45 protein-coding genes are annotated in these 54,814 nt (G+C 69.6%); 35 read left to right on the forward strand and 10 right to left on the reverse strand.

Annotated features, from left to right (window positions below):
• From infB to ACWBNA_RS42410, 6 genes are all read left to right on the forward strand, one after another.
• On the forward strand, nt 1–2,687 hold a 2,687-nt coding region (gene infB, locus ACWBNA_RS42385; protein WP_482709925.1), incomplete at its 5' end, for a translation initiation factor IF-2.
• A gap of 155 nt (nt 2,688–2,842) precedes the next feature.
• Entirely contained in the window at nt 2,843–3,136 is a 294-nt protein-coding gene (locus ACWBNA_RS42390) for a DUF503 domain-containing protein (protein WP_217234567.1), read from the forward strand.
• A gap of 39 nt (nt 3,137–3,175) precedes the next feature.
• Nucleotides 3,176–3,622 (forward strand): 30S ribosome-binding factor RbfA, encoded by a 447-nt coding sequence (gene rbfA / locus ACWBNA_RS42395; RefSeq protein WP_217234566.1) that lies wholly within the window; start codon nt 3,176–3,178, stop codon nt 3,620–3,622.
• A complete protein-coding gene (gene truB / locus ACWBNA_RS42400; protein WP_482709926.1) occupies nt 3,619–4,524 on the forward strand; it encodes a tRNA pseudouridine(55) synthase TruB in 906 nt (301 codons plus the stop codon). The genes rbfA and truB overlap by 4 nt, the downstream gene beginning before the upstream one ends.
• Before the next feature lie 329 nt (nt 4,525–4,853).
• Nucleotides 4,854–8,840 carry a serine protease gene (locus ACWBNA_RS42405; RefSeq protein ID WP_482709927.1) on the forward strand — a complete coding sequence of 1,329 codons (3,987 nt, stop codon included), beginning with the start codon at nt 4,854–4,856 and terminating at the stop codon, nt 8,838–8,840.
• A gap of 148 nt (nt 8,841–8,988) precedes the next feature.
• Nucleotides 8,989–9,945 (forward strand): bifunctional riboflavin kinase/FAD synthetase, encoded by a 957-nt coding sequence (locus tag ACWBNA_RS42410; RefSeq protein WP_482709928.1) that lies wholly within the window; start codon nt 8,989–8,991, stop codon nt 9,943–9,945.
• A 67-nt stretch (nt 9,946–10,012) separates the two neighbouring features.
• Here the strand turns inward: ACWBNA_RS42410 and ACWBNA_RS42415 are convergent, their stop codons facing one another.
• The 3 genes from ACWBNA_RS42415 to eccE all read right to left on the reverse strand — a co-directional run bounded on the left by ACWBNA_RS42415 (nt 10,013) and on the right by eccE (nt 15,482).
• Complete coding sequence (locus ACWBNA_RS42415; RefSeq protein ID WP_482709929.1) at nt 10,013–13,018, reverse strand: SCO5717 family growth-regulating ATPase; 3,006 nt, start codon at nt 13,016–13,018, stop codon at nt 10,013–10,015.
• Between the two features lie 344 nt (nt 13,019–13,362).
• A complete protein-coding gene (locus ACWBNA_RS42420; protein WP_482709930.1) occupies nt 13,363–14,148 on the reverse strand; it encodes a hypothetical protein in 786 nt (261 codons plus the stop codon).
• Nucleotides 14,145–15,482, reverse strand: coding sequence for a type VII secretion protein EccE (eccE, locus tag ACWBNA_RS42425; RefSeq protein WP_482709931.1), 1,338 nt, complete (start codon nt 15,480–15,482; stop codon nt 14,145–14,147). Before eccE ends, ACWBNA_RS42420 begins: the two co-directional genes overlap by 4 nt.
• A 199-nt stretch (nt 15,483–15,681) precedes the next feature.
• Between eccE and eccB the strand changes: the two genes are divergently transcribed.
• The 17 genes from eccB to ACWBNA_RS42510 all read left to right on the forward strand — a co-directional run bounded on the left by eccB (nt 15,682) and on the right by ACWBNA_RS42510 (nt 30,193).
• Complete coding sequence (gene eccB / locus ACWBNA_RS42430) at nt 15,682–17,205, forward strand: type VII secretion protein EccB (protein ID WP_482709932.1); 1,524 nt, start codon at nt 15,682–15,684, stop codon at nt 17,203–17,205.
• 11 nt (nt 17,206–17,216) lie between these two features.
• On the forward strand, nt 17,217–18,473 hold the full coding sequence (gene mycP, locus ACWBNA_RS42435; RefSeq protein ID WP_482709933.1) for a type VII secretion-associated serine protease mycosin: 1,257 nt from the start codon (nt 17,217–17,219) through the stop codon (nt 18,471–18,473).
• Nucleotides 18,474–18,596: 123 nt separating this feature from the next.
• A complete protein-coding gene (locus ACWBNA_RS42440; protein ID WP_482709968.1) occupies nt 18,597–19,034 on the forward strand; it encodes a WXG100 family type VII secretion target in 438 nt (145 codons plus the stop codon).
• Between the two features lie 78 nt (nt 19,035–19,112).
• A complete protein-coding gene (locus ACWBNA_RS42445; protein ID WP_482709934.1) occupies nt 19,113–19,427 on the forward strand; it encodes a WXG100 family type VII secretion target in 315 nt (104 codons plus the stop codon).
• Nucleotides 19,427–21,109: an RNase A-like domain-containing protein gene (locus tag ACWBNA_RS42450; RefSeq protein ID WP_482709935.1), complete on the forward strand. Its 1,683-nt coding sequence runs from the start codon at nt 19,427–19,429 to the stop codon at nt 21,107–21,109. Before ACWBNA_RS42445 ends, ACWBNA_RS42450 begins: the two co-directional genes overlap by 1 nt.
• A 62-nt stretch (nt 21,110–21,171) precedes the next feature.
• Nucleotides 21,172–21,699 carry a hypothetical protein gene (locus tag ACWBNA_RS42455; RefSeq protein WP_482709936.1) on the forward strand — a complete coding sequence of 176 codons (528 nt, stop codon included), beginning with the start codon at nt 21,172–21,174 and terminating at the stop codon, nt 21,697–21,699.
• Nucleotides 21,700–21,712: 13 nt separating this feature from the next.
• A complete protein-coding gene (locus ACWBNA_RS42460) occupies nt 21,713–22,012 on the forward strand; it encodes an RNase A-like domain-containing protein (protein ID WP_482709937.1) in 300 nt (99 codons plus the stop codon).
• 32 nt (nt 22,013–22,044) lie between these two features.
• A complete protein-coding gene (locus ACWBNA_RS42465; protein ID WP_482709938.1) occupies nt 22,045–22,737 on the forward strand; it encodes a contact-dependent growth inhibition system immunity protein in 693 nt (230 codons plus the stop codon).
• 469 nt (nt 22,738–23,206) lie between these two features.
• The gene (locus ACWBNA_RS42470; RefSeq protein WP_482709939.1) at nt 23,207–23,485 is read left to right on the forward strand and encodes an SAV_915 family protein; all 279 of its coding nucleotides are present in this window, start codon (nt 23,207–23,209) and stop codon (nt 23,483–23,485) included.
• A 4-nt stretch (nt 23,486–23,489) separates the two neighbouring features.
• Nucleotides 23,490–23,792: a DUF6317 family protein gene (locus tag ACWBNA_RS42475; RefSeq protein WP_482709940.1), complete on the forward strand. Its 303-nt coding sequence runs from the start codon at nt 23,490–23,492 to the stop codon at nt 23,790–23,792.
• Nucleotides 23,792–25,066, forward strand: a complete 1,275-nt coding sequence (locus ACWBNA_RS42480) for a WXG100 family type VII secretion target (RefSeq protein ID WP_482709941.1) — start codon at nt 23,792–23,794, stop codon at nt 25,064–25,066. Before ACWBNA_RS42475 ends, ACWBNA_RS42480 begins: the two co-directional genes overlap by 1 nt.
• Nucleotides 25,044–25,592, forward strand: a complete 549-nt coding sequence (locus ACWBNA_RS42485; protein WP_482709942.1) for a hypothetical protein — start codon at nt 25,044–25,046, stop codon at nt 25,590–25,592. The genes ACWBNA_RS42480 and ACWBNA_RS42485 overlap by 23 nt, the downstream gene beginning before the upstream one ends.
• Before the next feature lie 375 nt (nt 25,593–25,967).
• A complete protein-coding gene (locus ACWBNA_RS42490) occupies nt 25,968–26,429 on the forward strand; it encodes a hypothetical protein (protein WP_482709943.1) in 462 nt (153 codons plus the stop codon).
• Nucleotides 26,426–28,108, forward strand: coding sequence for a WXG100 family type VII secretion target (locus tag ACWBNA_RS42495; protein ID WP_482709945.1), 1,683 nt, complete (start codon nt 26,426–26,428; stop codon nt 28,106–28,108). Before ACWBNA_RS42490 ends, ACWBNA_RS42495 begins: the two co-directional genes overlap by 4 nt.
• Nucleotides 28,109–28,132: 24 nt before the next feature.
• Nucleotides 28,133–29,386: a S8 family serine peptidase gene (locus ACWBNA_RS42500; RefSeq protein ID WP_482709946.1), complete on the forward strand. Its 1,254-nt coding sequence runs from the start codon at nt 28,133–28,135 to the stop codon at nt 29,384–29,386.
• Nucleotides 29,387–29,487: 101 nt separating this feature from the next.
• Entirely contained in the window at nt 29,488–29,826 is a 339-nt protein-coding gene (locus ACWBNA_RS42505) for a WXG100 family type VII secretion target (RefSeq protein WP_383862069.1), read from the forward strand.
• Between the two features lie 67 nt (nt 29,827–29,893).
• Entirely contained in the window at nt 29,894–30,193 is a 300-nt protein-coding gene (locus ACWBNA_RS42510; protein WP_482709947.1) for a WXG100 family type VII secretion target, read from the forward strand.
• Between the two features lie 112 nt (nt 30,194–30,305).
• Here ACWBNA_RS42510 and ACWBNA_RS42515 read toward each other — a convergent pair whose 3' ends face one another.
• The 3 genes from ACWBNA_RS42515 to ACWBNA_RS42525 are packed head-to-tail and all read right to left on the reverse strand — an operon-like array spanning nt 30,306 to nt 33,691.
• Entirely contained in the window at nt 30,306–30,932 is a 627-nt protein-coding gene (locus ACWBNA_RS42515) for a hypothetical protein (RefSeq protein ID WP_482709949.1), read from the reverse strand.
• A gap of 6 nt (nt 30,933–30,938) precedes the next feature.
• The gene (locus ACWBNA_RS42520) at nt 30,939–33,197 is read right to left on the reverse strand and encodes a hypothetical protein (protein ID WP_482709950.1); all 2,259 of its coding nucleotides are present in this window, start codon (nt 33,195–33,197) and stop codon (nt 30,939–30,941) included.
• Nucleotides 33,198–33,208: 11 nt separating this feature from the next.
• Nucleotides 33,209–33,691 carry a hypothetical protein gene (locus ACWBNA_RS42525; protein WP_482709951.1) on the reverse strand — a complete coding sequence of 161 codons (483 nt, stop codon included), beginning with the start codon at nt 33,689–33,691 and terminating at the stop codon, nt 33,209–33,211.
• A 263-nt stretch (nt 33,692–33,954) separates the two neighbouring features.
• Here ACWBNA_RS42525 and ACWBNA_RS42530 point away from each other — a divergent pair, with 263 nt between their 5' ends.
• The gene (locus tag ACWBNA_RS42530) at nt 33,955–34,602 is read left to right on the forward strand and encodes a hypothetical protein (RefSeq protein ID WP_482709952.1); all 648 of its coding nucleotides are present in this window, start codon (nt 33,955–33,957) and stop codon (nt 34,600–34,602) included.
• Nucleotides 34,603–34,715: 113 nt separating this feature from the next.
• Here ACWBNA_RS42530 and eccCa read toward each other — a convergent pair whose 3' ends face one another.
• Nucleotides 34,716–38,687, reverse strand: a complete 3,972-nt coding sequence (gene eccCa, locus ACWBNA_RS42535; protein WP_482709969.1) for a type VII secretion protein EccCa — start codon at nt 38,685–38,687, stop codon at nt 34,716–34,718.
• A gap of 321 nt (nt 38,688–39,008) precedes the next feature.
• Here eccCa and eccD point away from each other — a divergent pair, with 321 nt between their 5' ends.
• Both eccD and ACWBNA_RS42545 read left to right on the forward strand, forming a co-directional pair.
• Entirely contained in the window at nt 39,009–40,511 is a 1,503-nt protein-coding gene (gene eccD, locus ACWBNA_RS42540; protein ID WP_482709970.1) for a type VII secretion integral membrane protein EccD, read from the forward strand.
• Between the two features lie 37 nt (nt 40,512–40,548).
• Nucleotides 40,549–42,048 (forward strand): outer membrane protein assembly factor BamB family protein, encoded by a 1,500-nt coding sequence (locus ACWBNA_RS42545; RefSeq protein WP_482709953.1) that lies wholly within the window; start codon nt 40,549–40,551, stop codon nt 42,046–42,048.
• An 81-nt stretch (nt 42,049–42,129) separates the two neighbouring features.
• Here the strand turns inward: ACWBNA_RS42545 and ACWBNA_RS42550 are convergent, their stop codons facing one another.
• Nucleotides 42,130–42,426: a DUF397 domain-containing protein gene (locus ACWBNA_RS42550; RefSeq protein WP_482709954.1), complete on the reverse strand. Its 297-nt coding sequence runs from the start codon at nt 42,424–42,426 to the stop codon at nt 42,130–42,132.
• Between the two features lie 149 nt (nt 42,427–42,575).
• Here ACWBNA_RS42550 and ACWBNA_RS42555 point away from each other — a divergent pair, with 149 nt between their 5' ends.
• The 6 genes from ACWBNA_RS42555 to ACWBNA_RS42580 all read left to right on the forward strand — a co-directional run bounded on the left by ACWBNA_RS42555 (nt 42,576) and on the right by ACWBNA_RS42580 (nt 49,901).
• Entirely contained in the window at nt 42,576–44,054 is a 1,479-nt protein-coding gene (locus ACWBNA_RS42555) for an outer membrane protein assembly factor BamB family protein (protein ID WP_482709956.1), read from the forward strand.
• Between the two features lie 228 nt (nt 44,055–44,282).
• Entirely contained in the window at nt 44,283–44,570 is a 288-nt protein-coding gene (gene rpsO, locus ACWBNA_RS42560; RefSeq protein WP_307677652.1) for a 30S ribosomal protein S15, read from the forward strand.
• A 340-nt stretch (nt 44,571–44,910) separates the two neighbouring features.
• Nucleotides 44,911–47,127, forward strand: coding sequence for a polyribonucleotide nucleotidyltransferase (locus tag ACWBNA_RS42565; RefSeq protein ID WP_217234538.1), 2,217 nt, complete (start codon nt 44,911–44,913; stop codon nt 47,125–47,127).
• Between the two features lie 132 nt (nt 47,128–47,259).
• Nucleotides 47,260–48,639 carry a M16 family metallopeptidase gene (locus tag ACWBNA_RS42570; RefSeq protein WP_482709958.1) on the forward strand — a complete coding sequence of 460 codons (1,380 nt, stop codon included), beginning with the start codon at nt 47,260–47,262 and terminating at the stop codon, nt 48,637–48,639.
• A gap of 49 nt (nt 48,640–48,688) precedes the next feature.
• Complete coding sequence (dapB, locus tag ACWBNA_RS42575) at nt 48,689–49,441, forward strand: 4-hydroxy-tetrahydrodipicolinate reductase (RefSeq protein ID WP_482709960.1); 753 nt, start codon at nt 48,689–48,691, stop codon at nt 49,439–49,441.
• 7 nt (nt 49,442–49,448) lie between these two features.
• Complete coding sequence (locus ACWBNA_RS42580) at nt 49,449–49,901, forward strand: hypothetical protein (protein WP_482709961.1); 453 nt, start codon at nt 49,449–49,451, stop codon at nt 49,899–49,901.
• Nucleotides 49,902–49,973: 72 nt separating this feature from the next.
• Here ACWBNA_RS42580 and ACWBNA_RS42585 read toward each other — a convergent pair whose 3' ends face one another.
• Together ACWBNA_RS42585 and ACWBNA_RS42590 are read right to left on the reverse strand one after the other, a co-directional pair.
• Nucleotides 49,974–50,528: a hypothetical protein gene (locus tag ACWBNA_RS42585; RefSeq protein WP_482709962.1), complete on the reverse strand. Its 555-nt coding sequence runs from the start codon at nt 50,526–50,528 to the stop codon at nt 49,974–49,976.
• A gap of 92 nt (nt 50,529–50,620) precedes the next feature.
• On the reverse strand, nt 50,621–50,857 hold the full coding sequence (locus ACWBNA_RS42590) for a hypothetical protein (protein ID WP_482709963.1): 237 nt from the start codon (nt 50,855–50,857) through the stop codon (nt 50,621–50,623).
• A 200-nt stretch (nt 50,858–51,057) separates the two neighbouring features.
• Between ACWBNA_RS42590 and thyX the strand changes: the two genes are divergently transcribed.
• The 3 genes from thyX (at nt 51,058) to ACWBNA_RS42605 (ending at nt 54,749) form a co-directional block, all read left to right on the forward strand.
• Nucleotides 51,058–51,798 carry an FAD-dependent thymidylate synthase gene (thyX, locus tag ACWBNA_RS42595; protein WP_482709965.1) on the forward strand — a complete coding sequence of 247 codons (741 nt, stop codon included), beginning with the start codon at nt 51,058–51,060 and terminating at the stop codon, nt 51,796–51,798.
• Nucleotides 51,799–52,008: 210 nt separating this feature from the next.
• Nucleotides 52,009–52,908, forward strand: coding sequence for a 4-hydroxy-tetrahydrodipicolinate synthase (gene dapA / locus ACWBNA_RS42600; protein WP_482709966.1), 900 nt, complete (start codon nt 52,009–52,011; stop codon nt 52,906–52,908).
• A 155-nt stretch (nt 52,909–53,063) separates the two neighbouring features.
• The gene (locus ACWBNA_RS42605) at nt 53,064–54,749 is read left to right on the forward strand and encodes a ribonuclease J (RefSeq protein ID WP_482709967.1); all 1,686 of its coding nucleotides are present in this window, start codon (nt 53,064–53,066) and stop codon (nt 54,747–54,749) included.
• The last annotated feature ends 65 nt before the right edge of the window (nt 54,750–54,814 follow it).

The raw sequence follows: 54,814 nt of genomic DNA on the forward strand, positions 1-54,814 counted from the left end.
CCCCCCGTCCGGGCGCCCCGCGTCCGGCCGGCCAGGCCCCGCGTCCGGGCTCGCGTCCGGCCGGTCCCGGCCAGGGCGGCCAGGGCCGTGGTGACCGTCCCGACCGTGGTGACCGTCCCGGCGCTCCGCGTCAGGGTGGCCAGGCCGCGCGTCCCGGTGCCCGTCCGGCCGGTCCCCGTCCGGGCAACAACCCGTTCACCTCTGGTGGCTCCACCGGCATGGCGCGTCCGCAGACGCCCCGTCCGGGCGGTGCCCCGCGTCCCGGCGGCCCTGGTGGCTCCGGTGCTCCCGGCGGCGCTCCGCGTCCGCAGGGCCAGGGTCAGGGCGGTCCCCGTCCCCAGGGTGCGGCGGGCGGTCCCCGTCCGCAGGCTCCCGGCGGGCGTCCCAGCCCGGGCGGCATGCCCCGTCCGCAGGGCGGCGGTCCGCGTCCCGGCGGCGGTCCCGGCGGTGCGCGTCCCAATCCCGGCATGATGCCGCAGCGTCCCGCTGCCGGCCCGCGTCCCGGCGGTGGCCCCGGCGGGGGTCGCGGTCCGGGCGGCGCAGGTCGTCCCGGTGGCGGTGGCGGCGGTCGTCCCGGCGGCGGCGGCTTCGCCGGTCGCCCGGCCGGTCCCGGTGGCGGTGGCGGCGGTTTCGCCGGTCGTCCCGGTGGTCCCGGTGGCGGTGGCGGCGGTTTCGCCGGTCGTCCGGGTGGTCCCGGTGGTGGCGGCGGCGGTCGTCCCGGCTTCGGTGGTCGTCCCGGTGGTCCGGGCGGTCGTGGTGGCACGCAGGGCGCCTTCGGTCGTCCCGGCGGTCCCGCGCGTCGTGGTCGCAAGTCGAAGCGGCAGAGGCGCCAGGAGTACGAGGCCATGCAGGCCCCGTCGGTCGGCGGTGTGATGCTGCCTCGCGGCAACGGACAGTCCGTCCGCCTGTCGCGCGGTGCCTCCCTGACCGACTTCGCCGAGAAGATCGGCGCCAACCCGGCGTCGCTCGTCGGCGTGATGATGAACCTCGGCGAGATGGTCACCGCCACGCAGTCCGTCTCCGACGAGACGCTGAGGCTCCTCGCGGACGAGATGAACTTCGTCCTCGAGATCGTCAGCCCCGAGGAGGAGGACCGCGAGCTGCTCGAGTCCTTCGACATCGAGTTCGGCGAGGACGAGGGTGGCGAGGAGTTCCTCGTCGCGCGTCCGCCGGTCGTGACCGTCATGGGTCACGTCGACCACGGTAAGACCCGCCTCCTCGACACCATCCGCAAGACGAACGTCGTCGCGGGCGAGGCCGGCGGTATCACGCAGCACATCGGTGCGTACCAGGTCACGACCCAGGTCAACGAAGAAGAGCGCAAGATCACCTTCATTGACACCCCTGGTCACGAGGCGTTCACCGCCATGCGTGCCCGTGGTGCCAAGTCGACCGACATCGCGATCCTCGTGGTGGCGGCCAACGACGGTGTGATGCCCCAGACGATCGAGGCGCTGAACCACGCCAAGGCGGCCGACGTGCCGATCGTGGTCGCGGTCAACAAGATCGACGTCGAGGGCGCCGACCCGACGAAGGTGCGCGGTCAGCTGACCGAATACGGTCTCGTGGCCGAGGAGTACGGCGGCGACACCATGTTCGTCGACATCTCCGCCAAGCAGGGCCTCAACATCGAGGCTCTTCTGGAGGCCGTGGTCCTCACCGCGGACGCCTCGCTCGACCTGCGGGCCAACCCGGAGCAGGACGCGCAGGGTATTGCGATCGAGTCCCGTCTCGACCGTGGCCGCGGTGCCGTCGCGACCGTCCTGGTCCAGCGAGGCACCCTGCGGGTCGGCGACACCATGGTGGTCGGCGACGCGTACGGCCGTGTCCGCGCGATGCTCGACGACAAGGGCGACAACCTGGAAGAGGCGGGTCCGTCGACTCCGGTCCTCGTCCTCGGTCTCACCAACGTCCCGGGCGCCGGCGACAACTTCCTCGTCGTCGACGAGGACCGTACGGCCCGCCAGATCGCCGAGAAGCGCGCGGCGCGTGAGCGCAACGCCAACTTCGCCCGGCGCGGAGTCCGGTTCTCCCTGGAGAACCTGGACGAGGCCCTCAAGGCCGGTCTGGTGCAGGAACTCAACCTCATCATCAAGGGCGACGCGTCCGGTTCGGTGGAGGCTCTCGAGTCCTCGCTGCTCCAGCTCGACGTCGGCGAAGAGGTCGACATCCGCATCCTGCACCGTGGTGTCGGTGCGGTCACGGAGTCGGACATCGACCTGGCGATGGGCTCGGACGCCATCGTGATCGGCTTCAACGTGCGCGCCGCAGGGCGTGCCGCGCAGATGGCCGAGCGCGAAGGCGTGGACGTCCGTTACTACTCGGTCATCTACCAGGCGATCGAGGAGATCGAGGCGGCCCTCAAGGGCATGCTCAAGCCGGAGTACGAAGAGGTCGAGCTCGGTACGGCGGAGATCCGCGAGGTCTTCAAGTCGTCCAAGCTGGGCAACATCGCCGGTGTCCTGGTCCGGTCGGGCGAGGTCAAGCGCAACACCAAGGCGCGCCTCATCCGCGACGGCAAGGTGGTCGCGGAGAGCCTCACCATCTCCGGTCTGCGCCGCTTCAAGGACGATGTCACCGAGATCCGCGAAGGGTTCGAGGGCGGTATCAACCTCGGCAACTTCAACGACATCAAGGTCGACGACGTCATCGCGACGTACGAGATGCGGGAGAAGCCGCGCGCGTAAGCGCTCGGCCTTCCGAGACGGTCCGGTCCGGGGCCGGTCGACGGAGAGTTATTTCCGTCGATCGGCCCCGGCCGTTCGTTGTACGGTTCTGATGTCCCTGCCACACGGATGGCGGGGCCATCGATCCCGTACCGGCGGGTGAACCGGTTACACACATGTATGTGGGGACGCTGTCCTTCGACCTCCTCCTCGGCGACGTACGGTCGCTGAAGGAGAAGCGCTCCGTCGTCCGCCCGATCGTCGCCGAACTGCAGCGGAAGTACGCGGTGAGCGCGGCCGAGGTGGACCATATGGACCTCCACCGCAGGGCCGGTATCGGCCTCGCGTTGGTGTCCGGCGACGCGGGGCACGTGACGGACGTGCTGGACCGGTGCGAACGGCTGGTCGCCGGACGCCCCGAAGTGGAACTGCTGTCCGTGCGGCGGCGATTCCACGGCGACGACGACTGACCCAAGAACGTAGAAGAAGAAAGAACGGGAGACGGACCAGTGGCCGACAACGCGCGGGCGAAAAGGCTGGCGGACCTCATCCGGGAGGTGGTGGCCCAGAAGCTGCAGCGCGGGATCAAGGACCCGCGGCTCGGCTCGCACGTCACCATCACGGACACCCGGGTCACGGGTGACCTGCGGGAGGCGACCGTCTTCTACACGGTGTACGGGGACGACGAGGAGCGGGCGGCCGCGGCCGCCGGACTGGAGAGCGCCAAGGGCGTGCTCCGCTCCGCGGTCGGTGCGGCGGCGGGCGTGAAGTTCACCCCCACACTGACCTTCGTGGCCGACGCGCTGCCCGACACCGCCAAGACCATCGAGGACCTCCTCGACAAGGCACGCCAGTCCGACGAGAAGGTGCGCGAGGTCTCCGCCGGCGCCAAGTACGCCGGTGAGGCGGACCCGTACAAGAAGCCGGGCGAGGACGAGGACGACGCCGCCGAATGACCGAGAAGACCCGGACGCCCGACGGCCTTGTCATTGTCGACAAGCCGTCGGGCTTCACTTCGCACGATGTCGTCGCCAAGATGCGCGGCATCGCCCGGACCCGCCGCGTCGGCCACGCCGGCACCCTCGACCCCATGGCGACGGGCGTGCTCGTGCTCGGCGTCGAGAAGGCGACCAAGCTGCTCGGGCACCTCGCGCTCACCGAGAAGGAGTACCTGGGCACGATCCGCCTGGGGCAGACGACCCTGACCGACGACGCCGAGGGCGCGATCACGGGGTCGGTCGACGCCTCGAAGGTCACCCGCGACGCCGTCGACGTCGGTGTCGCCGAACTGACCGGCAAGATCATGCAGGTGCCGTCCAAGGTCAGCGCCATCAAGATCGACGGTGTGCGGTCCTACAAGCGGGCGCGGGAGGGCGAGGACTTCGAGATCCCCGCCCGGCCCGTCACCGTCTCCTCCTTCGCGGTGTACGACGTCCGGGACGCCGTCGCCGAGGACGGCACCCCGGTCCTGGACCTGGTGGTGTCGGTGGTCTGCTCGTCCGGCACGTACATCCGGGCCCTGGCCCGCGACCTGGGCGCCGGGCTGGGCGTCGGCGGGCACCTCACGGCGCTGCGCCGCACGCGCGTCGGCCCGTACAAGCTGGACTCCGCCCGCACCCTCGACCAGCTCCAGCAGGAGCTGACGGTGATGCCGATCGCCGAGGCCGCCGCGGCCGCGTTCCCGCGCTGGGACGTGGACGCCAAGCGGGCCCGGCTGCTCACCAACGGTGTCCGGCTCGACATGTCCGACGAGTACACGGGCGTCGGCGCCGTGGCCGTCTTCGACCCCGAGGGCCGTTTCCTCGCCCTCGTCGAGGAGCACAAGGGCAAGGCCAAGAGCCTCGCCATATTCGGCTGAGGCTCTCCACCGAGCCCGCCCCGCGCACCGCGCGGTACCCGACCGTGGAGCGGCGATCACGGGGTCATCGCTGCCGCCGCTCCACGGTCCCCCCTCGGTTCCCCCACCCCTAGGGTGTATCCACCCGCCCCCGTCCATTCACCCGAGCGGGCAGGCGCTCGGAGTGAACCGGGGGAGCGGAAGGGGGCGCGTTCGCCGGGCGATCTGTCCGGCTGATCGCCGCGCGCCTAACGTCGAGGTCAGGGCCCTTTTCTCGGCTCACCAGACTCCGAGAGCTCATCCGAGGCGGGCCTTGGGCACGTGCTGGGGTACGGCGGGGAGGTTCGACCATGGCGGGACGGGGCCCGCGGACCGGGGACACCCACGGCACCGCACGTCCGAACCGGCAGGACGACGGCTCCCGCCGCGCGGGCGGCCGACAGTGGCCTGCCGCGGAGGAACCGGGGGAGGGGCTCGGGCGTGACGACTCGCTCGTCCTCATCCACGACCTCGCCGGCCGCCCCCGCGGCACCGGTTTCATGGCCGACCACCACGGCACGGTCGTCACCAGCCACGAGTCCGTCGACGGTCTGTCCCGGCTCGTCCTGTACGCCGCCGGGGACCGCAGCTGTGTCGTGAGCGCCGACGCGGTGACCCCGCTGCCCGAACTGGACCTGGCCCTCGTCCGAACCAAGGGCCTCGGCGTGGACCCGTTGCCCGTCACCGTGCGGGACCGGATCGACACCGGCACCTACGTGCGCGTCCCCGCCGGCTGCTGGCGCGCGGCACGGGTGCTGGGCGCGACCCCCGTGACGTACACCGCCACCGACCGCTTCCACTACCTCGGCGACGTCCTGGAGCTCGCGATCGGCACGGCCGGACGGGACGCGCTGCGCCTGGGCGGCGGTGCCGCCGGAGGGCCGGTGCTCGACGCGGAGACCGGTGCGGTGGTCGGCGTCCTCGGCACCGCGCTGCAGAGCGGCCACCGGGACGCGGGTTTCGCGGTACCGCTGCGCCCGGCGCCGAGCGGGCCCCTCGCGGAGCTGCTGGCCGTGAACGCGGCGACGGTCCCCGCGTACGGCGTCGATCTCAACCTCGCCGGGGTGCTGGAGCTGACGGCGACTTCGGTGGGGCAGGACGGGCCGGTGGGGATGCCGACGGGGGTGGGTGCGGGCGCGTGGGGCGCTGGTTCCGGCGGTGCGGGTGTGGGTGTGTGGGGTGCCGACTCTGGCGGTGCGGGTGTGGGTGTGTGGGGTGCTGGTTCGGGCGGTGCGGGTGTGGGTGTGTGGGGTCCTGGTTCCGGCGGTGCGGTAGGTGCGGGTGCGTGGGGTGCTGATTCCGGCGGTGCGGTAGGGGCGGGTGCGTGGGGTGCTGATTCCGACGGTGCGGTAGGTGCGGGTGCGTGGGGTGCTGATTCCGACGGTGCGGTAGGTGCGGGTGCGCGTAGGGATGTGATGGCGGCCGGGCCCGGGGCGGATCGGCCGGGTGATCGGTCGGAGGGCGGCTTCGGCGGTGGGGTGGGCGCGGGTTCCGCTTGGGCGGCGATCGAGGCCGCCGACGGCCGGGGCGAGCGTGCAGCGGGCCGCGGCCTGGGGAGTGCTGGTGCCCAGGGAGCGCAGGGGGGCGCCGGTGCAGAGGGGCCGGGGGTGGTGGAGCCCGTTGAACGGGCCGTTGTGGCGGCGGCTTTCGCCGCGTTCCTCGACGGCCCGGCCGCCGTCCTCGGGCTCGTCGGGGCGCCCGGCAGCGGTCGTACGACAGAACTCGCGGCCCTGGCCGCCCGCCGTCACCGCTGCGCGGAACCGGCGCCCACGTTGTGGCTGCGCGGCGCGGACCTGAAGGACGACGACGAGTCGGTGGCGGACGCGGCACGGCGGGCGCTGGCGAGGGCCGCCCGGATCGTCGCGGCGTCGGACCCCGTCCCCCCGGACCTCGGTGACACCGGCCCGGAACGCCTCGCTCGCCTCGCCCGCAACGCGGGGCGTCCGCTCCTGCTCTTGCTCGACGGCCCCGAGGAGATGCCGCCGGTCCTGGCCCACCGCCTCGCCGAATGGACCGACGGGACGGCGAGGTGGCTGCGGGAGACGGGGATGCGGATGGTGGTGGCGTGTCGGAGCGAGTACTGGGAGGGGGTGGGGTTCCCGGCGGAGCTGACGTACGACGACTCAGTCCGTCGCGGGACCGAGCGCGTCCCCCCGTGCGTCCACCTCGGCGACCTGCGGGACGACGAGGCCCGCCTGGCACGGGCGCGGTACCGCATCCCCGAGGGCGTCCTCGCAGACCCCGACACCCGGCACCCCCTCACCCTCCGCCTCCTCTCGGAGATCCGCGCCGCACACCCCGACGCCCCCGACACCCGCCTCGACCGCCACGACGTCTTCTCGGCCCACCTCGACCTGATGTGCCTGCGCATCGCCGTCCGCCTGGCCGCGCAGAACGGCCTGCGCGGCACCGCCGTACGCCGTCTCGCCGCCAGGGTCTCCGGACAGGTCCACGAGGCCGCCCGCCGCAGCCTCGGCCCGGGACAGGGAGAGCTGTGCCGGGAGTCGTTCGAGGCGCTGTTCCCGTGGGGGCAGGCGCCCGCGAGGCTCGGCGGCGGCACCGGCTGGGCCTCCGCCGTACTCACCGAGGGCCTCCTCGTCCCCGCCGGCGGCGGCTACCGCTTCGCCCACGAGGAACTCGCCGACTGGATCCAGGGAACGCACCTCGACCTGGACGAGGCGTTGCGCGCCCTGGTCCACCGCCGTACCGACCCGGAGGGCGACGGTCCGTTCCCGGTGCAGCACCACCGCATCGGGCCCGTCGTCCAGGCCCTGCTGCTCCTCGCCCGCCAGCAGGGGGCCAGCCAACTCACCCGCCGACTCGACGAGTTGGTGTACGCCCTCGACGCCGACCCGGACAACTGGTGGGCCGCCCACCTCATCGCCGAGGTCCTGCCGCGGGTGCCCGACGCGACGCCGTACCTCCCCCTCCTCCATCTGCTCACCGACCGGATGGTGGCCTGGCGCCAGCGTGCGCGGCCGCTGCCCACCGAGTTCGGGCCGGACTTCTGGACCGCCCTGCCGCTCCCCGAGGACACCCGCTTCGACCTGCTGCGCCGACTCGTCCTCGCCGACGGCCCCCCGCACGAGAGCGACGGCCCGCGCTTCCTGGACGCCGTCGCCCGGCTGCTCATCGGCGACCCCACCGCCGTACAACCGCATCTCGTCCGCTGGTTCGACGACGAACGCCCGTTGCCCGCCGCCCCGCACGCGACCGTCGCGAAGGCCGCGCAGGCGCTGCTGCACACACACCGGCACCGGGCGCTGGACGAGCTGACGGAGGTCCTCGTCGACAGTGCGCACGGCAGGGCCGACGAGCTGCTCGCCGTACTGTCCGAGGACGAGCCGTCCGCCGTGTGCCGGGCCGTGGACCGGTGGACGCACGACGAGCGGCCCGCGCGGCGGGTCGCGGCGGTGGCGTACGGACTGCGCGCCGCCCCGCACGTGCGCATCGAGGCCGACCGCGAACTGCTGCGCTACGCCGCTCTCGCCCTGCTCTCCCGCCCCGCCGACTGCACCCTGCACGGTGGCGCGCTCGCCCTGCTGGTCCGGGACCCGCACACCCGGGCCCGTCATCTCCCGCAGGCGCTCGGGCACTTCGTGGCCGGCGATCCGCAGGTGCCGCCGAGCGCGCTGGTGCCCGCACTGGCGACCCACGCGGACCCGGTGCTCGACGCGTTCCGGGCCCGGCTGCGCCGACCGGACGCCGGGCCGGTGCTGCGCACGCTCGCCGACGTCACCACGCCCGCGCTGAGCCGCCGGATCGCCGCGCTGGTGCGGGAGGCGGTGGAGCGGCACCCGGAGACGGCAGGGGACGTGGCGGCGTACGTGGACCGGCGACTGGACCACGGCCCCACCGCCCGCGCGGTCCTGCTGCCCCTGGTCACCGGCCTGCTGGACGGCGGCCCCGAACAGGTGCGGGCCGCCCTCGCGACCGTATTCGCGGCCCCCGGAACACCCGCCTCCCGCCCTCTGCGGCAGGAACTCCTCGAACTCCTCCTGACCCGCGAACACGACCCGTCCGTCCTGATCGCCGTACTGCGCGCGGCAGCCGCGGGCGAGGACGACCCCCTCGTCGTACGTGGCCTGGTCCACCGCACCGGTCTGCTCCTCGTCCGCACCCCGGACGGCGCGACCTGCTTCGACCGCGGCCTTGTCGACCTCGGGCGGCAGGTCCCCGGCTTCGCCGCGCTGGTGGCCGGATGGCTGACCGAGACACCGCAGGAATGGGCGGCGGTGGTGGGGCCCAGCGCCCGCCGGATGATCGAGAACCTGGCGGGCGCAAGGGTCCCCGTCTGACCGGGTTCACGTGCGCCGGGTCACAGCGCCCATGCCGATGCGGGCCGGAAGCACCCGGCATGGCACCCTTAGACCTGCGTGAGACATACGTGCGTGAGAGACAACCACGGACACGGGTTCGACGAGTTTGCGACGAGGAGCAGTCACAGTGCAGCGCTGGCGTGGCTTGGAGGACATCCCCGAGGACTGGGGGCGCAGCGTCGTCACCATCGGTTCCTACGACGGGGTCCACCGCGGGCACCAGCTGATCATCCGGCATGCCGTGGATCGTGCCCGTGGGCTGGGCGTTCCCGCCGTCGTCGTCACTTTCGACCCGCACCCCAGCGAGGTCGTCCGCCCCGGCAGCCACCCGCCGCTGCTCGCCCCGCACCACCGCCGCGCCGAACTGATGGCCGAGCTGGGTGTGGACGCGCTCCTGATCCTCCCCTTCACCACGGAGTTCTCGAAGCTGTCCCCGGCCGACTTCGTGGTCAAGGTCCTGGTCGACAAGCTGCACGCCAGGGCGGTCGTCGAGGGTCCCAACTTCCGCTTCGGCCACAAGGCGGCCGGGAACGTGGAGTTCCTCGCCGAACAGGGCAAGGTCTACGACTTCGAGGTCGAGGTCGTCGACCTGTACGTGTCCGGCACGGCGGGCGGCGGCGAACCCTTCTCCTCGACCCTCACCCGGCGCCTGGTCGCCGAGGGGGACCTCGAAGGCGCCGCCGAGATCCTGGGCCGCCCGCACCGCGTGGAGGGCGTCGTCGTCCGCGGTGCCCAGCGCGGGCGCGAGATGGGCTTCCCGACGGCGAACGTCGAGACCCTCCCGCACACCGCGATCCCCGCCGACGGCGTGTACGCCGGCTGGCTGCACACGCAGGGCGAGGCGATGCCCGCCGCGATCTCCGTCGGCACCAACCCGCAGTTCGACGGCACCGAGCGCACGGTGGAGGCGTACGCCATCGACCGCGTCGGCCTCGACCTGTACGGCCTGCACGTCGCCGTCGACTTCCTCGCCTTCGTCCGCGGCCAGGCGAAGTTCGACACGCTCGACGCGCTGCTCGTGCAGATCGCGGAGGACGTGAAGCGGTGCCGGGAGCTGGTGGCGGCTTCGGAGACCGCCGAGTAGTCGCGGTCGCCACGACGCCGAAGGGCGGCCGGTACCTGTCGGGTACCGGCCGCCCATTCGTGTGCGCCTACTGCTGCTGGGGCGGCGGGGGCGGGGTCTGCCCACCCGGCTGCCCCGGCTGGGGGTAGCCGTAGCCCTGCTGCGGGTAGGGCTGCTGCCCCGGCTGCGGATACGGCTGACCGGGCCCGGCGGGCGGTTGTCCCGGGTGCCCCGGCTGGGCGTAGGGCTGGCCCTGGGGGTACGGCTGCTGGGGCGGGGGCTGCTGACCGGGGTGGGGCTGCTGCGGGTACGGAGGCTGCTGTCCCGGCTGTCCTGGCTGTCCCGGCTGACCGGGCTGTCCAGGCTGGGCGTACGGCTGTCCCGGGATCTGCTGCTGTCCCGGCATCGGCGGCGCCGCCACCGGGGGCGGGTTGCCGTTGGACGTCCACAGGCCGTGCAACTGCTGGTGCCGTACGAAGTCCTCGGCGACCATCGCCGCGAGGTTGAAGTACGCCTCCCGCACCTTCGGCCGCATCATGTCGAGGTCGACCTCGGCGCCGGCCGAGAGGTGTTCGTCGAAGGGGACGACGACGACTCCGCGGCAGCGCGTCTCGAAGTGGCTGACGATGTCCTCGACCTTGATCATCTTTCCGGTCTCGCGGACCCCGGAGATGACCGTGAGGGACCGCGAGACGAGGTCGGCGTATCCGTGCGCGGACAGCCAGTCCAGGGTCGTGCTGGCGCTGCTCGCACCGTCCACGGACGGCGTCGAGATGATGATGAGCTGGTCGGCGAGGTCGAGCACACCCCGCATGGCGCTGTAGAGCAGACCGGTACCCGAGTCGGTGAGGATGATCGGGTACTGGTTGCCGAGCACGTCGATCGCGCGCCGGTAGTCCTCGTCGTTGAACGTGGTCGACACGGCCGGGTCGACGTCGTTGGCGATGATCTCCAGGCCGGACGCGGCCTGGGAGGTGAACCGCCGGATGTCCATGTACGAGTTGAGGTACGGGATCGCCTGGACGAGGTCGCGGATGGTGGCCCCGGTCTCGCGGCGCACCCGGCGGCCGAGCGTGCCGGCGTCCGGGTTGGCGTCGATGGCGAGGATCTTGTCCTGCCGCTCGGTGGCGAGCGTGGAGCCGAGCGCGGTGGTCGTGGTCGTCTTGCCGACGCCGCCCTTGAGGCTGATGACGGCGATCCGGTAGCAGGACAGCACCGGGGTGCGGATGAGCTCCAGCTTCCGCTGCCGCTCGGCCTCTTCCTTCTTCCCGCCGATCTTGAACTTGCCGGCGGCCGCCGGGCGGCTGCTCTTGGCCTTCTGCTTCTTGCTGTTGAGCAGACGGTCGGAGGACAGTTCCACGGCAGCGGTGTAACCGAGGGGCGCGGCACCGGGGTTGGCCGGCTGCCGCTGGTCGTGCTGGACGGCCTGGGGCCAGGCCGCACCTGTGCGGGGGTCGACGGCCGGTTGGTTCGGCTGGCCCTGCTGCGGGTGCTGGCCCTGTTGCGGGTGTTGCGGGTGTTGCGGGTGCTGGGGGAACGGCTGGGCCTGGCCGTCGGGCTGCTGCTGCGGGGGGCCCGGGTGGGGCTGGGCGTGGGCGGGGTTCGCCGGCTGGCCGGGGTGGCCCTGCTGCATGGGCGGCTGCGGGAAGCCGTACCCACCTTGGGCGTTGGGGGCCGGCGGCTGGGGGAAGCCGTAGCCGCCTTGTGCGGCGGGCGGCTGCTGTGCCGGGGTTGCCGGGGTGTTGGGCTGCGGGAAGCCGTATCCCCCTTGGGCGTTGGGGGCCGGCGGCTGGGGGAAGCCGTAGCCGCCTTGTGCGTTGGGCGGCTGCTGTGCCGGGGTGTTGGGCTGCGGGAAGCCGTAACCGTGCTGTGGCGCTGCCGGAGGGGCTTCCGGGCCCGGCGGCGTGGGCGCGGCGGGCGGGTTCCAGGCGGTCGGGGCGGGCTGCGGCGCCTGCGGCTGGAAGGGCGGCTGCTGCGCGGGCTGCACGGGCGTCGCTGGGTCCGGCTGCGGCTGCGGCTGTGCGGGCCACTGCGGGGCAGCCGTGGGGGCGGCGGGCTGGTACGACGGCGGCAGCGGCGGCACCCCGCTCTGTGGCGCCGGCGGGGGAGTCCAGGCGGAGGGTGCGCCGTGCGGAACGGCCTCGGCAGCGGCCGAGTCGGCGGACGTACCGGCGTCCGCCGCCGCGGCGTCCTCGCCCTCGCCGGCCGCCGTGACGGCGTCGTCGGAGGCGGGAGCCTCCACGTCGTCGCCGTCCACGTCAACGGAGGGGTCTCCGGATGCGCTTCCGGATGCGTCGCCGGATGCGTCGTCGGAGACGCCCACGCCGTCGTGCGTGCCGGCATCGGTACCGTCCGTGTCCACGGTCGTACCGTCGGAATCGCCGTCACCGTCTCCGGACGGGGCCGAAGCGCCGGCTGAGGCGTCCTCGGTGGAACCGTCGACCGAGGCTTCGCTCTCGCTCTTGCGATCACTCGCCTCGGCAGGCTGCTGAGCGTTGGCCGCGGCGGCGAGATCCGCGATCTCCTGCTTCAGGGAGGCGGCGGAGAACCGCATGGTGGCGCCGCTCTCCAGATCGCCGGTGCCGGACTCGTCCGCGCCGAAAACCGGGAAGGGGGGCGGAGCCGGGGACGGGGAAGGGCCGGGCGGAGCCGGGGTGACAGGCGGCGCGGAGGCGACCGGCGGGGCGGGCGCGGAAGGCGGGGAAGGCGGCGCGACGGGAGACTCGGGCGCGGTCGGAGCCCACTGGGCCTGCCCCTGTGGGTGGGCCTGACCCTGCTGCCCCGGCCCGTATCCCTCCGGCTGAGCCTGAGCCTGTGGCTGCTGCAACTCGAAGCCGCCGCTCGCGGCTGGCCCGGGAGGCGGAGCCGGCGCGAACGCGTTGTCCGGCGGTGGCGGAACGGCCGCAGGGGCACCGGAGGCCCCGCCGGCCGTGCCCTGTCCTGACGCCGTGTCGCCCGCGTTCTGCGTGTACCAGGCGGGCGGCGCGTAGTCGATGGTGAACTCGCCCGTCATCTCGATGGAGGACTCGGCGTCGGGCTGGTCATCGTCGGGTGTGGCCCAGCCCCCGCGGATCCCGTCCCGATCGCTGCTCACAGTTCCTCCTGGTGTGGTCGAGCACCCTCATGGCGTGCCGGGGCGACCATTACTTGTCGGCCTTGGTCGTTCGAGGTCGTCCGATCCACCGGCTCCCCCTGGGGCGCAGACGCCCGGTCAACGGGGTTCTGGCATCGCGCCCGGTACCAGCCTAATCACCACACGACCCACCTCGGCAGGCCCATCCATTCCTCAAGGCCCGACTCCGGCACCACAACCGTCCCTGAAGTGCCGTGCTCGACGCCAATTCCGGCGAACAAACCGCCCGATAGCGGATGTTCTGCCGTACGGCAAAGTGGAACAATCGTCCCCGAATGGTCAATTCGCGTCAGGTGATGGCTGTTTCAGTCCATCCGTCGAGGCATACCCAACAATCCGATCTCGGCGTCGGTGGGCTGCGTCAACACGTACTGCCGGTCGCGGTCGGTGCACCAGAGCGTGAGCCCGTCGGAGAGACCGGGCAACGCGTCCATCTCGGCCCGGGGCAGCGCCATCGTACGGCCCAGTTCCGTGGCCTCGTCCGGCGAGATGCGCTGCACCCCGACGAGCCGTGCCTGTCTGAGCAGTCGCGGGGCCACCGGACTGAGATACGGCAGCAGGGTCAGCACCGCCTGCCAGGGGCCGGAGACCACCCGGCCGCGCGGCGGGCGCATCCCGCAGTCCCGCACCACCAGCACCGGCGTACCGGCCGAGGTGCCCTGCGGGGGCACCCGGCCGACCTCGTACACCGCCAGGCCGTTCTGCCCGCCGCCCATCGCGTGCACCATCTGCATCCAGGCCTGCGGCCGCCCCGTCTCCACGGCGACGCGCGCGCCGGTCGCCGCCGCCCTGAGCGCGATGACCTGGGCGGTCCACAGACCACCGATGAGGACGACGTCGTACGGCGTCGGACGGTTGAGCCCCAGAACAGCGGGACGGCCGTCCGCGTCCACGCCGATGACCACGCCGTCGTCCCCGATGGGCAGGGTGAGCGCGTCGAGTTGCTCCACGGGCAGGGAATGCCGCGCGTGCCGCGGGCCGATGAGCCCGAAGCCGCTGCGCAGCAGATCGCGCGCCCGCTGCGGGCCGGAGGGCTGGGGCTCGCCGCGGCCGGCGGCCGCCTGACCCGCGCGCGTGGTCATCGCCGTCATCGGACACCTCCGAGGGGAAGAGTGGCGAGCATGCCGGGCACCTGTTCCCGGTCGAGGCGGGCGAGGCCGGTGCCGGTGTGCCGGGCCGCGCCCTGCACCGCCCGCCTGGCCGCCACGAGTTCGTCGTCGCTGCGCCCGGTCACCCGCAGGTGTCCGCACACCGAGACCTCCTGGCGCTCCCCGCGCGTCAGCGTGAGGCTGAAGGTGGTGGCGAGCGCGGGAACGGCCGTGACCAGGGCGACGAGCTGCGGCAGCGAGGGCGCCCGCTCGCCTCCCAGTGACGGCCACCGGCGGATCCAGTACGTGGTGTGCCGGCGGTTGTCGCAGCGCCAGCTCCGGCTGGACTCCTCGGTCCGCCGCTCCCGTGTGTCCGTCCGTCCCGCCTCCGCCGTCACCAGTGGGTTGGCGCAGGCCGAGGTGGCGATGGCGGAGGTCAGCTCCTCCTCGTCGAGGAGGGTGGCGCGGAATCCCGCTCCGGTCAGCCGGCTCGCGAGGTGGTCGGCGGCGCGTACGACACACTTCTGTGCGCCCACCAGACCCCCGCCGCGCGCCTCCACCGCCTCCGCGCACAGCTCCGGGTCGAGCTTCAACGCGATCCACGTGATCCGCACCGCAGGAGCACCCGTCTGCTCCTGCAGGGGCGCGTAGTTGGCGACGGCCACGGACTGCTGGGGCAGATGCAGCGCGGGCGCGGGCTGGGTGTGCAGCACGACCTGCGCCGACTCCAGCCTGATGTCGTCGACGCCCAGCGCGTCGTAGACGAGCGAGAGCGGCAGCGGCTGCCGGTTCCGCTCGGCCCGCAGGGCGGTGGCGTCGGCCTCCACCTGCAGGACCGCGGTGACGAACGTGCCGTCGCCGATGACTCCGACGGGCCTGCGGTCACGCCCGGCGTACGTGTACGTCCGCAGGGTCGGGTCGCACTCCACGGCCGGCGCGAGCCCCGGCTCCGTGCCCTCCGGTATCGGCACGCTCGTGGCCCGGCGCTGCCGTGCGCGCAACGCCCGTGCCGTGGCGAGCCATTCGGGCAGGGAGCGGCCGCGGCGGCGGAAGAAGGAGAGCAGCACCAGGCAGACGGCGACGGCGGCCGCGGCGACCAGGGCGACGGGACCGATCACCCACCCGACGAGCACGACGGCGAGTGCGATCTCCAGCAGGACGACGCGTTGCAGCCGGAATGCCCCGGCCTGACCCGAACGCACCCTGAGGTGGAGCGAGCCCGGCGTCGCCGACCGCTGAGCCGGTGTCCGCCGAGGCGCTGCCGGTGTCTGTCCGGGCTCCGAGGAGCCCCGTGACCGCGATCGGCCGCGGGACCGGGCGCGTGTTCCGGAAGCCATCACTCCATCCCCCCGTTTTGCTCACAACTCACTGGTATTTCAGCACCACACAAGGCCTTTGAAGGCCCGCGTACCCTACCCGCTCCACAAGTCCCCGCGGATACCAGGCATAGTAGGGGGCCGCTCTGACATCGGAGGCGGGGGACCACGTCACCCCGGCGAGCGCGGCCCATGTGAACACGGGGAGAGACAGGCACAGATGGCATCTCGGCGCGATCAGCTCAATGCCTACACCTTCGCGAAGCGCCGCATGCTCGCGGCCTTCCTGCAGTCGTCGCCCGACGGCTCGGAGGAAGGGGCGCCCCGCCCGCTCCGCTCGATACTTCCCGGCATCATCGTGGGCGTGATCGTCATCGCCGGCTTCGGGGCGTGGGGCATGTTCAAGCCCACCGCACCCAAGGGCTGGAACACCCCCAACGCCAAGGTGATCATCGCCAGCGACTCGACCACGCGGTACGTCGTCCTGAAGACCGGCTCGCAGGTCCAGTTGCACCCGGTTCTCAACATGGCGTCCGCCAAGCTGCTCCTGAACCAGGGTCAGGGCGAGGTCGTGACGGTCTCCGAGTCCGTCCTCGACAACGGCAAGATCCCGCACGGCGTCACCATCGGCATCCCGTACGCGCCCGACCGCCTGCCGTCGGCGTCCGAGGCGGGCAGCGACAAGCGCTGGGTGGTCTGCGAACGCCCCAGCGCGGGCGGCGAGTCCATCCAGAAGGCGGCCCTGGTCCTCGCCTCCCGGGACATGAAGGCGACCGAGGGCAAGGGCGAGAAGCTGGCCGGTGGTCAACTCCTGTACGTCGAGGGCCCCGACGGCAACCGCTATGTCGTGGACGCGAGCGGACGGGCGTATCCCATCGACAAGAGCGACGAACTGCTGCTGCGCGCCGTCGTCGGCTCCGGCCGCCAGCCGCAGAAGGTGTCCAAGGAGTGGCTGGAGACCCTGCACACGGGCGACGCGATCTCCTTCCCGGAGATCACCGACCAGCCGGGCACCGCGGCCGGCGCCCCCGGTCAGCTCGACGAGTCGACCAACAAGGTCGGCATGGTGCTCAAGGCGCTCGACAACAACACGGAGCAGTACTACGTGGTGCTGCCCGGCCGGGTCGCCCCCATCTCGGCCTTCGTCGCCCAGCTCCTGCTGTTCAGCGAGGACCTCGCCTCCCTCGGACAGGCCGGTCAGGCCAAGGAGATGGGCCCCGGCGCGATCGTCCCGGGCAAGCCGTTCGGCACGGAACACCGCTGGCCCACCGAGGATCCCCAGCCCGTCAACGAGGCCTCCGGCGCGGCCGGCAGCCGCAGCACCGTCTGCAACGTCCTGCGCGACGTGAACGGCTCCGGCGAGACGACGCTGAGCACATGGGCGGGCACGGACTTCCCGGCCAAGCTCCCCACCGGCTCCTCCAGCGCCTACGTCACGCCCGGCTCCGGCCAGCTCTACCGCCAGTTCCAGGGCAAGGAGACCAAGGCGGGACCCGTCTTCCTCGTCACCGACACCGGCCTGCGCTACGTACTGCAGTCCAACGCCGACAGCGGCACGGGCGACACCGGCCTCGGGACGACGGCCAAGGAGCGCAAGCAGGCCCAGCAGGAGGCCGAGCAGGCCCAGACCCGGCTGGGCTACAAGGAGGTGGACCCCGCACCGGTCCCCGCCGCCTGGTCGGAGTTCCTGCCCACGGGCCCACGCCTGTCGACCACCGCGGCCCGCCAGCCGCAGGGCTCCTGAGGGGTGCGGACATGCGACTTCTGCCCTCCGTACGCCGCCTGACGGCCGCGGCGGCCGCGGCCCTGCTGACGACCGCCCCCGTCCTCTTCGCGCCCGCCGCCGCGGCGGCCGACCTCCCGTACTCGGAAAGCTGCACGTTCCCCAACGGCAAGTACCCGGGCCGTCCCTGGGCCCTGCAACGGGTCCTCCTGGACGAGCTGTGGCGCCAGTCCAAGGGGAAGAACGTGCGGGTGGCGGTGATCGACACCGGCGTGGACGTGACGAACCCGCAGCTTGCCGACGCCGTCGACGTGAAGAGCGGCCGCAACCTCCTGCCGAAGAACCTCAAGGACGACGACGGCAACGCGATCGAGCGGGGCAAGGAGAACGGCACCACGGACACCGTCGGCCACGGCACCAAGGTCGCCGGCATCATCGCCGCCCGCCCCGCCGCGGGTACCGGCTTCGTGGGCCTGGCCCCCGACGCGACGATCATCCCGATCCAGCAGAACGACGCCGAGGGCCACGGCACCGCCGACACCCTGGCGAACGCGATCCTCTACGCCATCCAGGCCGACGCCGACGTCATCAACATCTCCCAGGACACCTCGAACGCGGTGAAGCCGACCTCCAGGCTGGAGCAGGCGATCGACGCGGCCCTGGCCCAGCGCATCGTCGTGGTGGCCTCGGCGGGCAACGACGGACTCGGAGGCAACGTCAAGGAGACGTACCCGGCGTCCTACAAGGGCGTCCTCGCGGTCGCCGCCTCGGACCGGAACAACGAGCGCGCCTCCTTCTCCCAGTCCGGCGAGTTCGTCGGCGTGGCAGCCCCAGGCGTCGACATGATCTCCACCGTCCCCAAGGGCGGCCACTGCTCCGACAACGGTACGAGCTTCTCCGCGCCGTACGTCGCGGGCGTCGCGGCGCTGATCAAGGCGAAGCACCCGACGTGGACGGCCCAGCAGATCGTCGCCCAGATCGAACAGACCGCGGAACGCACGACCGCCGGTCACGACATCTACGTCGGCTGGGGTGTGGTGGACCCCGTACGGGCCCTGACGGAGGACGACGAACCACTGGAGTCCCCCAACCCGCAAGCGGGCCTCAGCAAACCGGAAGCCCCCACACCGGCCAGGTTCCAGATGGGTGAAACGGCCGCCGAACGAAACGCCCGCCTCGCCACGTACGTCGCCGTGGGCGCGGCGGTACTCGTCGCTGGTCTCGGCGGTACGGCGGTGGCGATCCGGGACGCGCGCAGGCGTGCGCGACGGGTCGTGGGAGCGGAGTAGGCGGCGGCACGCGCATCTCGGCTCCAGGGAACTGGAGTTGGGGCGTGCCGATTCCGACGACCCTACGATTGTCGGAACAGTGCGGGGCTCGTGATGCCGAAGCGACGGGGGCAGACGTACGACATGGGTGTGAACGGAGCGGGAGCCGGAGCAGGAGCAGGTTCGGCGCAGGCCGGTGGCAAGAACCTCCGGGTCTCCTCCCAGGATCTGACCAAGCTCGCGGGTGACCTGGACGACATGCAGGACCACCTGGACAAGCAGGTCAAACGCATGGACGCGGTCGTCGACCGCATCGAGGCGGGCTGGCGCGGCCCGGCGGCGACGGCGTACCGGAAGTTCCACCAGGCGGCGGCCGAGGACGCCGTACGCATCCGCGAGGTGATGAAGCTGCTGGAGGAGGCGGTACGCCTGAGCCGCGACGGCTTCTCCCGGGACGACCTCGAGGTGCTGGCGCAGATGCGGCAGATCCAGGTGGACGTCGGGAGCGAGGTGGACAGACTGTCGACGCCGAACACCGAGACGCCGGCGTCGGCGCCGCGCAGCAGCCTCGACGACATGTAGCCGTTCTCCGTACACAGGCCTTTCCGTACCAGAGCACCCTGCAGAACCGCAGTTGCCGATCCGAACCACGGGGGGATCATGTCGACGGGCTCCGACCCCGACGAGCACATATCCGTTTCCTTCAACGCACTCACCGAGCTGGCCGCCGACCTGGAGGACATCCTCAAGCAGCTCAACGGCAAGCTGGACGGCCTCTACGACCGTGTAGTGCCCGTTGTGCTGTCGTGGGAGGGCGACACACGCGACGTCTTCGTCGACAAACTCGACGAGTGGGACCGCTCCGCCCAGGATCTCCAGGCGGCCCAGAAGTGGCTGCACGAGTACGTCACCAACGGGCACACCAACTACGCGGCGGCGCACCAGGCGGTGCTGCGGGGCTGGGGGGCCGCCTGATGGGGAGCCCGACACCGAGGCCGGGCGGGACCATCGACGTCACGCCGTCCCTGCTCCACAGCGTCTCGGCCGGTGTCGCCGACCAGCAAGACGTGCTCCACCGCGGCATCAAAGCCTTCCTGGACGAGCTCGCTCGCTATCCGGACGGTGGTGGCCGCGGGACAGCAGTGGAGCAGTTCACCAAGGCGTACAAGCAGGTCGGCGAGCGCTTCCTGGACGTCTGGGCGAGGTCCGTGGTGAGTGTGGGCGGCGCCGCCGTCGGATTCACCACCACCGCCAACAACTACGCGGTGGCGGACGCCGCGACCCATCCATCCCCCTCGAACCAGGCCGTCCAGCAGGCTCCGCCGGTCGTCATCGACAAGGCGCCCACCTACGGGCCCGTCACGGACTTCAAGTGGGGCGACATCGACGACGGCCAGGACTTCGTCCAGACGGCCCTCGAAGGCGTCGAAGCTGCTGTCCTGACCGTGATGCGCCCGCTGCTGGAGGACGCCTGCCGCTGGGGAAAAGCCGCCGAGATCCTGCCGCTGCCGAACCACCACCGGGTCAATTCGATCTCCGAGACCTGGCGTATGCCGCAGATGACGCTGTCCACCGCCGACAGCATGCTGACGGGTCTGATCGGAGGCATCACCGATCAGCACAACAGCGAGTGGTACAGCGCCATGCGTACGTTCTGCAGCACGCTGTGGGGCACCTCTGCATGGGGCAAGGAGCGGTACGGCTACAACTGGGTGAACGACGCCGTGGCCAGGCAGGGCGCCAACCATCCGGTGTTCGCGGTGCTCTTCGACACCTGCGACGTCATGGTCGATGCGTTGTACCACTTTGCCAAGGCCGCCGAGGACGTACGCGAAGACCTGCATCGCATCTATCGCAAAGCCGTCATCGACACCCTCCCCGACATCAACCTGAGCGACGGGCTGGACCTCAAAGACGTCAAGAACTTCGGCAAGGGCCTCTTGAAGATGGGCAAGGGCGTGGTCACCGACCTGTCCGCCGGCATCGTTCTCCATCTCGACGAGGAGGCGATGAACCAAGCGGTCACCGCGTACAACAATCGCGTGAACCGCCAAGTGCCAAGACTGCAGGCCCTTCTGGACCCTTTGAACGAGGCGTACGACAGCGCGCCCACCTACCGCGCGGAGGAGGCTCGTGCCGAGGCATTCGGTGCTCGCGCGCTGACCGACTTCAAAGGAGACCCGCTCTATACGGTGCCGGGTGACGACGAGTCGAAGCACAAATACCCTGTGGACCTCGCCAATCAGGAAGGTATTTCTGGTGCTCACGTCATCGACAAGCACGTAGGCAAGTCGGACGAACAGTTGCACCAGCGACTGAGGGATCAGGCGAGGCTCTATCCCGACGGAGTCACCAGGCCCGTGGCGGTATCCACGTTCAACGATCTGGACGATGCGCAGCGTTACACTCAGGCCGTTCTGGACGACCCGGACAATCAGAGGAAGATCGAGAACTGGCTGAACAACAACCCGAATCCTGCCACCTCGACAAGAAATGTCGGTCTCGAATTCAACGCCCCGGTGGGCCGGTCCTGGTCCCGCGGTGATCCCCAGGCGCACGACTCCGATAAAGTGCTGGTGACTCTGCGGCCGGTACCCGGTGGCCACCCTCCGTACGTGGTACTCACCTCGATGCCGAGCGACACCCTCCCGCAGTAGTGAACAGGAAGACCGTGAATCAGAGAGAGCCTGTGGTCGACGCAGCATCCTGGAAATCCGCCGTGACCGATCTGTTCGGTGGCGGTTGGACATTCGCATGGGTAGGTCCTCGGAAGCACGACGACTGGCGACGTGACGCCGCGTCCGTCATGGCACTCAAGGCTGTCGACCCAAGAGGCTGGCTCTCCGTCAACCACGCTCCAGAAGTCGGCGAGGACCGCAGCGGCACGGGGGGCCCTTTCATGGCGTGGAACGTCGAGCAACTCGATTCGAGTCTGTACGAGATCGGTTCTGCGTCGGCGACCCAGCTCCTGGTCGCCCTCAAAGGCGAGTGGTACCAGGCGGCCAATATCCCGAACTTCATGGACCGCCGGGACGGCTTGTTCAGGAGTTCCCGCGAAATCCTCTCGCGGTTCGGTCCGAGCGCCGCCTTCTTCACCAACGCCTCCGACGCCCAAGACAACCCGAACGCCGATCTGTTGAATCCCGACACCCAGTGGGAATGCCTCTCCGTCTACACCACGGACTGCGGCCTTGTCGCCGTTACCGATACAGAGGTGGGCGTCTTCTGGGCCTTCTGGGAAGACTGAGAGGAATCAGACGTTGCGTACTCGTTCCGCGACCTACCCCGACCGCGAAACCGCCCAATGGGCAACGCAGCAGGTCGTCACCGCCAACGAGCAGGTTGTCCATCGATGGCTGGCGCAGTCCACGCGTCCCCGTCTGGCCATCGAGGCTTCCTGGCCCTCGCGATCCGAGCCGGTGGGTCGAGTCCTGCTTCAGGCGATGATGCTGGCCGGGCGGGAGCCGATCGACGTGCGAGCGGCCCGCGTGGTTCTGAAGCGGGATGCGTCCCGCCCCCACGGCTTCGTCGTCCACGCCACCTTCCCCGTCTACCTGTAGAGACCCGCAGAGACCCGTAGAGGCTGATCACCGTGCCCCTGAGCCCCCTCGAACACGACCGCCGCTACGGCGAGCTGGACCAGGTGATGCGTGCCTACGCCGGACAGTCGGCCGACGACACCGCGGACAAGCCCAGCCAGGCCCTGACCGCATACCTGCGACACACCTGGCACAGCCGCCCGTGGGCGCTGGCCGTCGCCGAGCGGCAACTGCGTGAGTACGCCGACAACCCGCCCGGCCGACTCCGGCTGCGCCTGGGCGAGTTCTATCCGATCCCGGACGTCGGTCTGCCCGAGGGCGAGATCCAGCAGTGGCTGTACTGCCTCGCCGATCACATCAAGCACAGCGTCGAGGAGGGCGAGGTCCCGCCCGCGGCCACGCCCGCCACCCACTGGGAGTGGCAGGCCCGTTTCCCGGAGCTTGGCCAGTTCCTCGGCGGTTGGTTCTCCCAGGACATGCCGGACGAGTTCGACGACCACGACTCGGCCGTCGACGACTACCGGGCCTCCACCGCTCCGCAGCTCACGGCTCGGCTCGTCGGCGAGTTGCACGAACTGCTCGCCCTGGACCTCGACGAGTCCGACTACGCCCTGGCCGTCGCCGAGTTGGGCATGGAGGTCGACCCGCCGGCCCCGTACTCGCCGAGTGGATGGCTCGCGTCGGTCGCGGATCGGCTCGGTGCGCCGCGGGCGGAGTACGGGCCTCGGTCGACGGACGACGGCTGAGCGCGGGGGTCATCCCGCAGTCAAGCCCTGACCGGGTCGTGGCCAAACCGTCGTATGGGTTCCGCATGCCCGAACCCCGCTGACCTGACATAGCGGGATTTGCCCGATCGCTCGCTGGCTACGGTGGTGCCGCCACATCGTCCACGGGGGAGAGGAGACGGCGGTGGCCGCACCGATCCGTTCCCACCTTCTCGACTACTTCGAGGCGGAGCCGCCCACAGGGCGGGCCCAAGCCCAGGGCCAGGCCCCCTCCGGAGCCGGGGCATCGGACCCGGAGCCCCGAAGATCACGCCTTCTGGATTACGTCGATCATGTCGATCGCAACAATCACGTCGATCACGTCGATCACGTCGATCACGTCGAGTACAGCGAGCACACCGAACACTCGGAGACGCGACGGTCACCGGGCCCGAAGCCCGGCGTTCCCCCGTACCGCACTCCTGTCCTCGTCCCCGCCCATCCCCGGTACGTGGACACGACGGACGCTTCCGGCAGACCCGCCCGCGCGCCCTTCATCGCGTACGAACTGTTCGAGCACCCCGTGCAGGGAAGCGTGGCGTTCGCCTTCACCACGCCGGCCAAGCTGGTCGCGGCGCTCGGCGAGGCGCAGCCGTGGGTGGCCACGTCGATCGGACTGCTGGCGGAGGCGCTGGACGAGCACGGTGCACGGTCCTCCTCGACCCGCGTCTCGCCCCCGGGCGCCCCAACTGGCTGCCGGCCGACCTGGCCGCCTACGCGCGGGCGGTGAGCTGATGGCCGTCGACTTCAAGGCCGTGCTGAGCGACCTCACCGCGATGTCGAAGACCTTCCACGACGAGGCCGTCAACTACCGCAAGCTGCACCCCGACGTCGCCCCGCCCGTGGCGGACGGCGGCGACGCCGGGCTCGATCACGCCGTCAAGGAGGTCGCCGACCTCATCGTCGCCCTGCACATCGGTTTCGCCGACCGCCTGGACGACCACGGAGACAAGGTGACGTACGCCCGCGACTCCTTCCAGAGGCACGACATCGACGTACACGGCCTGTTCGAGGACCTGATGGTGGGTGACGGCTGATGGCCGACAGCTGGGTCGGGGGCGACATCGGCGGGCTGCGCACGATGGCCGAGACGTACAAGAACGCGAAGCAGAAGCTCGACGACGTCGTCCGCCCGCTGAGCCGCGCGGTGGAGGGGCTGGTCGACGACACTTCCTGGAAGGGCGAGGCGGCCGAGACGTTCCGCGCCACGTGGAGTCAGGACGCACTGACGGCGGGCGCCTTCGCGAGCCTCGTGCACGCCGCGGGCGGCATCCTTTCCGACCTCGCCGACGCACTCTCCACCTGCGAGACGGCCCTGCAGAACGCGGAGCACGAGGCCACGCGCAAGGGCGTGGCCATGAGGGACAAGGGCGTCCCGCTGGAGATGGCGACAGCGAATCCGCCCAGTGCCGACGACCAGAAGGCGATCGCCGCGTTGGGCGAGTACGACAAGGTGCGCACGGAGATCCTGCACACCGCCCAGCACGCGCGGCTGGTCGCGGCGAACGCACTCCGGGGCTTGTACGCGCAGGTGACGGCGCCGGTGTCCACCGGAGACAAGATCACCATCGCCGACGCCCTGCGCGGTCTGTACGCCTACGACGCCGAGGACGCCCGGGCCGGCGGCAGACACGCCCGCGAGCTGCTCGACGGGGCCAAGGCCGAGGAACGGTCCGCCAAGAAGGAACTGCGGTCGGAGCGCAAGGCGTTCCAGAAGGCGGGCCGCGCGCTGCCCGACGACCTTCCCGCCAAGGGCGCCTACCGCGACGCGGTCATGAAGGTCGACTCGCTGGAGGACGCCATCGCCCGCGCCGATCACGGCAGTACGGCCCTGCCGTACGACCGGGCCCTCAACGTGAAGCTGGCCGACGCGGCGGACGCGCTGCGCCTGGGCGAAGGTGTGAGCAAGCTTCCCGAGTTCCTCCGGGAGATCCCGGTGCTGGACGTCGCCGCGGCCGCCGCCTGCGGACTGGTCGAGGCGAAGGACGACCACGACAAGGGCTGGTCCTGGCAGCACTCCGTCACCGTCGACGTCGGAGCCGCCGTCGCCGGTGTGGCCGCCGGGGCCGTCGTGGTGGCCGCCCTGCCCGTCGAAGGCGCCGTCGCGGTGGCGGTGGTCGGCGTGGGGGCGGCGATCCTCGCGACAGACGTCCTCGACCACTCCTTCCACGAGCACTGGAGCGAGGACATCCACGACCACGGCGTGGTCGGAGGCGTCCTGCACGGCGCCGGGAACGTCGCCACGGAGACCGGAGACGACGTCGTACGACTGGGGAAGGACATCTGGCATGGCGTCACAGGCATCTTCTGAGGCCACCGTCCACGGAACGCCCGCCCACATTCCCGCCCTGCCGAAACTCGGCACCACCTGGTACAAGCGCGGCGTGCCCTACTGGCTGTGCCGCGCCCGTACGACCGTCTTCCTGATCGTCGTCATGGCCATGGTCTGCTTCTTCGCCCTCAACCTCTACCGGGGGTTCACCAGCGAGTGGTCGCCCACTGTGCGCACGGCGTGGAACTGGACGCAGGCCGTCGCGTCCTGCGCGGCCCTGGTCTGGGGCTGGATCAGACAACGCCGAAGCCACCGCGAGGCGCTCCTCCATCCGCCCACCCCCGACCAGACCGGCTACGCCAAACGCGACCACGACAGCCGCGGTCCCGGACGGATCGCCGCCGGCCGTGGCCTGGTCCTCCTCGCGGCGCCCGTCATGCCGGCGTTCGCCGCGTACATCGTCGGCTGGCTGGCGGCCTGGCTCACGGTCCGCGAGTATCCGAGCGAGGTCGGTGCCCGACGCTGGCTGGAGGAACAGCAGCAGCAGTATCCGTCCGGAACATGACGACGAAGCGGTGCGCACTGCTCTCGTGTCGCTCGCGGCGCCTGTCATGCCGCGTTGGCGGCGGGTGCCGAGCAGGACAGGCACGTTTTGGCATCGCAAAGAATGAGCCATGCACGGCATCTGACCCACTGGACGGTTCCTGGCGGGCAGCGAGTGCGGCGAGGTGCGAGTGGCTTGCCCGAGTTTCAGATCCTTCGGGGAGGTTCGGAGCGGGTCTCCTGACGGGGTCTCGACAACTTCGTAACTCACCTAACACAAAGTTCAGTTGGCCGCGATTTACACAATGACTACAGTGGTCATCGAGTGTGTTGATCAGGCCACGGCCTGTGCACCGCTCGACAGCTTCACAAACGGGGAACGGGGAGGGAAGGCATCGTGCCTGCTGCGGAGCGCCAGGCTCTCAAGGTCACGCTGGAGTCGCTCGGAGATTTCAAGAAGCGCGTGGACGCCGCGCTCTCCAACTTCGAGGACTCACAAGGCAGCGCGCAGAAGGTGGGGGCGCACCGCCTCTCGGAGGCGTCGTTCAAGGGCGCGGGTCGCTTCGACGAGGCGAAGGCGCTCCACGCGCAGTACGAGCGCGTCCACGAGCGCCTGACCGCGCTCTCCAAGAACCTTGGCCTGCAGATAGAGGCGCTCCAGATCGCCGTCAACGGCGCGCGCGGCAACTTCAGCGACATCGAAGAGGAGCAGCGGCGGCGGTTCTGGGAGATCCAGACCGAGATCGGGCGGCAGGAAGAGGAAGCGCTGCAGGAGAAGAAGGCCGAGGAGCGCGGAGAGAGCGCGCAGCGCTCTGACAAGAAGCAGGCAGACGGGGACGAAAAGGGCCTGTACAAATGAGCGACGAGCAGAAGCACCAGAATCCGCACCAGGCGGAGAAGGAAGAGGCAGCCGGCCAGCTCAGCGCCATCGACATGATCAATCAGGGGACGGCGTTCGTCAGGGCGCTTCCCTTCGGTGGTGCTGTCCCCCGCGTCTTCGGCAAGACGGACTTCGAGAACCACGACCTCAACGCGATGATCGACCTGGTCGAGTCCGCGAAACCGGAGGAACTGGAGACCGCGGGCAAGGCTCTGTGGGACGCCAAGGACGCCATCGAAACGGCCGCCAACGAGCTCAAGGACCACATCGGCAGGGTCGAGTGGGAAGGCGAGTCCGCCTCCGCCTTCCACAAATGGGGCGGCAACCTCGTCAAACACGCCCTTGAACTCGCGACCTTCGCTGAAACGGCCGGTACGCAGATCACGGCAGCGGCGACGGGCCTAGCGTCGGTCCGCAGCGCCATGCCGCCCCGCGACACCCGGCTCGTCCGCACGCCGGTGGAGGACATCCCGACGCCCAAGCAGGTCGACGGCAACGCGGAGTACACGGCGGCGGTCAAGGTCGAGAAGGACCGCCAAGAGGCGATCAACCAGATGAACCGGCTGGCCTCCTTCTACGAGGTGTCGGAGACGTACCTCGCGAAGCAGCAGGCGCCTACGTTCGAGGCCATGCCGGATGTGGGGGTGCCCAAGCCGCAGTGGACCCCGGTTTACCCAGGTGAACCGAAAGGCGGAGGGGAGGTGACGGCCACCCGCGAGTACGTGGTGGCCGACCATGAGTCGTCGAGTGCGGCGACCAGCCACGCGCGTTCGGTTGACGCCACGCCGCCGCTCAGGCAAGTGGAGGACTCGACCATCTCGCCGTCCCGTAACGTCGGTACGAACATCGACAGCGTTGGAACGCTTCCGCCGCAGGACACTGCGAAGCCGGTGGCTGTGACTCCACCGACCACCACAGGACCGAGCGGAACCTCTACGGGTACGACTCCTCCTTTTGCCGTCGGCGTGCCACCCACGTCGGCCCGCCGCACGTCAGGGTTCGGCCCAACGACTGGCAACAGAGTCCCGATCTCGGCACAGGGCCGTGCAGGCACGCCCAACGGCACTTCCGGTGGGCGCAGCGCGGCGGGCCCAATGGGACGATCCACCGCTCCGGGGCAGTCGGGAGTCCGAGGCGGGGGCACGGCGGCAGGTGCGTCGCCCATGGGCCGTGGTGTCTCCGGGGGAACGCCTCGCCCCGTCGGGGGAGCGGCAGCGAACAGCCGCGCCGGTGGCTCGGGTTCCACGGGAGCAGCACGCGGCAATGGTGTGGTCGGAGGACGGCCTACCACCGGGGCGACTCCAGGATCGACCGGTTCCAGGGTGCCTCGCGGTACGGTCGTCGGCGCCGAGGGCATCGCCTCCCGTACACCTGCTGGCAAGATCGGGCAGCGCGGAGTGATCGGGGCACCGAACTCCACTTCAACTCCCGGCGCCCGCACGGGACAGGCTGCCCGACCGGCCGGGGGCAATCCTGACGGGGTCGTTGGTACTCCCAAGGGACGGGCCCCCGCTACGAGAAGCGGTGGAGTGGCCGGAGGCAGTGCTGAAACCGGGCGCGGTCCGAGGGGGAACCGGCGGAACACGAATGGTGAAGACCGCGAGGGTGAACGTCAGCCCGAACCCCAGCGGCGTAACGCCCCGCCAGCGACGGACTGAACACGAGCGAGGATCTGCAGAGGCATGACAGAGACCAGCCCACGTGGCGGATTGACTGCGATTTTCGCAGGGCGTGCCGGAAGACGAGCGTCGGCGGTGTGTGCTGCACTCGGTGCTTTCGCCGTCGTGACTTCGGGGCTGGCTCCGAGTGCGGTTGCCGCCGATGTCCAGTCGAAGCAGTGGTACTTGGACGCGATGGACGTGGAAGGGATGTGGAAGACCAGTACGGGCAAAGGCGTCCAGGTTGCTGTGGTGGACACGGGTGTGAATCCCGAGACTGCGTCGCTGAAGGGCCAAGTGCTCACGGACGAGGTAGCAAAGTCCGTTTCGCGCGGTGCGACCAATGACTTTGCGGGCCACGGCACGACCATCGCGGAACTGATCGCCGGCACAGGAGCCGGTGGTGGCTTGCAAGGGCTGGCTCCCGGGGCGAAGATCGTCCCCTATCAGGTGAACCTGGAGGGGAATCCGGACAAGAAGGCTCCTGAGGTCGCGGAAGCGATCAGGGCTGCCGCTGACAGCGACGCTCAGATCATCAACATGTCCTTCGGCGGCGACACCATCGACCCGGATGTGGAGGAGGCGGTGAAGTACGCCAACTCCAAGGGCAAGTTGATGTTCGCCGGCACAGGCAATGATGCTGAATCCAAGAACTTCGTAGGCTATCCAGCCGCCTACCCCTTTGTCGTCGGAGTAGCTGCCTCCGATGAGAACGGGAGAGTCGGAGACTTCTCGGAACATGGCAACTATGTCGATCTTGCGGCTCCCGGCCTAAAGGTGCCCTATTGGTGCGACGCGACATTTCGCTCGTACTGCGATGACGGAGACGGAACAAGTATGGCCACCGCCATCACTTCCGCCTCCGCCGCCCTCATCTGGTCTGCCCACCCCAACTGGACCGCCAACCAGGTCCTCGGCACCTTGATCGACACAGCCGCCCGGGATTGGCCGAAGGACCAGCCGAGCAACTATCTCGGATACGGCTTGATCCGCCCTCGTAGGGTGCTGGACAACACCAGCATCAATCCGGGTTCCGCCGACAAGGACCCTCTCAGCTACGAGAACGGGGCCGGCGTCACCGGAACCTCCCCCTCACCCTCCGCTCCCGACACAGCCTCGTCGCAAGCCCCGAAGAACACCTCAGGCGGCGCGACGTCAGCGGCAGGATCCAGCTCCTCCAACGACAACACCCAGTTGTACGTGCTCCTGGGCGCCGCCCTTGTCGTGGTGCTCGGCGGCGGAGCCTTCGCCGTGGCGCGCAAGAGGCGAACCACCTGACCGCTTCCCGCACCTGCGCCGCGCTGTGCGTTGCGCAATCCCGTAAGCGGATCTCAACACCCCCGCAGATAACAGCGAATTAGACGAAGGGAAGTCCCGCGATGGTGGCTGGGCAGAAGCTCAACGATGCCGAAGTAATCAAGCTCGAAAAGGAAATGGTTCAGCGGTACGAGTCGATCAAGGGTCAGCTCAGCACTCTCCAGGGAACGCTGGACACGATGGAGGTCAACTGGCGAGGCATCGGCGCCAAGGCCTTCAACGACAAGCAGGTCGAGATCAACCAGCGCGTCAAGAGCATCGGCGCACTGCTCACGTGGTTCCTGGACAACATCAACGAGACCCGCAAGCTCACGAACACGAACGAAGACGCGGTGCGCTCGACCATGCAGAGCATCGATGTCCAGTACGGCGGCGAGAAGTCGGCTCTCAACAGCTACTGAGCGGCACCCGTCACGCCTCCGGGCCGTCGTGCCCCAAAAGAAGCCAATGAAGAGATGAGGAACCACGGTGAGCATTCACAACGACGAGATGGCTGTGAAGTACGACGGCCTCGATACGATCACCACTACGCTCGGTAAGCAGGCCAGCAAGCTCGAAGAGGACATCCAGGCGCTCAAGGCCGCAGTGATGAAGGTCGCCGCCGGGTGGGAGGGTGAAGCCGCGAACGCGTTCGGCGCGAAGATGAAGCAGTGGGACACCGACGCCGCCGCGCTCCACGCGGCGCTCGTGTCCATCGGCCAGAAGGTCACCCAGGCCGGCGGCGACTACCGCGCCGGTGACCTCAAGGGAGCCAGCTACTTCCAGTGAGCTGAGCGGATCGACGGCAGGGTGGGCACGCACGGGAGGTGCCCACCCTGTCGTCGTTCCCGCGCGCGACAGACACCGAGATTTCGACACGACCGCTGTCCTGGACGACGGCTCAGCCGACTTGCGGGCTACCGTTTGGCAGGTCCTCCGCGCCCTCACAAGTCCAGAGATCCCGGGCCTCAAGCCGAAGGGTCTCTGCAGCGAGCGAAGCCATGTTCTGGATGACGGCTCGGTCGGTCGTCTTCTCGAACGTCACGTCAACCTCTACCAGAGCCTTGGCTTCTTCTGCTTCGGAGCAATCGGCAAAGAGGAAAACGGTGTCCCCCTTGTAATACCCGCGGGCCTTACCAAGAGTGATCTTCTTGTTGCCCGCCTGCTCCGCACCGCGAGCCGCATCCTGCATGCTGTATTCCGACTGGAGATAGAAGGAGTGGTCGATCGTTATCGTCTTCCCTCCACCGTACAGTTTGCATGTTCCGGGTCTGGCTGATTTGTACGGGTACCGGGGATTGAAGACACCTGAAGCCCAATCCGAGAACGGCTTACCTTTATCTGGCAGAAGCGCCTTCGCGGCCGCTCCCGGAAGAGCGTCATCGCACACCTGCGCCGGCACCGCGACAGCTGGTTCCTCGGACGGCCAGACCTGCCAGACCACCACGCCGGCCACAGCCAGAGCCCCCACGACTGCTAGGGCAACCGACGTCTTGAATCGTCGACTCCGCTTTTCTGATCCGTTCACGAGCTCCTACTTCCCTGCTCTCTGGCGTCCTTGGCCGTAGGAGTCCTGGACTTCCCGCTTGGCGGCTTCGGCCTGACTCGCCGCATTCGTTTCGTTGTAGCCCGCTTCCCTGGCGGCCGTGTATGCAGCGTCGTAGATCGCGTCCGTCGAATTGCCCCTCTGTTCCTCCAGGAACAAGTCTCGGTTTTTCAGGGCTTCCTCGCTCGAATCCCTGGTGAAGTTCTTCACGACCGCCTCCTGGACATCCTCCACCACCCAGCCAACCGCCTCACCCGCGATGGGGATCTTGCCGATCCCCATCCCAATGACGCGGCCAGCCCATTTGTCGGCAGTGGCGACCCCTTCATTGAAATCAGCGTCCGAGGCGATTTTCTCGTCAACGACCGCCTGCGTGCGAGATTCCGCCATAATGCCGGCGATCTCGCCGCCGGGCGAAACCCGGTTGGCGATCTCCGGAGCCAGCTCCTTGTACTTACCGGCGTCATGGAAGGCCTCGTTGACGAGGTCCGTGGTCACCGCCTCCTGGGAAGTCAGGATGGCTCCGTAGGCATCGGGATCCTTTCCTACCGCGCCCAGGAAGTTCTTGAGGGTGCCGGGAGAAAGGCCCTCCGGGTTGGTGGTGACGTCGAAGTTCCCGAGGTGCGCGCTGGCGCCATGGGTGCCCACCACGCTTCCGTCCCCCATGAAGGCACCCTGTACATCCCGCATGTAGTCGGCGGTGATGTTCCCCAGGCTCGCTCGCATGGGTGAGTCGTCCAGGTCACCGGGGTCGGCGCCGTAGCGTTCGACGAGCTTGTGGAAGATGGCGGCGCCTTCCTCGGAATGCGGTGGCGACACGGTCTCACTGCCGTACGGCAGGCCGGTCGTCGCGGCCTCCAGCGCGTGCCCGAGCGCCTGCTGACCGAATCCGAGCGCGTTCTTCGTCTTTTCCTCGTCGGCGAGGACGTTGGCGTCGTTGGTGTCGATCGTCCACTCGAAGTCCTTGTCGGTGAACAGGTCGAGGTAGGAGTCGAAGCCCGCTTTGCCGCCGGTCTTCTGCGTACCGTCCTCGTTGTACGCGGTCGGCGGGTCGGTGAAGAACTTTTCCGCCGCGTCGGGGCTGTGGCCGAGGGCCTCCAGGACGCTGTTGAGTGGTTCGTTGCCCGACCCCAGCTGGCCTGAGGGATTGAAGCCGTAGATGTCCGGCGACCCCTCGGCCTTGTTGCGCAGGAAAAAGTACGGGTCCTCCTTGTGCAGCTGGGTGACGTGCTCGGCGATCGGGTTGATGAAACTCGCGTCGTAGTTGCCGTAGCGCAGCAGACCGCCGAGGACCTGGTAGCCGTACGGCTTGCCCCACTGGCCCTTCTCCCAGGCGATCTCCTGTGTGCCCAAGCGGCGGAACTGCTCGCCCCAGTTGCTGGGCAGGTGGTGCTCCGTGTGCGGGTTCGTGGCGTTGGCCAGCGCGAACCCCATGTTCTTCTGGAGGTCCTTCACGGCGTCGAGGCGGACCTTGCTCGCGTCAGGGCCGGTGCCGTTGATCGACATCTCGGCGTAGAACTCGAGCGTCTTCTCCGGTCCGCCGAGCCCCTTGTAGAAGTCGGTGGCGAACTCGCCGTTCTTCTCCCTGGCGTTGAACCGCATCAGCCGGTTGAATTCCTGCAGTTCCGTGTCGGTCATCTTGTCGCCCTTACGGGCCAGCTCCACGGCGCGTTCGGCCTGGGCATCGTTCAGGGATTCGTACGAGCTGTGTCCGGCGTTGTTCCGGTCGTTTCCGTGGCTCTTGCGCAGGGCGCGGGCCACCGACTCGTCGACCTCCGCGGCCTGGGCGAGGAGCCGGTTGATGCGGTTCTCCAACTCCTGCTTGGCGTCGAGCTGTTCCTGCGTACGTTCGTCGCTGTCGCCCCGGATGTGCGGGAAGAAGCAGCGGACTTTCCCCTCGCCGATGTCCTCGACGCGGATCCCGAGGGTCGAGGCATCCGTCTCGACCGCGGTCCTGACCTGCTTCTGCAACGAGGCGAGTTCGGTGTGAGCGTCGGAGAGGACCTGATGGATGCTGCTCGCCTCGACGTGGAGGTCCGAGATCTCCTTCTTGGTCTTGGTGACGAACTCCCGGGTCACCGAGGCGTTCACTCCGGCCCATCGGGCGCGGTCCGCCTTGGCCTGCATGCCCTTCTGGGCGTTCTCCGTCAGGGTCTTGAGGCCGTCGACCGTGCCCTTCCAGTCGGAGACCGCTGTGCCGAGTGCGCCGAGGTCCACCTCGGCCAGGTCCAGGTAAGTGAAAGCCATGACCGTGTTCCCTACGTGAAGTACCTGCTGAGCTCGGACACGGTCACGGCCTCGCCGTCGCGGCTGACCACTGCCGCGATCTTGGCGTCGTCCGACGCATGGAGCTTCTTGGTGAAGTCGAGGTGATTGGAGATGTGCGCGCATGCCTGAAGCACGGACTTGACCTGGGAGGTCCAGATCTCGACCGTCGTGTCCAGGGCACCGCCCATCGCGAAGTTGTGGGACTTCAACGAGGCGGCGGCCTGCGCCGTGGAACCGGCGCCGTCCTTGTTCGGGCTCGCGCCGGCGATGTCCGCTTCCCTGCGGAGATCCTCGTAGAGGACGAAGGCCTCGTGGCCGACGGCGCCGAGATCGTCCTGGTTCACCACCAGATCGCCGTCCCCGGCTCCGCTCCCGCCTCCGCCTTGGTCCGCGGGCAGCTGGTTGAGCCGCATCTGCGTCGAGCCGCGCTGCGCCGCGCCGGACTTGAGCTGCTCCCACTCGTCCCAGGCCATGCCCCCGTGCCCTCCCGTGGTCCCCGTGCCGCGTCAGTCCCCGGTCGGGGTGACTGCTCGCCGATCTTCTTACTCGATCCTCAACGTACCAACGGCAGCTGCGGCCTGAGGAGTCGAGCGTCAACGCGCATCATTACTTCACACTTACATCGCCCGACCGACGTTGTGCACGCACGACAATCGTTCCTACCGTCTGAGAGCGCCGGACCCTCGAATCACCGGGCAAATGACGGGCACACACCCTTCGGAAAGGCCGCTCTACAGTGAGACCGAACGGACTACCCGCCACCGTCGCCATCACCACGACGCTTCTTGCCACCCTTGCGGGATGCGGTGGTGAGGCTGCTCCCGCTGACCGCATCTCCGTACTCACCGCGCAGGAGACCAAGTCAGTAGCTCCCGACGGGGAAGCCATGCCGGGCTGGAAAGTCACCAATGCGCAGCACGTGACGACGATGACGAGCCGCATCGCCAAAGCGGCCTGCGCGCAAGGTGCGAAGCAGACCTGCGCAGGCGCCCGATATATGGGTACCTCCACATATACGCGTTCGGACCATGCACATATCGACTTCTGGGTGACTGCCTACAAGAGTGAAGCAACGGCCGAGGCGGCGTACGCAACAAACCTGAGCTGGTACTCCCGATCGATAGTCGATCCGAAGAACATGAACCTGGGCTCGCTGGGAGACCGCCGTGACGGCGTGCAGGGTGGCGTCGGCTATGTGAAGCGGTCTGGAGTGGGGGCCTACGTCCAGGTGAGAGACGGAACCTGCATCGCAGCTGTCAGCATCCGCGAGTCAGGTGCCGGCCCTGTCGACGAAGAGTTCGTCAAGGACCTCGCCTCCATGCTCACTGACCGAGTCCGGGAAGCGCAGAACGGGGACACGCCCTCGGCGAAGCTGGAATCCTGACGTCGGGCCCGGGCGGCTGTCGGTAGGCCTGCCGAGCCGCCCGATCCCGGTGGGGGAAGCGGCCGGCCGGCACCTCAGTACACGCCTGCGATGCTCGGCCCCGCCACGACACCTCAGTACACGCCCTCCACCAACCCCACCTGAACCAACGGCTTCCCCCGCCGCCGGGACACGAAGACCCCCCGCCCCGCGGGCATCGGCCGTGGCCGTACCCCGCCGAGGATGTCTCCCTCGCTCGGGTCGCCGGCCAGGACGACACCCTGTGCGCCCAGTTCCTTGATGCGCTGCATGAACGCCTCGTACGAGGCTCGTCCGGCGCCCGCCGTGGACCGCGCGATGATGAACCGCACGCCCACGTCGCGGGCGAACGGAAGCAGCTCGGTCAGGCCCGCCAGCGGATTGCCGCTCGACGTCGACACGAGGTCGTAGTCGTCGATGACGACGTACACCGTCGGTCCCTGCCACCAACTCCGGTCGCGCAGCTGCTGTGCCGTCACGTCGGCGGTCGGGGTGCGGCGCTGCATCAGGTCGGCCAGGGCGGCCATGTGGTGGTCCATGGAGTTGGACATGGGGATGTACTCGGCGAGGTGGGACGCCGGCGTCACGTCCAGCAGGGAGCGCCGGTTGTCGATGACGAACAGCTTGGCCTCGTGGCCCTCGTACCGCTCCGTCAGCTGCTTGATCAGCAGCCGCAGCAGGTTCGACTTGCCCGACTCGCTCTCACCGAAGATGAGGAAGAACGGGTCCTGCTCGAAGTCGACGAAGACCGGTTCGAGGTTGTCCTCGTCGAGCGCGAAGGCGACACCGCGCTGCGGGAAACGGTTGCCGGGAGGCAACTGCCCGGCCGGGAACTCGCGTGGCAGCAGGCGGACTTCGGGCGCTCCGGGTGCCTGCCAGTGCCGGGAGACCTCGGTGGCCAGCGCCGCCGTGGCCTCCGCCAGGTCCGTGTCGGAGGTCAGACCGTCGATGCGGGGCACGGCCGCCATGAAGTGGAGCTTCTGGGGTGCCTGTCCGCGGCCGGGCACGCCCGCCGGGACGTTCGCGGCCACCTTGCGGTCCAGTTCGGAGTCCATGGTGTCGCCTAGCCGCAGCTCCAGGCGGTTCATCAGCTGGTCCTTGAGGGCGGCCCTGACCTCCATCGAGCGCGAGGCCGTCAGGATCAGGTGGATGCCGTACCCGAGACCGCGGGCCGCGATGTCGTGGATCACCTGGTCCATCGCCTCGTAGTCGGCGCGGAAGTTGCCCCATCCGTCGATGACGAGGAAGACGTCTCCCCACGGCTGGTCCGTGACCGAGATCTCGCCGCGGGCACGCCGTGCCCGGAAGTCCGCGATGGACGCGATGCCGGCGGAGCGGAAGTACTCCTCGCGCTGGGTCAGCACGCCGTACACCTCGGCCACCGTGCGCCGCACGCGCTCCGGGTCCAGGCGGGAGGCCACGCCGCCCACGTGGGGCAGTCCGGCGATCGCCGCCATGCCGCCACCGCCGAAGTCCAGGCCGTAGAACTGGACTTCGTGCGGTGTGTGGGTGAGTGCGAACGCGGAGATCAGGGTGCGCAGCAGGGTCGACTTGCCGGACTGCGGACCGCCGACGATCTGCATGTGGCCGGCCGCTCCGGAGAAGTCGGCCCAGAGCGGGTCGCGGCGCTGCTCGAACGGCTTGTCGACGAGGCCCGCGGGCACGATCAGGCGGCCCGCGCCTTCGTAGCCGGGCTGGGTGAGGCCGCGGCCCGGTACGGCGGTGAGTCCGGGCAGGAGTCCGTCCAGGGAGGGCGGGCTGTCCAGCGGGGGCAGCCACACCTGGTGGGCCGCGGGCCCCTGCGCCTCCAGCCGGCGCACGACCACGTCCAGCACGGTGTCGGCGAGAGCGTCGTCGACGTCCGGGGTGTCCGGGGCCGAAGGGCGCTGCTGCGGCACCGCCACGTACTGGACGGGCACTTCGGCCGCCGTGAACAGCACCGGCCGCCGGTCCATGGGCAGCTGGCCGCTGCCCAGCGCCGACCGCTGCGTGCCCGAGCGGTACACGCCGGAGACGTAGGCCGCCTTGAAGCGCACCATCTCGCCCGTGCCGAACTTCAGGATGCCGGAGCCGGGGACGTTGGGCAGCTCGTAGGCGTCCGGTACGCCGATCGCCGCCCGGGACTCCGCGGCGGAGAAGGTGCGCAGACCGATCCGGTACGACAGATACGTCTCCAGGCCGCGCAGTCGCCCCTCCTCCAGACGCTGCGAGGCCAGCAGCAGGTGCACGCCGAGCGACCGGCCGATGCGGCCGATCTGGACGAACATCTCGATGAAGTCCGGCTTGGCGGTGAGCAGTTCGCTGAACTCGTCGATCACCAGGACCAGCGAGGGAATCGGCTGCAGCGGCGCACCGGCCGCGCGCGCCTTCTCGTAGTCGTGGATGTTGGCGTAGTTGCCCGCGTCGCGCAGCATCTCCTGACGGCGGTTGAGCTCGCCGCGGATGGAGTCGCCCATGCGGTCGACCAGGGTGAGGTCGTCCGCGAGGTTGGTGATGACGGCCGCCACGTGCGGCATCTGCGCCATGCCGGCGAAGGTGGCGCCGCCCTTGAAGTCGGCGAGGACGAAGTTCAGCGTCTCCGAGGAGTGCGTCACCGCCAGGCCCAGCACCAGGGTGCGCAGCAGCTCCGACTTGCCGGAGCCGGTGGCGCCCACGCACAGACCGTGTGGTCCCATGCCCTCCTGCGCGGCCTCCTTGAGGTCCAGCATGACGGGCCGGCCGTCCTCGCCGAGTCCGATCGGCACCCGCAGCCGCTCGGCCAGCGAACGCGGCCGCCAGGTGCGCTTGGTGTCGACGGAGGCCGCGTCACCGAGGTTCAGCAGGTCGGTGAACTCCAGGTTGGCCAGCAGCGGTTCGTCGTCGTCCCCGCCGGAGGCCATCCGCAGCGGGGCGAGTTGCCGGGCCAACGCCTCGGCGGACTCGTAGGAGAGGGTGTCGGGGGTCCCCTCGTAGACGACGCCGTGCCCCGACTCCAGGTGCAGCGCCTCGGGTTGCACGACGATGGAGAGCTCGCCGCCGGCCCCGGTCAGCTCGCCGGGGACGACCTCGAGGACCGTGACGCCCTGCAGTCCCTCCGGGTTGGCCAGGACGGAGTCCGGCGGCAGGGAGACGCCGTCGAGTACGACGACGATGTGGGGCTCCTCCGGCAGCGGCGCCGCGTTCGGGTGGAAGCGCGGACGGCCGGTCAGCCGGGTGGCGAGCAGGTTCTCCAGCTCGCGGGTGTCGCTGTCGATCAGCCGGCGGCTGCCGGCGCCGTCCACGGAACCGGGGGCCTGGACGTGCGGGAGCCACTTGGCCCACTCCCAGTGGGGCAGGGCCTGGCGGCCCGCCGCGACCACGAGGAGCAGGTCCTGGGGGGAGTGCAACGCGGCCAGCGAACCGGCCATGGCCCGGGCGGAGGACCGTACGGACTGCGGGTCACCACTGATCGTGACGTGGTAGAAGGCCCGCAGTGAGACGGCCATCGGCAGGTCGTCCAGAGTGCTGTGGACGGCGAGGAAGCGCTGCATCGCGCCCGCCGTCAGCGGCTCCAGCTGTTCGACGGGGGCGGTCTCCGGGGGGACCAGGGCGCTGGCGAGCGCCTGCGAGCCGAGGCCGATGCGGACCTGGGCGAAGTCTTCGTCGCCGGGGCGCCGTTCCCACACCCGGCTGCCCTCGGCGACCAGGGCCCACAGCTGCTCGGGGGAGGGGTGGAGGAAGTACTGCGCGTCCCGCTGCGCCTTCGCCGTGTCGACGGCGGTGCGCCGGGTCTGCGCCAGGTAGCTGAGGTAGTCGCGGCGCATGTCCGCCAACTGCCCCTGGGAGCCGCGGCGGAAGCGGACCACCATCGCGATGGACATGGCGACCGTCGAGGCGATCATGATCATGCCCATGATCTTCATGAACGGCTGCCCGTTCGTGAAGAAGAAGACCACCGAGCCACCCATGCCGAGGGTCGGCAGGAGTTGCATCAGCACGCTTTCCTGGTGCCCCCGCGGCAGTTCGGGCGGAGGCTGCAGGACGATCTCCTGCGTGGACACTTCGGACGGCAGCACCCGAGGCGGGCGCTTCACGACGATGTGGCTCACTGTCATCCATTCCCTTGGCCGGCCCGGAGAAGTCCGTCCGCCGCCCCGTGTCGGGCGGACGCAGGCCGCCGCGCGATCCTACTGACTTCATAAGGGACGACGGGACGGTAGGGTGCCGGATGTTCGCGTGAGCACACGCGAGTTGGGCTGGAGGATCGGGGCATTCCGTGCCATCTGGCGAGGTAGCGAACCCCGGCGACAGCCCCGCGGCACGCTTGTCGCCACCTCCCCGCGACGTCGGTCTCGACGGGCGGGGAAAGCGGCGCAGGACTTTCACACCGCAGACGCGGAACCATCACTGAGGGGGATCAGCAGGTGAGCATGACGGCCTCCGCGGCAGCCACCGGAGGAGGGACCGGAACGGGGACCTCCGGCGCGGGCACGGGACTCGGCTTCTGCCGGGTCACGATCGTCGCGCCCGACAGCCGGATCGACGTGGCACTGCCCGACGACATCCCGGTAGCCGACATCTATCCGGAGATCCTCAGGCTCTCCCAACAGAGCCCCGCCGAGGGCGCACCCGTCGGCTACCACCTGGTACGCCGCGACGGCACCGTCCTCGACAGCTCCCGGTCCTTCGCCGCCCAGCGCATTCTCGACGGCGAACTCCTCACGCTGCGCCCCTTCGCCGAGTCGCTGCCCCCGGCCGTCTTCGACGACGTCTCCGAAGCGGTCGCGTCCGCGGTGACGAGCGAACGCACCCTGTGGAGCGGCGACTTGACGCGCGCCGCCGGCCTCGTTGGGGGCGGCGTACTGCCGGTCCTGCTCGCCTTCGTGGCCTGGACCGGCGACCCGCGCCACGACATGCACAGCCTGCCCGGCATCCTTGCCGGAGTCGCCGGTGTGCTCCTGGTCGTCCTCGCGTGCGTACGCGCCCGGGTCTACGACGACCGGGCCTCGGCCATCGCCCTGGGACTCGGCGCCCTCCCCAACGTCGGCGTGGCCGGCTCGGGACTCCTCCCGCTCAGCGACGGACAGGGCATCGGCAAGCTCCAGTTCCTCCTCGCCTGCGCGGCGGTGCTGCTGGCCTCGTTCCTGCTCACCCTGTGCTCGCCGAGCGGAGACGGCCCGTTCGTCGCCTTCGTCTTCGCCTCCGCCCTCGGTCTCCTCTCCGTGTTCGCGGCGACCCTCGCCGACTGGACGGCGTCCGAGATCGCCGCCCTGTGCGCCCCGATCGCCGTCGGCGGCCTCGCCTTCCTGCCGGGTCTGTCGATGCGCTTCGCCCGGCTGCCGATCGGCTTCGACACCCCGGACACCGCCCCGCGCAGCGCGTACGACACCGACCCCAGTCCCCAGGAGCCGGTCGACGCCGAGCGGGTCACCGCCAAGGCCCGGCGCGGACACGAGTTGCTCGTCGGCCTGGTGGGCGGCTGCGCGGTGACCGTGGTCGGTTCCTCGGCGGTCCTCGGCTTCTCCTCCAACGTGTGGGCCCAGCTCCTCGCCCTCGCGACCGGTGTGGCCCTGCTGATGCGCGCCCACCTCTTCCGGTACACCGGTCAGGTCGCCCCCGTCCTCTCCGCCGGCCTCGCCTCCCTCGTACTGCTCGGCCTCGGTCTGGCGCTCAACCCGCCGCAGTCGATCGTCCGCGACGCCCTCATGGGCGACCGCACCGACCTCGACATCCGGACCATCTGGCTCGTCGCGGCGATCGCCGCGACGGCCGCGCTCGTCACCGCGCTCGGCCTGATCGTCTCGCGCGGCGGCCTCACCCCGTTCTGGGGACGCTTCCTGGAGATCGCCGAGGGCTTCGTGCTGCTCACCCTGGTGCCGCTGGCACTGGCCGTCTTCGACGTGTACACCACCGCCCGGTCGATGACGAGCTGATCCGCCGATCCGGCAACGAGCGAAGGGACCATCGAGCGTGAGCTTCGGCCCACCTCCCTCGATATTCACCCAGTCGACGGTGTCGGCGGACCGCCGGCGCCAGAAGCGTCGCAGGACGCTGCTCGGCGGGGTGGCGACCGTCCTGGTCGTCGTGCTGGCCGCCGGTGGCTGGCTGCTGTGGAACCGGGATCCCGCACCGTCGAACAAGCCCCTGGCCGCAGCCGTGCAAAGCCGCCTCGACGTCAGGCAGTCGGTCGAGACGCCGCCCAAGAGCACCACCGGCGTCATGGCGTTCCGTTTCTCCGAGGACGAGATGGCCCCCGGCGAGCGGGTAGCGATGCCCGGCACGTGGGCCACGGACGAGATCCTTGCCAAGGGCATCAACAGAAGCCTCGTCGGCCTGCGGATCGGCACGGACGCCTCACCCGGCGACGAGGTCTGGAAGATCCAGTTCCCCGGCCCGATCTGTGGCTACACGCGCCATGTGACCGTCGAGAACCGTACGGCCGTCCTCTTCCGGTCGAGCACCGGCGAGGACGCCCACTGCGACCACGTGGCGTTCGTCGACCTCGACGACGGCCGAAAGATCTGGGAGCACGGGTTCACGTCCGGCAAGTGGGACACGACGAGCGTGACCCTCACCCACGCCACGGTCGCCGTGACCCGGGACGACGGCACCGAGGCGTACGACATGGACGAGGGCCGGCGGCTGTGGCGCACCGAGGGCTCCGGCGACTGCGAGGACCGCGGTGTGGCCGGCGGGCGTGCCCTGCTCGTTCTGGTCGCCTGCGAGCAGAAGGGCAAGCCCGCCACCTCGTGGGAGTCCACCGCGTACCAGGTGCGCAAGACGGATCCGCGCACCGGCAAGACCGTGTGGACGTATCAGGTCGCGTCCGGCGTCCGGGACGTCCAGGTCCCCTCCACCGACCCGGCCGTCCTCGCGGTCGCGGCCGGCGACACCGGCTACACCGAGCTGCTCTCCCTGGACGGCGAGGGCAAGAACCGTGCCACGATCCGGCTGCAGGGCGGGCAGTACGTCGGTGAGTGCAACGACGACGCGCTCGACTACGGCGTCATCGACGACTGCCCGACGATCCCGGTGGGCGCCGGCCAGGTCTTCCTCCGGAGCAAGGACCACGACGACGCCGAGCGCCCCTCCAACTGGATCGTCGGCTTCGACCTGGCGACCGGGAACACCGTCAAGAAGTTCGACTCGGGACCCAACGAGCTGCTCTACCCGATGCAGACGAGCGGCGACCAACTCCTCGCACTCCGCGAGAGCGGCGATCACATCTCACCGATGGCGCTGGTCGGTCTCGACCCGAAGACCGGCGAGGAAACCCCGTACTTCTACTTCGGTCTGCCGCAGGAGGCCGAGGTGTTCACCCTCAGGGACTCCTACGACATCCTCGTCCAGGACGGGCGACTGTTCTTCGCTGCCAAAGAGGCGAACGGCCCCGGCAAGGGCAAGCAGTGGATCTGGCTGGCCCTGGGCATCGAGAGCGCCGCGCGAGGGAGCATGTCCGCACGCCAGTAGCGGAACGGCAAGCTCCGCACGCCGGCAGCGGAGACGACAAGCGGGGACCCGGTCGTGCACCCGTTCCCCGCCCCCGGATCGTCACTCCGCGGCAGGCCCTCCGCTGTGGGGGGCGGGATCCAGATCGAACTCCCCGTCCCGCGCCCCCAGCACGAACGCCCGCCACTCCGCCTCCGTGTACCGCAGCACGGTGTCGGGGTCGAGAGACGACCGCATGGCCACGGCTCCTTCGGGAAGGTAGGCGATCTCGACCCGCTCCTCGTGCTCCTCGGTGCCCGGCGCGCTGTGCCACTCGACGCCGGAGATGTCGAGGGCGTACAGCTCGTCCCTCTCGCGCTCCTTGCGTGCCTTGAGTTCCTCGTCCTTGGTGTCGGCCATGGCGACTTTTGATCCTTCCCTCTGCAACGAGCTGTCCAGCCACCCTACTTGCCACCGTTCCCCCTGGTCAGACGTTTGCTCATGAGCGACCGTCACAAAGGGCGACAGCTCGCTCACACCTCCGCGCCCTCGGCAGAAAGGTCCCGTCCGTGAGTTTCGGCCCACCGCCGTCCGTCTACACCGAGTCCACCCTGGCCGCCGAGAGCCGCAGGAAACGCCGCCGGCTGCTCACCCTCGGCGCCACGACGACCGCGCTCGCGCTGCTGCTCGTCGGCATCTGGGTCCTGTCGAACGACGGCACCGACACCCCCTCCGGCCAGAGCCCGGCCGCGGCGAGTCAAGCCCCGGACGACATCCGGGAGACGATCGAGCGGCGGCCGGCGACTCCGGAAGCGGTGAGCGTGGTCGCGCGTCGCGCCGAGGGCGTCAAGGCCGGCCAGAACGTCAAGGCGACGGGCACCTGGGCGACCGCCAGGACGTTCGCGAAGACGGTGGGCAACCGCATCACGGGGTACAGGATCTCGACCGACCGCGAGGCGTGGAAACTGACCTTCCCCGGCGGTGTCTGCGCCGCCACCCCGCACGCCACCGTGGACGGCCGGACCGTCGTGGCCTTCTCGAGCGAGCCCACCAGGACCGATCCGAGCGGTGGGACCATGAGCGGCCCGTGCGACCGGGTCGCGATGTTCGACATCGACACGGGCAAGCGGCTGTGGCACGTCGAGTTGCCCGAGAAGCGACTCGTGCCCGCCAGGGTCACGATGACGCGCGGAAAGGTCGTCGCGGCCTGGGAGGACGGTTCGGCGGCGTACGCCATGACCAACGGGAAGCTGCTCTGGTCGCACACGGCGGGGTCGGCCTGCGGGGACAGCGGCTACTCCGGGGGCAAGGCCCTCGTGCGTGTCGTCAAGTGCGGCAACGCGGACAACAGACGCTTTCGGGTGGAGGGGACGGACCCCGAGACCGGAGAGCCCCTGTGGACCTACCCGGTGGCCCCCGGGGTCCAGGACGTTCGGCTGATCTCCTCGGCCCCCGTCGTCATCGCCGTCGCGGCGGGCGACCTCGTGATCACCGACCTGATCTCCCTCGGTGACCAGGGCGAGTTCCGCGCCACCATCTCGGTGCCCGTCCAGAACTACGTCACCAAGTGCGGCGACGGCATCGACGTCACGGGCCCGATCGAGACCTGCGACGCGGTGGTGGTGGACGAGCGGAAGCTGTACCTCGCCACACAGGCGCGCGAGACCGGCACCGTGAGCGCCCACGGACAAGTGGCCAACGAGATCGTCGCCTTCGACCTGGCCACCGGGAAGAGCGTCGCGAAGTTCGATGCCAGAGTCGGCCGGCCGATGTACCCCGTCCGCATGAGCGGCGACAGGCTCATCGCCGTTCGGGAGTCCACCTCCGCGTACACGCCCAGCGCCGCCGTGAGCATCGACCCCGGCTCGGGGAAGGAGACCCTGCTCCTGCTCTACGGCACCGTCGGCATGCTGCCCTACGAGTATCTGGACGTCCGCTACGAACACGGCCGCGTCTTCTTCGCCGCCACGAGCCTCGCCGGACCGGTGAGCAAGGACGACGAAGGGGAGGGCCTGTGGCTCGCCGACGGGTTCGAGACCGACGGCTGACACCGGAGACCGAGACCGGAGAGCACCGGAGACCACACCGGAGACGACCCCGGTCGGGGGCATCCTCGCAGGCTGGTAGTCTGTGCTGTGGCCGTTTGTGTACGCGCCCCCGGAGCCCTGGCCCTGGAGGCCGCGCCCAGCGGATCCCCGCCTCCCGAGTAACGGAAGCTCCCCCGAGATGTGGACCGGGGGCACTCGGTGGCCCTTCACAGACTACGAGGAGTACGCGTGTCGCTCGACGCCGCAACGAAGAAGCAGCTCATCAGCGAGTTCGGTACCAAGGAGGGCGACACCGGCTCCCCCGAGGTCCAGGTCGCGATGCTCTCGCGCCGTATCTCGGACCTGACCGAGCACCTCAAGACCCACAAGCACGACCACCACTCCCGCCGTGGTCTGCTCATCCTGGTCGGTCAGCGTCGCCGCCTGCTGCAGTACCTCGCCAAGAAGGACATCCAGCGCTTCCGTGCGCTGGTCGACCGCCTCGGCATCCGCCGCGGTGCGGCGGGCGCCAAGTAAGACGCCGTGAGGGGAGCGGTTCCCGTGATCATCGGGGCCGCTCCCTTTGCTGTACGTACGGAAACGTGCGGAGTGTCACTGACGCTTTGTAGTGTGGTAGCACAACGCAATACGTACGACACAGAGTGATGACGTGTGCTCGCTGAGGGTAGGGCGTCATCACGACAACGAACGAGGAGAAGCGCACCTCGCCGCCGCCGGTCCTCGGTAGTGGCCCCCGGGGGAAAGTGAGCCCCGAGGGCTTCGATCGAAGACCGGCCCGCACCAGACGGAGCGCTTCTCCGCAACCGTCCCCCTGCCACACGGGCAGCCGAGGGACGAAGACGAGGAGAAAGTACTAGTGGAGAACGAGACCCACTACGCCGAGGCCGTCATCGACAACGGCTCCTTCGGCACCCGCACCATCCGCTTCGAGACGGGCCGCCTGGCCAAGCAGGCCGCCGGCTCCGCCGTGGCGTACCTGGACGACGACACCATGGTGCTGTCGGCCACCACCGCCTCCAAGAACCCCAAGGACCAGCTCGACTTCTTCCCCCTCACGGTGGACGTCGAGGAGCGGATGTACGCCGCCGGCAAGATCCCCGGCAGCTTCTTCCGCCGTGAGGGCCGTCCCTCCGAGGACGCCATCCTCACCTGCCGCCTGATCGACCGCCCGCTGCGCCCGTCCTTCAAGAAGGGCCTGCGCAACGAGATCCAGGTCGTCGCCACCATCATGGCGCTCAACCCCGACCACCTGTACGACGTCGTGGCGATCAACGCCGCCTCCGCGTCCACGCAGCTGGCCGGCCTGCCCTTCTCCGGCCCGATCGGCGGCGTCCGCGTCGCGCTGATCAACGGCCAGTGGGTCGCGTTCCCGACGCACACCGAGCTCGAGGACGCCGTCTTCGACATGGTCGTCGCCGGTCGCGTCCTCGAGGACGGCGACGTCGCGATCATGATGGTCGAGGCCGAGGCCACCGAGAAGACCATCCAGCTGGTCAAGGGCGGCGCCGAGGCGCCGACCGAGGAGGTCGTCGCCTCCGGTCTGGACGCCGCGAAGCCCTTCATCAAGGTGCTCTGCAAGGCCCAGGCCGACCTCGCCTCCAAGGCCGCCAAGCCGACCGGCGAGTTCCCGGTCTTCCTGGACTACCAGGACGACGTCTTCGAGGCGCTCTCCGCCGCCGTCCGCCCCGAGCTCGCCCAGGCGCTCACCATCGCCGGCAAGCAGGACCGCGAGGCCGAGCTGGACCGCGTCAAGGCGCTGGCCGCCGAGAAGCTCCTGCCGGAGTTCGAGGGACGCGAGAAGGAGATCTCCGCCGCGTACCGCTCGCTGACCAAGGCCCTGGTCCGTGAGCGCGTCATCAAGGAGAAGACGCGCATCGACGGCCGTGGGCTGACGGACATCCGTACGCTCGCCGCCGAGGTCGAGGCCATCCCGCGCGTGCACGGTTCGGCGCTGTTCGAGCGTGGCGAGACCCAGATCCTGGGCGTCACCACCCTGAACATGCTCCGCATGGAGCAGCAGCTGGACACCCTCTCCCCGGTGACCCGCAAGCGCTACATGCACAACTACAACTTCCCGCCGTACTCCGTCGGCGAGACCGGCCGCGTCGGCTCCCCGAAGCGCCGCGAGATCGGCCACGGCGCTCTCGCCGAGCGCGCCATCGTGCCGGTCCTGCCGACGCGCGAGGAGTTCCCGTACGCGATCCGTCAGGTGTCCGAGGCCCTCGGCTCCAACGGCTCGACGTCCATGGGCTCGGTCTGCGCCTCCACCATGTCGCTGCTGAACGCCGGTGTGCCCCTCAAGGCCCCCGTCGCCGGTATCGCGATGGGCCTGATCTCCCAGGAGATCAACGGCGAGACGCACTACGTCGCCCTCACCGACATCCTCGGTGCGGAGGACGCCTTCGGCGACATGGACTTCAAGGTCGCCGGCACCAAGGAGTTCGTGACCGCCCTCCAGCTGGACACCAAGCTGGACGGCATCCCGGCCTCCGTCCTGGCCGCCGCTCTCAAGCAGGCCCGTGACGCCCGCCTCCACATCCTCGACGTGATGATGGAAGCGATCGACACGCCGGACGAGATGTCCCCCAACGCCCCGCGGATCATCACCGTCAAGATCCCCGTGGACAAGATCGGCGAGGTCATCGGCCCGAAGGGCAAGATGATCAACCAGATCCAGGAGGACACCGGCGCCGAGATCACGATCGAGGACGACGGCACCATCTACATCGGTGCCCAGGTCGGCTCGCAGGCCGAGGCCGCCCGCGCCACGATCAACTCGATCGCGAACCCGACCATGCCGGAGGTCGGCGAGCGCTACCTGGGTACGGTCGTGAAGACGACCACCTTCGGTGCGTTCGTCTCGCTGCTCCCGGGCAAGGACGGTCTGCTGCACATCTCGCAGATCCGCAAGCTCGCCGGCGGCAAGCGCGTGGAGAACGTCGAGGACGTGCTCGCGGTGGGCTCCAAGGTCCAGGTCGAGATCGCCGAGATCGACTCCCGCGGCAAGCTCTCCCTCATCCCCGTGATCGAGGGCGAAGGCGACGACGAGAAGAAGGACGACACCGACCAGTGACGTCGAGCAGCTCCACGGCGACGGCCCGCACCACCACGGAGGCGNCGCCGAGATCGACTCCCGCGGCAAGCTCTCCCTCATCCCCGTGATCGAGGGCGAAGGCGACGACGAGAAGAAGGACGACACCGACCAGTGACGTCGAGCAGCTCCACGGCGACGGCCCGCACCTCCTCGGAGGCGCGGGCCGTCGCCCGTACCCAAACCCTCATCAAGGGGACCAACGGCATCGGTGTCGTCCGCAAGACCACCCTCCCCGGCGGCCTGCGCATCGTCACCGAGACCCTCCCCTCCGTACGCTCCGCGACCTTCGGTATCTGGGCCCACGTCGGCTCCCGCGACGAGACCCCGGCCCTGAACGGCGCCACCCACTACCTGGAGCACCTCCTCTTCAAGGGGACGCAGCGCCGGTCCGCCCTGGACATCTCCTCCGCCATCGACGCAGTCGGCGGCGAGATGAACGCGTTCACGGCGAAGGAGTACACGTGCTACTACGCACGCGTGCTCGACACCGACCTGCCGCTGGCCATCGACGTCGTCTGCGACATGCTCACGGGCTCGCTCATCCGCGAAGAGGACGTCAACGTCGAGCGCGGCGCGATCCTCGAAGAGATCGCCATGACCGAGGACGACCCGGGCGACTGCGTGCACGACCTGTTCGCGCACACCATGTTCGGCGACAACCCCCTCGGCCGCCCGGTCCTCGGCACGGTCGACACGGTCAACGCCCTCACCGCCGACCGCATCCGCCGCTTCTACAAGAAGCACTACGACCCGACCCACCTCGTGGTCGCCGCGGCCGGCAACATCGACCACAACAAGGTCGTACGACAGGTCCGCGCCGCCTTCGATAAGGCCGGCGCTTTCAAGGAGCCCGAGGCCGCGCCCATCGCGCCGCGCGAAGGCCGCCGCGCCCTGCGTACCGCGGGCCGCGTCGAACTGATCGGCCGCAAGACCGAGCAGGCCCACGTCGTCCTCGGCATGCCGGGCCTGGCGCGTACGGACGAGCGCCGCTGGGCGCTGGGGGTGCTGAACACCGCCCTCGGCGGCGGCATGTCCTCCCGCCTCTTCCAGGAGGTCCGCGAGAAGCGCGGCCTGGCCTACAGCGTGTACTCGTACACGTCGGGCTTCGCCGACTGCGGCCTCTTCGGTGTGTACGCGGGCTGCCGCCCGAGCCAGGTGCACGACGTGCTGAAGATCTGCCGCGACGAACTCGACCACGTCGCCGAGCACGGCCTCTCGGACGAAGAGATCGGCCGCGCCATCGGCCAGCTCCAGGGCTCCACGGTCCTGGGCCTGGAGGACACGGGCGCCCTGATGAACCGCATCGGCAAGAGCGAGCTGTGCTGGGGCGAGCAGATGTCCGTCGACGACATGCTGTCCCGCATAGCGTCGGTCACCCCGGACGTCGTCCGCTCGGTCGCCGGCGAGATCCTGGGCCGACGGCCCTCGTTGTCGGTCATCGGTCCGCTGAAGGACAAGCAGGCGTCCCGTCTGCACGAGGCCGTCGCCTAACCAGTCCGAAACTCCCAGACTCCGGAACCCCGGTTAAGGAAGCAAGAAGATGAGCAAGCTGCGCGTGGCGGTCCTCGGTGCCAGAGGCCGGATCGGCTCCGAGGCGGTACGGGCGGTCGAGGCCGCCGAGGACATGGAGCTGGTGGCCGCCCTCAGCCGGGGCGACAAGCTGGAGACGCTGGCCGAGACCGGCGCCCAGGTCGCCGTCGAACTGACCACGCCGGCCTCGGTGATGGACAACCTCGACTTCTGCGTACGGCACGGCATCCACGCGGTCGTCGGCACCACCGGCTGGACCGACGAGCGCCTCGCGCAGCTCAAGGGCTGGCTCGACCGGTCTCCGGAGACCGGCGTGCTCATCGCGCCCAACTTCTCCATCGGGGCCGTCCTGACCATGAAGTTCGCGCAGATCGCCGCGCCGTACTTCGAGTCCGTCGAGGTCGTCGAGCTCCACCACCCGAACAAGGTGGACGCCCCGTCCGGCACCGCCACGCGCACCGCCCAGCTCATCGCCGAAGCCCGCCGCGCGGCCGGCTCCGCCCCGGCACCGGACGCCACGGCGACGGCCCTGGACGGCGCGCGGGGAGCCAGCGTGGACGGCGTTCCCGTGCACGCCATCCGCCTGCGCGGCCTGCTCGCCCATCAGGAGGTCCTGCTGGGCGGGGAGGGCGAGACGCTCACCGTCCGCCACGACTCCCTGCACCACAGCAGCTTCATGCCGGGCATCCTGCTCGGCGCCCGCCGCGTGGTGACCACCCCTGGCCTGACCTTCGGCCTGGAAAACTTCCTGGACCTGGGCTGACACCGCGATGCGAGCCAAGCTCTCCTACGCCATAACGGCCGCCGCCCTGGTCTTCTACTTCGTCCTGGTCGGCAGCCGCGGCGTCATGCTCATCCAGTCCGGCACGCTCCTGACCGTCACCTTCGGCGTGGCGGTGCTGATCCTGCCGGTCATCGGCGTGTGGTTCCTGTGGAAGAACACCCAGTTCGTCCGCAAGGCCAACCAGCTCGCCGCCGAACTCGACGCCCAGGGCGGCCTGCCCGTCGACGAGCTGAAGCGCACCCCCGGCGGCCGCATCGACCGCGACTCCGCCGACGAGGTCTTCGCCAGGCGCAAGGCGGAGACGGAGGCGGCCCCCGACGACTGGCGCAGCTGGTTCCGGCTCGCCGTCGCCTACCAGGACGCCCGCGACACTCCGCGCGCCCGCAAGGCCATGCAGCGGGCGATCGCCCTCCACGAGGGCCGGCCGGTCCGGGCCTGACCGCCCTCGCCGCACGCCGAAGGGGCCGGTCCGCACCACATGCGGACCGGCCCCTTCGCGTTGCTGGAGACGTCAGCTTCGCTGGTGCTCGTCGGCCCACGCCTCGATGGCGTCCGACGCCCTGTCGAAGGCCTCGGCACGCGCCAGGAAGTCGGCGTTGTGCGTGGTCAGCAGGACCGGCACGTCGTCCGCGGACCGGTCATGCCGTACGAGGAGCACCGCCTGCCCCTGGACGGTGCGCGGCAGTCCGAGCCAGCGCACCGGCTGCTGCACCGTCCGCACGGCTGTCACCCGGTCCCAGCGGACGGTCCGCGTGAGGAAGAAGTCCACTCGGCGCAGTCCTCGCGCGCTCACCCACACGCCCACCCTCAGCAGCCGCAGGGCGCCGACGATGACGAGCAGCGCGATACCGAACACCACACCCGCCTGGGACACCGAGTCGGTCAGCGCGATGATGACGGCCGCGAACAGCACGTACGAGGCGAGCAGCAGCAGGATCGCGGCCGCTCCCACCCGCCATGGGCCGGGCCGGTAGGGGCGCCGCCAGCGGTCGCGGTCGTCGAAGGGCAACGCGACGTCGTCCGCTGCCTCGAATGCGCGGTCGGCCGTCAGGAAGGGCAGGGGCACGGCTGGGTCCTCACTCAATCCATCCATGGGCTGTGCCCGGTGAGGTTATCGACCTGTGTCCCTGCCCACCACCTCTGGGGGTCCGGATGAGGTCAGCGCCCCTGGGACGCCTGGGACTGCTGTGTCTGCCCCGACTGGTCCGGACTGAGCGCCGGCATCCCGACGACCAGGGACCCCACGAGGGCGACGATGATGGTGAGCCCCAGCAGCCAGCGCCCGGCTATCTGACTGACGGACGCCCGCTCGCGGGGCGGGGGAGTGACATTGCTGCGGAACTTGTCGGCTTCTGCGAGGAAGGCGAACGGTACGGGTTCGCGCCGACGGAACATCGGGGGTGCTTCTCCCTTCGGGGTCGAACGAGTGACTCTCACTGACACAGACGAGCGGGTGCCCCAAAAGGTGCCAGGATTCCCCCAATTCGCAGAAGTTCACCGAAGTTGTCGCGTCCCGGCACCGAACGCCCCGATGTCAGTGCCGGGCCGTAGAGTGGGCGCCGCCCGACAGAAGTGATGGAAGGACCCTCCGAGCCGTGACCGACACCCCCGCCGACGACCTCAAGCCCGGCTTCCGCAGCGACGTCACCGTCGAGCTCGTCAAGCACACCGCGACCGACGCCGACGTGCTCTTCGCCGCCCGCGTCTCGACCATCGGCGAGCAGTCCCTGGAGGAGATGGGCAAGGACCCGGAGCGCTCCAAGGGCCTGATCAACTACCTCATGCGGGACCGGCACGGCAGCCCCTTCGAGCACAACTCGATGACCTTCTTCATCAGCGCCCCGATCTTCGTCTTCCGCGAGTTCATGCGCCACCGCGTGGGCTGGTCGTACAACGAGGAAAGCGGCCGCTACCGGGAGCTCCAGCCGGTCTTCTACGTCCCCGGCGAGTCCCGCAAGCTGGTCCAGGAGGGCCGCCCGGGCAAGTACGTCTTCGTCGAGGGCACCCAGGCCCAGCAGGAGCTGGTCGGCCGCACCATGGAGAACTCCTACCGCCAGGCCTACGAGGCCTACCAGGAGATGCTCGCCGCCGGCGTCGCCCGCGAGGTCGCCCGCGCGGTCCTCCCCGTCGGCCTCTTCTCCTCGATGTACGCCACCTGCAACGCCCGCTCGCTGATGCACTTCCTCGGCCTGCGCACCCAGCACGAACTGGCGAGGGTGCCCTCCTTCCCGCAGCGGGAGATCGAGATGGTCGGCGAGAAGATGGAGGCCGAGTGGGCCAAGCTCATGCCACTCACGTACGCGGCCTTCAACGCGAACGGCCGAGTGGCGCCGTAACGCACCCTCGTTCCCCGCAGGGCACAGATGTACGGGTCAGTCTCGCGAAGTGTCCGTATTGCGGCATTTAGCGAAGTTCATCTAGCCTGATCAAACGGACCCGGCACTGCTTGAACCCCCGAGCAGGCAGTGCCGGGCTCCGCATTTGTCACCACTTGTCGCCTCACCCGAGGGCAGACCCGGCCTTGAGCAGCGAGTAGCGTGTTACCCATGGCTCCGACCTCCACTCCGCAGACCCCCTTCGGGCGGGTCCTCACCGCCATGGTCACGCCCTTCGCGGCGGACGGCGCACTCGACCTCGACGGCGCACAGCGGCTCGCCACCCACCTGGTGGACGCAGGCAACGACGGCCTGATCGTCAACGGCACCACCGGTGAGTCGCCCACCACCAGCGACGCGGAGAAATCGGATCTCGTACGAGCCGTCCTGGAGGCCGTCGGCGACCGCGCCCACGTCGTCGCCGGCGTCGGCACGAACGACACCCACCACAGCATCCAGCTCGCCCGCGCGGCCGAGAAGACCGGCGCGCACGGCCTCCTGGTCGTCACCCCGTACTACAACAAGCCCCCGCAGGAGGGCCTGTACCGGCACTTCACGGCCCTCGCCGACGCCACCGAACTGCCGGTCATGCTGTACGACATCCCCGGCCGCAGCGGCGTCCCGATCAACACCGAGACGCTCGTCCGCCTCGCCGAGCATCCGCGGATCGTCGCCAACAAGGACGCCAAGGGCGACCTGGGCCGAGCCAGCTGGGCCATCGCCCGCTCCCGCCTCGCCTGGTACTCCGGCGACGACATGCTGAACCTGCCGCTGCTCTCCGTGGGCGCGGTCGGCTTCGTCTCCGTCGTCGGCCACGTGGTCACTCCCGACCTGCGGGCCCTCGTGGACGCGTTCACCTCCGGTGACGTCCAGAAGGCGACCGAGATCCACCAGAAGCTGCTCCCCGTCTACACCGGGATGTTCCGCACCCAGGGCGTCATGACCGCCAAGGCCGCGCTCGCCCTCCAGGGCCTGCCCGCCGGGCCGCTGCGCGCCCCCATGGTCGAACTCGCGCCCGAGGAGATCGAGCAGCTCCAGATCGATCTTGCCGCGGGCGGGGTACAGCTCTAGCACCAGACTTCGCGAACTTCTTCGCGCGATCAAGACTTCACAACTGAATAAACAGGCCCACCGGTGCCTGTGTCCACAACGACAACTGCTTCTGCACGAACGTCATGCGCGCCACGTGCCCACCGGTACGTGGCGCGTGTGGTGAGGAGAGTCTTTTGAGTCATCCGCATCCTGAACTCGGCCCGCCCCCGCCGCTCCCCGAGAGCGGCCTGCGCGTCACCCCGCTCGGCGGACTCGGCGAAATCGGCCGGAACATGACGGTCTTCGAGTACGGCGGCCGCTTGTTGATCGTCGACTGCGGCGTCCTCTTCCCCGAGGAGGAACAGCCCGGCATCGACCTGATCCTGCCGGACTTCACGTCCGTCCGGGACCGCCTCGACGACATCGAGGGCATCGTCCTCACGCACGGCCACGAGGACCACATCGGCGGCGTCCCCTATCTCCTCCGGGAGAAGCCGGACATCCCGCTCATCGGCTCCAAGCTGACCCTCGCCCTGATCGAGGCGAAGCTCCAGGAGCACCGCATCCGTCCGTACACCCTGGAAGTGGCGGAGGGACACCGCGAGCGCATCGGCCCCTTCGACTGCGAGTTCGTCGCGGTCAACCACTCCATCCCGGACGCCCTGGCCGTGGCCATCCGCACGCCCGTCGGCATGGTGGTCCACACGGGCGACTTCAAGATGGACCAGCTTCCGCTGGACAACCGCCTCACGGATCTACACGCGTTCGCACGACTGAGCGAGGAGGGCATCGATCTCCTCCTCTCCGACTCGACGAACGCCGAGGTCCCGGGTTTCGTCCCGCCCGAGCGCGACATCTCCAACGTCCTGCGCACCGTCTTCGGCAACGCCCGCAAGCGGATCATCGTGGCGAGCTTCGCCAGCCACGTCCACCGCATCCAGCAGATCCTGGACGCGGCCCACGAGTACGGCCGCAGGGTCGCCTTCGTCGGCCGCTCGATGGTCCGCAACATGGGCATCGCCAGGGACCTGGGCTATCTGAAGGTCCCGCCGGGCCTCGTCGTGGACGTCAAGACCCTCGACGACCTGCCGGACCACGAGGTGGTCCTGGTCTGCACGGGGTCCCAGGGCGAACCGATGGCGGCCCTGTCCCGCATGGCCAACCGCGACCACCAGATCCGCATCGTCCCCGGCGACACGGTCATCCTGGCGTCGTCGCTGATCCCCGGCAACGAGAACGCGGTCTACCGCGTCATCAACGGCCTGACCCGCTGGGGCGCGAACGTCGTCCACAAGGGCAACGCCAAGGTGCACGTCTCCGGCCACGCCTCCGCGGGCGAGCTGCTGTACTTCTACAACATCTGCCGCCCGAAGAACCTGATGCCGGTCCACGGCGAATGGCGCCACCTGCGCGCCAACGCCGAACTGGGCGCCCTGACCGGCGTCCCGCACGACCGGATCGTCATTGCCGAGGACGGCGTGGTCGTCGACCTCATCGGGGGCAAGGCCAAGATCTCCGGCAAGGTCCAGGCGGGCTACGTGTACGTCGACGGCCTCTCGGTCGGTGACGTGGGCGAGCCGGCGCTGAAGGACCGAAAGATCCTCGGAGACGAGGGCATCATCTCCGTCTTCGTGGTCATCGACTCCTCGACCGGCAAGATCACCGGAGGGCCGCACGTCCAGGCCCGTGGCTCCGGCATCGAGGACTCGGCCTTCAGCGACGTCATCCCGAGGGTCACGGAGGTCCTGGAGCGGTCGGCGCAGGACGGCGTCGTGGAGCCCCATCAGATGCAGCAGCTCATCCGCCGGACCCTGGGCAAGTGGGTCTCGGACAACTACCGGCGCCGACCGATGATCCTCCCTGTGGTGGTGGAGGTCTGACGGTTCGTCGGCCTTCGTCCGTGTGAACCAGGAGCGGGGCGCCTCGATTTGCATCGAGGCGCCCC

It is taken from the genome of Streptomyces sp. Q2 (assembly GCF_056820935.1).

Excerpts from the sequence above, each read along its gene's own strand:
- ACWBNA_RS42390 (WP_217234567.1), top strand. The coding sequence starts at position 2,843 with ATGTATGTGGGGACGCTGTCCTTCGACCTCCTCCTCGGCGACGTACGG.
- truB (WP_482709926.1), top strand. The coding sequence starts at position 3,619 with ATGACCGAGAAGACCCGGACGCCCGACGGCCTTGTCATTGTCGACAAG.
- ACWBNA_RS42405 (WP_482709927.1), top strand. The coding sequence starts at position 4,854 with ATGGCGGGACGGGGCCCGCGGACCGGGGACACCCACGGCACCGCACGT.
- ACWBNA_RS42420 (WP_482709930.1), bottom strand. The coding sequence starts at position 14,148 with ATGACGGCGATGACCACGCGCGCGGGTCAGGCGGCCGCCGGCCGCGGC.
- eccE (WP_482709931.1), bottom strand. The coding sequence starts at position 15,482 with ATGGCTTCCGGAACACGCGCCCGGTCCCGCGGCCGATCGCGGTCACGG.
- eccB (WP_482709932.1), top strand. The coding sequence starts at position 15,682 with ATGGCATCTCGGCGCGATCAGCTCAATGCCTACACCTTCGCGAAGCGC.
- mycP (WP_482709933.1), top strand. The coding sequence starts at position 17,217 with ATGCGACTTCTGCCCTCCGTACGCCGCCTGACGGCCGCGGCGGCCGCG.
- ACWBNA_RS42440 (WP_482709968.1), top strand. The coding sequence starts at position 18,597 with ATGGGTGTGAACGGAGCGGGAGCCGGAGCAGGAGCAGGTTCGGCGCAG.
- ACWBNA_RS42445 (WP_482709934.1), top strand. The coding sequence starts at position 19,113 with ATGTCGACGGGCTCCGACCCCGACGAGCACATATCCGTTTCCTTCAAC.
- ACWBNA_RS42450 (WP_482709935.1), top strand. The coding sequence starts at position 19,427 with ATGGGGAGCCCGACACCGAGGCCGGGCGGGACCATCGACGTCACGCCG.
- ACWBNA_RS42475 (WP_482709940.1), top strand. The coding sequence starts at position 23,490 with ATGGCCGTCGACTTCAAGGCCGTGCTGAGCGACCTCACCGCGATGTCG.
- ACWBNA_RS42480 (WP_482709941.1), top strand. The coding sequence starts at position 23,792 with ATGGCCGACAGCTGGGTCGGGGGCGACATCGGCGGGCTGCGCACGATG.
- ACWBNA_RS42485 (WP_482709942.1), top strand. The coding sequence starts at position 25,044 with ATGGCGTCACAGGCATCTTCTGAGGCCACCGTCCACGGAACGCCCGCC.
- ACWBNA_RS42495 (WP_482709945.1), top strand. The coding sequence starts at position 26,426 with ATGAGCGACGAGCAGAAGCACCAGAATCCGCACCAGGCGGAGAAGGAA.
- ACWBNA_RS42500 (WP_482709946.1), top strand. The coding sequence starts at position 28,133 with ATGACAGAGACCAGCCCACGTGGCGGATTGACTGCGATTTTCGCAGGG.
- ACWBNA_RS42505 (WP_383862069.1), top strand. The coding sequence starts at position 29,488 with ATGGTGGCTGGGCAGAAGCTCAACGATGCCGAAGTAATCAAGCTCGAA.
- ACWBNA_RS42520 (WP_482709950.1), bottom strand. The coding sequence starts at position 33,197 with ATGGCTTTCACTTACCTGGACCTGGCCGAGGTGGACCTCGGCGCACTC.
- ACWBNA_RS42525 (WP_482709951.1), bottom strand. The coding sequence starts at position 33,691 with ATGGCCTGGGACGAGTGGGAGCAGCTCAAGTCCGGCGCGGCGCAGCGC.
- eccD (WP_482709970.1), top strand. The coding sequence starts at position 39,009 with ATGACGGCCTCCGCGGCAGCCACCGGAGGAGGGACCGGAACGGGGACC.
- ACWBNA_RS42550 (WP_482709954.1), bottom strand. The coding sequence starts at position 42,426 with ATGGCCGACACCAAGGACGAGGAACTCAAGGCACGCAAGGAGCGCGAG.
- dapB (WP_482709960.1), top strand. The coding sequence starts at position 48,689 with ATGAGCAAGCTGCGCGTGGCGGTCCTCGGTGCCAGAGGCCGGATCGGC.
- ACWBNA_RS42580 (WP_482709961.1), top strand. The coding sequence starts at position 49,449 with ATGCGAGCCAAGCTCTCCTACGCCATAACGGCCGCCGCCCTGGTCTTC.
- ACWBNA_RS42590 (WP_482709963.1), bottom strand. The coding sequence starts at position 50,857 with ATGTTCCGTCGGCGCGAACCCGTACCGTTCGCCTTCCTCGCAGAAGCC.
- dapA (WP_482709966.1), top strand. The coding sequence starts at position 52,009 with ATGGCTCCGACCTCCACTCCGCAGACCCCCTTCGGGCGGGTCCTCACC.